General features: G+C 40.5%; 44 protein-coding genes, 2 tRNA genes, 1 other RNA gene and 2 pseudogenes (2 of these 49 cut by a window edge). 40 read left to right on the top strand and 9 right to left on the bottom strand.

The window, feature by feature from the left end:
* The 3 genes from AB2B47_RS00240 to pyk all read left to right on the top strand — a co-directional run.
* On the top strand, positions 1 to 772 hold the 3' portion of the coding sequence (locus tag AB2B47_RS00240) for a DNA polymerase III subunit alpha (protein WP_320693360.1). It extends 2330 nt beyond the left edge of the window; only the last 772 of its 3102 coding nucleotides appear in the window; its start codon lies off the left edge, out of view; its stop codon occupies positions 770 to 772.
* Between the two features lie 81 nt (positions 773 to 853).
* Complete coding sequence (pfkA, locus tag AB2B47_RS00245; protein WP_004253883.1) at positions 854 to 1861, top strand: 6-phosphofructokinase; 1008 nt, start codon at positions 854 to 856, stop codon at positions 1859 to 1861.
* Between the two features lie 65 nt (positions 1862 to 1926).
* Positions 1927 to 3432 carry a pyruvate kinase gene (gene pyk, locus AB2B47_RS00250; protein WP_006152520.1) on the top strand — a complete coding sequence of 502 codons (1506 nt, stop codon included), beginning with the start codon at positions 1927 to 1929 and terminating at the stop codon, positions 3430 to 3432.
* A gap of 310 nt (positions 3433 to 3742) precedes the next feature.
* Here pyk and AB2B47_RS00255 read toward each other — a convergent pair.
* Both AB2B47_RS00255 and AB2B47_RS00260 read right to left on the bottom strand, forming a co-directional pair.
* A tRNA-Thr gene (locus AB2B47_RS00255) sits at positions 3743 to 3815 on the bottom strand.
* Between the two features lie 106 nt (positions 3816 to 3921).
* A complete protein-coding gene (locus AB2B47_RS00260) occupies positions 3922 to 4671 on the bottom strand; it encodes a lysophospholipid acyltransferase family protein (RefSeq protein WP_320693361.1) in 750 nt (249 codons plus the stop codon).
* Positions 4672 to 4802: 131 nt separating this feature from the next.
* Between AB2B47_RS00260 and AB2B47_RS00265 the strand changes: the two genes are divergently transcribed.
* From AB2B47_RS00265 to galE, 5 genes are all read left to right on the top strand, one after another.
* Positions 4803 to 7139 carry a cation-translocating P-type ATPase gene (locus tag AB2B47_RS00265; RefSeq protein WP_320693362.1) on the top strand — a complete coding sequence of 779 codons (2337 nt, stop codon included), beginning with the start codon at positions 4803 to 4805 and terminating at the stop codon, positions 7137 to 7139.
* 101 nt (positions 7140 to 7240) lie between these two features.
* The gene (locus AB2B47_RS00270; protein ID WP_006152487.1) at positions 7241 to 7918 is read left to right on the top strand and encodes a tRNA (adenine(22)-N(1))-methyltransferase; all 678 of its coding nucleotides are present in this window, start codon (positions 7241 to 7243) and stop codon (positions 7916 to 7918) included.
* Positions 7905 to 8702 carry a Nif3-like dinuclear metal center hexameric protein gene (locus AB2B47_RS00275; protein ID WP_320693363.1) on the top strand — a complete coding sequence of 266 codons (798 nt, stop codon included), beginning with the start codon at positions 7905 to 7907 and terminating at the stop codon, positions 8700 to 8702. Before AB2B47_RS00270 ends, AB2B47_RS00275 begins: the two co-directional genes overlap by 14 nt.
* A 16-nt stretch (positions 8703 to 8718) precedes the next feature.
* A complete protein-coding gene (locus AB2B47_RS00280; RefSeq protein WP_320693364.1) occupies positions 8719 to 9813 on the top strand; it encodes an NAD(P)/FAD-dependent oxidoreductase in 1095 nt (364 codons plus the stop codon).
* Positions 9814 to 9919: 106 nt separating this feature from the next.
* Positions 9920 to 10939, top strand: coding sequence for a UDP-glucose 4-epimerase GalE (gene galE / locus AB2B47_RS00285; protein WP_006152548.1), 1020 nt, complete (start codon positions 9920 to 9922; stop codon positions 10937 to 10939).
* A gap of 250 nt (positions 10940 to 11189) precedes the next feature.
* Here the strand turns inward: galE and AB2B47_RS00290 are convergent, their stop codons facing one another.
* Entirely contained in the window at positions 11190 to 11393 is a 204-nt protein-coding gene (locus AB2B47_RS00290) for a ferredoxin (protein ID WP_080561308.1), read from the bottom strand.
* Positions 11394 to 11438: 45 nt separating this feature from the next.
* Between AB2B47_RS00290 and AB2B47_RS00295 the strand changes: the two genes are divergently transcribed.
* The 6 genes from AB2B47_RS00295 (at position 11439) to pdxT (ending at position 15309) form a co-directional block, all read left to right on the top strand.
* Positions 11439 to 11930 (top strand): SAG1386/EF1546 family surface-associated protein, encoded by a 492-nt coding sequence (locus AB2B47_RS00295; RefSeq protein WP_006152479.1) that lies wholly within the window; start codon positions 11439 to 11441, stop codon positions 11928 to 11930.
* Positions 11931 to 11938: 8 nt separating this feature from the next.
* Positions 11939 to 12610, top strand: a complete 672-nt coding sequence (gene cmk, locus AB2B47_RS00300; RefSeq protein WP_006152522.1) for a (d)CMP kinase — start codon at positions 11939 to 11941, stop codon at positions 12608 to 12610.
* A gap of 138 nt (positions 12611 to 12748) precedes the next feature.
* Positions 12749 to 13087: a zinc ribbon domain-containing protein YjdM gene (locus AB2B47_RS00305; protein ID WP_006152514.1), complete on the top strand. Its 339-nt coding sequence runs from the start codon at positions 12749 to 12751 to the stop codon at positions 13085 to 13087.
* 2 nt (positions 13088 to 13089) lie between these two features.
* On the top strand, positions 13090 to 13722 hold the full coding sequence (locus AB2B47_RS00310; RefSeq protein ID WP_006152552.1) for a Pr6Pr family membrane protein: 633 nt from the start codon (positions 13090 to 13092) through the stop codon (positions 13720 to 13722).
* Positions 13723 to 13860: 138 nt separating this feature from the next.
* Entirely contained in the window at positions 13861 to 14736 is an 876-nt protein-coding gene (pdxS, locus tag AB2B47_RS00315; RefSeq protein WP_006153788.1) for a pyridoxal 5'-phosphate synthase lyase subunit PdxS, read from the top strand.
* Positions 14737 to 15309, top strand: a complete 573-nt coding sequence (gene pdxT / locus AB2B47_RS00320; protein ID WP_006152553.1) for a pyridoxal 5'-phosphate synthase glutaminase subunit PdxT — start codon at positions 14737 to 14739, stop codon at positions 15307 to 15309. It abuts the gene before it with no gap.
* A 32-nt stretch (positions 15310 to 15341) separates the two neighbouring features.
* Here the strand turns inward: pdxT and trhA are convergent, their stop codons facing one another.
* Positions 15342 to 15989, bottom strand: a complete 648-nt coding sequence (gene trhA, locus AB2B47_RS00325; RefSeq protein WP_006152533.1) for a PAQR family membrane homeostasis protein TrhA — start codon at positions 15987 to 15989, stop codon at positions 15342 to 15344.
* Positions 15979 to 16434, bottom strand: a complete 456-nt coding sequence (locus tag AB2B47_RS00330; RefSeq protein WP_006152538.1) for a DUF1836 domain-containing protein — start codon at positions 16432 to 16434, stop codon at positions 15979 to 15981. The genes trhA and AB2B47_RS00330 overlap by 11 nt, the downstream gene beginning before the upstream one ends.
* Before the next feature lie 134 nt (positions 16435 to 16568).
* Between AB2B47_RS00330 and AB2B47_RS00335 the strand changes: the two genes are divergently transcribed.
* The 7 genes from AB2B47_RS00335 (at position 16569) to trxB (ending at position 20924) form a co-directional block, all read left to right on the top strand.
* Positions 16569 to 17069 carry a GNAT family N-acetyltransferase gene (locus tag AB2B47_RS00335; RefSeq protein WP_006152489.1) on the top strand — a complete coding sequence of 167 codons (501 nt, stop codon included), beginning with the start codon at positions 16569 to 16571 and terminating at the stop codon, positions 17067 to 17069.
* A gap of 13 nt (positions 17070 to 17082) precedes the next feature.
* Positions 17083 to 17574, top strand: coding sequence for a methylated-DNA--[protein]-cysteine S-methyltransferase (locus tag AB2B47_RS00340; protein ID WP_006152476.1), 492 nt, complete (start codon positions 17083 to 17085; stop codon positions 17572 to 17574).
* 12 nt (positions 17575 to 17586) lie between these two features.
* Positions 17587 to 17943 carry a Spx/MgsR family RNA polymerase-binding regulatory protein gene (locus tag AB2B47_RS00345; RefSeq protein WP_006152519.1) on the top strand — a complete coding sequence of 119 codons (357 nt, stop codon included), beginning with the start codon at positions 17587 to 17589 and terminating at the stop codon, positions 17941 to 17943.
* A 156-nt stretch (positions 17944 to 18099) separates the two neighbouring features.
* Positions 18100 to 18900 carry an amino acid ABC transporter permease gene (locus AB2B47_RS00350; RefSeq protein WP_006152477.1) on the top strand — a complete coding sequence of 267 codons (801 nt, stop codon included), beginning with the start codon at positions 18100 to 18102 and terminating at the stop codon, positions 18898 to 18900.
* Positions 18900 to 19643: an amino acid ABC transporter ATP-binding protein gene (locus AB2B47_RS00355; RefSeq protein ID WP_004253930.1), complete on the top strand. Its 744-nt coding sequence runs from the start codon at positions 18900 to 18902 to the stop codon at positions 19641 to 19643. Before AB2B47_RS00350 ends, AB2B47_RS00355 begins: the two co-directional genes overlap by 1 nt.
* 79 nt (positions 19644 to 19722) lie before the next feature.
* Entirely contained in the window at positions 19723 to 19947 is a 225-nt protein-coding gene (locus AB2B47_RS00360; protein WP_006152536.1) for a DUF4059 family protein, read from the top strand.
* Positions 19948 to 20012: 65 nt separating this feature from the next.
* A complete protein-coding gene (trxB, locus tag AB2B47_RS00365) occupies positions 20013 to 20924 on the top strand; it encodes a thioredoxin-disulfide reductase (protein WP_006152471.1) in 912 nt (303 codons plus the stop codon).
* 179 nt (positions 20925 to 21103) lie between these two features.
* Here the strand turns inward: trxB and rlmB are convergent, their stop codons facing one another.
* A complete protein-coding gene (gene rlmB / locus AB2B47_RS00370) occupies positions 21104 to 21832 on the bottom strand; it encodes a 23S rRNA (guanosine(2251)-2'-O)-methyltransferase RlmB (protein ID WP_006148811.1) in 729 nt (242 codons plus the stop codon).
* 44 nt (positions 21833 to 21876) lie between these two features.
* Positions 21877 to 22488 (bottom strand): peptide deformylase, encoded by a 612-nt coding sequence (gene def, locus AB2B47_RS00375; RefSeq protein WP_006152551.1) that lies wholly within the window; start codon positions 22486 to 22488, stop codon positions 21877 to 21879.
* Positions 22489 to 22635: 147 nt separating this feature from the next.
* Between def and AB2B47_RS00380 the strand changes: the two genes are divergently transcribed.
* The 5 genes from AB2B47_RS00380 to AB2B47_RS00400 all read left to right on the top strand — a co-directional run bounded on the left by AB2B47_RS00380 (position 22636) and on the right by AB2B47_RS00400 (position 27488).
* The gene (locus AB2B47_RS00380; protein WP_006152494.1) at positions 22636 to 23952 is read left to right on the top strand and encodes a CapA family protein; all 1317 of its coding nucleotides are present in this window, start codon (positions 22636 to 22638) and stop codon (positions 23950 to 23952) included.
* A 23-nt stretch (positions 23953 to 23975) separates the two neighbouring features.
* On the top strand, positions 23976 to 24803 hold the full coding sequence (locus tag AB2B47_RS00385; RefSeq protein WP_025170366.1) for a Cof-type HAD-IIB family hydrolase: 828 nt from the start codon (positions 23976 to 23978) through the stop codon (positions 24801 to 24803).
* Position 24804: 1 nt separating this feature from the next.
* Positions 24805 to 25440 carry an SGNH/GDSL hydrolase family protein gene (locus AB2B47_RS00390; protein ID WP_006152545.1) on the top strand — a complete coding sequence of 212 codons (636 nt, stop codon included), beginning with the start codon at positions 24805 to 24807 and terminating at the stop codon, positions 25438 to 25440.
* 60 nt (positions 25441 to 25500) lie between these two features.
* Positions 25501 to 25848, top strand: a transfer-messenger RNA (tmRNA) gene (gene ssrA / locus AB2B47_RS00395).
* Between the two features lie 305 nt (positions 25849 to 26153).
* Positions 26154 to 27488 carry an Nramp family divalent metal transporter gene (locus tag AB2B47_RS00400; protein WP_006152492.1) on the top strand — a complete coding sequence of 445 codons (1335 nt, stop codon included), beginning with the start codon at positions 26154 to 26156 and terminating at the stop codon, positions 27486 to 27488.
* A 78-nt stretch (positions 27489 to 27566) separates the two neighbouring features.
* Here the strand turns inward: AB2B47_RS00400 and AB2B47_RS00405 are convergent.
* Positions 27567 to 27654 (bottom strand) — tRNA-Ser (locus tag AB2B47_RS00405).
* Positions 27655 to 27815: 161 nt separating this feature from the next.
* Here AB2B47_RS00405 and AB2B47_RS00410 point away from each other — a divergent pair.
* The 7 genes and pseudogenes from AB2B47_RS00410 to AB2B47_RS08655 form a co-directional block, all read left to right on the top strand.
* Positions 27816 to 28556, top strand: coding sequence for a DeoR/GlpR family DNA-binding transcription regulator (locus AB2B47_RS00410; protein WP_006152490.1), 741 nt, complete (start codon positions 27816 to 27818; stop codon positions 28554 to 28556).
* A complete protein-coding gene (gene pfkB, locus AB2B47_RS00415; RefSeq protein ID WP_006152496.1) occupies positions 28553 to 29464 on the top strand; it encodes a 1-phosphofructokinase in 912 nt (303 codons plus the stop codon). The genes AB2B47_RS00410 and pfkB overlap by 4 nt, the downstream gene beginning before the upstream one ends.
* A complete protein-coding gene (locus AB2B47_RS00420; protein ID WP_006152505.1) occupies positions 29461 to 31416 on the top strand; it encodes a PTS fructose transporter subunit IIABC in 1956 nt (651 codons plus the stop codon). Before pfkB ends, AB2B47_RS00420 begins: the two co-directional genes overlap by 4 nt.
* 141 nt (positions 31417 to 31557) lie before the next feature.
* Complete coding sequence (locus AB2B47_RS00425; protein WP_414170454.1) at positions 31558 to 33846, top strand: DNA translocase FtsK; 2289 nt, start codon at positions 31558 to 31560, stop codon at positions 33844 to 33846.
* A 328-nt stretch (positions 33847 to 34174) separates the two neighbouring features.
* Entirely contained in the window at positions 34175 to 41572 is a 7398-nt protein-coding gene (locus AB2B47_RS00430; RefSeq protein ID WP_320693365.1) for a SpGH101 family endo-alpha-N-acetylgalactosaminidase, read from the top strand.
* A 153-nt stretch (positions 41573 to 41725) separates the two neighbouring features.
* A pseudogene (locus AB2B47_RS00435) lies at positions 41726 to 49393 on the top strand (beta-N-acetylglucosaminidase domain-containing protein); the annotation flags it as partial.
* Positions 49394 to 49723: 330 nt separating this feature from the next.
* Positions 49724 to 50215: pseudogene (locus tag AB2B47_RS08655) on the top strand (SIALI-17 repeat-containing surface protein); the annotation flags it as partial.
* A 143-nt stretch (positions 50216 to 50358) separates the two neighbouring features.
* Here AB2B47_RS08655 and AB2B47_RS00440 read toward each other — a convergent pair.
* Complete coding sequence (locus AB2B47_RS00440; RefSeq protein ID WP_320693366.1) at positions 50359 to 50760, bottom strand: DUF6556 family protein; 402 nt, start codon at positions 50758 to 50760, stop codon at positions 50359 to 50361.
* Between the two features lie 136 nt (positions 50761 to 50896).
* Here AB2B47_RS00440 and AB2B47_RS00445 point away from each other — a divergent pair, with 136 nt between their 5' ends.
* The 7 genes from AB2B47_RS00445 to AB2B47_RS00475 form a co-directional block, all read left to right on the top strand.
* The gene (locus AB2B47_RS00445) at positions 50897 to 52039 is read left to right on the top strand and encodes a cysteine desulfurase family protein (protein WP_006153431.1); all 1143 of its coding nucleotides are present in this window, start codon (positions 50897 to 50899) and stop codon (positions 52037 to 52039) included.
* A gap of 8 nt (positions 52040 to 52047) precedes the next feature.
* Positions 52048 to 53262 (top strand): tRNA uracil 4-sulfurtransferase ThiI, encoded by a 1215-nt coding sequence (gene thiI / locus AB2B47_RS00450; protein ID WP_006153420.1) that lies wholly within the window; start codon positions 52048 to 52050, stop codon positions 53260 to 53262.
* A 124-nt stretch (positions 53263 to 53386) separates the two neighbouring features.
* Positions 53387 to 54211, top strand: a complete 825-nt coding sequence (locus tag AB2B47_RS00455) for an alpha/beta hydrolase (protein WP_006153430.1) — start codon at positions 53387 to 53389, stop codon at positions 54209 to 54211.
* Positions 54212 to 54232: 21 nt separating this feature from the next.
* On the top strand, positions 54233 to 54973 hold the full coding sequence (locus AB2B47_RS00460) for an esterase family protein (RefSeq protein ID WP_006153429.1): 741 nt from the start codon (positions 54233 to 54235) through the stop codon (positions 54971 to 54973).
* Positions 54974 to 54985: 12 nt separating this feature from the next.
* On the top strand, positions 54986 to 56152 hold the full coding sequence (locus AB2B47_RS00465; protein WP_006153424.1) for an ATP-grasp domain-containing protein: 1167 nt from the start codon (positions 54986 to 54988) through the stop codon (positions 56150 to 56152).
* A 158-nt stretch (positions 56153 to 56310) separates the two neighbouring features.
* Positions 56311 to 57216: an aquaglyceroporin Gla gene (gene gla / locus AB2B47_RS00470; RefSeq protein ID WP_006153421.1), complete on the top strand. Its 906-nt coding sequence runs from the start codon at positions 56311 to 56313 to the stop codon at positions 57214 to 57216.
* A gap of 163 nt (positions 57217 to 57379) precedes the next feature.
* A protein-coding gene (locus AB2B47_RS00475) for a YutD family protein (RefSeq protein ID WP_006148789.1) crosses the window boundary here: on the top strand, positions 57380 to 57671 show its 5' portion. Its footprint extends 242 nt past the window's final position; the window shows 292 of its 534 coding nt (coding positions 1-292); it begins with the start codon at positions 57380 to 57382; its stop codon lies off the right edge, out of view.

A 57671-nucleotide genomic window follows, 5' to 3' on the forward strand; every position in this document is an offset into this window, starting at 1 on the left:
TTTTATCACACGATTACCCAAAAATTATCAAAAGATTAGCCTCTTAACCCCTTTAGTGGAAGTAGGTCTTTTTGATGGATTTGATAAAAATCGTCAAAAAATATTAACCAATCTACCAACTCTCTTTATCTTTGTAGAAGAATTAGGTAGCCTCTTTGCAGATTCTAGCTATAGTTGGACAGATACAGAGGACTTTTCAAATATTGAAAAATTCCAAAAAGAGCAGGATTGGTTAGGTGTTGGAATTAGCCAACACCCATTGCTGGTTTTAGCGAAGAATCCTTTGTATCCAATTGTGAGTTTATCTGAGCTTTCCGAGGGACAGACAGCTACAGTGCTCGTTGAAATTCAGTCTATCCGAGTGATTCGAACTAAAAAAGGTGAAAACATGGCCTTTTTGAAAGTTACTGATAGTAAAACAAGTCTGGAGGTCACTGTTTTTTCTGAACAATACCGCAAATTTAAAAATCTTTTGCACGAAGGAAGTTTCTATTACCTAAATGGGAAAGTGCAAGCCAGAGATGGTCGTCTTCAATTAGTTTTAAATAATTTAAAAGAGGCAGTGAGTGAGCGTTTTTGGATTCAAGTTCCTAATCATGACCACGATGCTGAAATTTATCATATTTTAGATCAGTACAAAGGACAAATTCCTGTTGTCATTCGTTATGAAAATGAACAAAAAAATATTCTTTTGCCTGGTTATTTAGTTGCAAAAGACGCTGGCTTACAAGAATCTTTAAAACAGATTGTCATGAAAACGATTTATCGTTAAAAATCAATGAAAATAAAAGAATTTTAACTTTAAATATGGTATAATCAGTTAGAATGTTAAAAGAAAAAGGAGCAAAACCAAATGAAACGTATTGCTGTTTTGACTAGTGGTGGGGACGCCCCTGGTATGAATGCTGCCATTCGTGCAGTTGTTCGTCAAGCAATCTCAGAAGGAATGGAAGTTTTTGGTATCTATGATGGATACGCTGGTATGGTTGCTGGTGAGATTTATCCACTTGATGCTGCTTCAGTAGGAGACATCATTTCACGTGGTGGTACTTTCCTTCACTCAGCTCGTTACCCTGAGTTTGCAAAACTCGAAGGTCAACTTAAAGGGATTGAGCAATTGAAAAAACACGGTATCGAAGGTGTCGTGGTTATCGGTGGAGACGGTTCTTATCATGGAGCTATGCGCTTGACTGAGCATGGATTCCCTGCTATCGGACTTCCAGGAACAATCGATAACGATATCGTAGGTACTGACTTTACAATCGGATTTGACACTGCAGTAACAACTGCAATGGATGCAATCGATAAGATTCGAGATACATCATCAAGTCACCGTCGTACTTTCGTTGTTGAAGTAATGGGACGTAACGCTGGTGATATCGCTCTTTGGGCAGGTATCGCAACAGGTGCTGACGAAATCATCATCCCTGAAGAAGGCTTCAAATTTGAAGATATCGTAGCAAGCATCAAAGCTGGATATGAACACGGTAAAAAACACAACATTATCGTTTTAGCAGAAGGTGTCATGTCAGCAGCTGAATTTGGTCAAAAACTAAAAGAAGCTGGCGATACAAGTGACCTTCGTGTTACAGAACTTGGTCACATCCAACGTGGTGGTTCACCAACTGCTCGTGACCGTGTATTGGCATCTCGTATGGGCGCACACGCTGTTAAACTCCTTAAACAAGGAATCGGTGGTGTTGCTGTCGGTATTCGTAACGAGAAAATGGTTGAAAATCCAATTCTTGGAACAGCAGAAGAGGGAGCTTTGTTTAGCTTAACAGCTGATGGTAAGATCGTTGTCAATAACCCTCATAAAGCTGACCTTGAACTCTCTGACTTGAACAAGAGCTTGTCATAATCAACTTTAACTAATCTGGTAAAATGACCATAAAAGGTCGAATTATATAAAGGAGTCACAAAATCATGAACAAACGTGTAAAAATCGTTGCAACCTTAGGTCCTGCGGTAGAAATCCGTGGTGGTAAAAAATTTGGTGATGATGGGTATTGGGGTGAAAAACTTGACGTTGAAGCTTCAGCACAAAACATTGCTCAATTGATCGAAGCTGGAGCTAACACTTTCCGTTTCAACTTCTCACACGGTGACCACCAAGAACAAGGTGACCGTATGGCAACTGTTAAACTTGCAGAAAAACTTGCAGGTAAAAAAGTTGGTTTCCTTCTTGACACTAAAGGTCCAGAAATCCGTACTGAATTGTTCGAAGGCGATGCTAAAGAGTACTCTTATACAACTGGTGAAAAGATCCGTGTTGCTACTAAACAAGGAATCAAATCAACTCGTGAAGTGATTGCTTTGAACGTTGCTGGTGGTCTTGATATCTACGATGATGTTGAAGTTGGTCGCCAAGTATTGGTTGACGATGGTAAATTGGGTCTTCGTGTTGTAGAAAAAGACGACGCAAGTCGTGAATTCGTTTGTGAAGTTGAAAATGACGGTGTGATCGCTAAACAAAAAGGTGTGAACATCCCTAACACTAAAATTCCTTTCCCTGCTCTTGCTGAACGTGATAACGCTGATATCCGCTTCGGTTTGGAACAAGGTATCAACTTCATCGCAATCTCATTCGTACGTACTGCTAAAGACGTGAACGAAGTTCGTGCAATCTGTGAAGAAACTGGTAACGGTCACGTTCAATTGTTCGCTAAGATTGAAAACCAACAAGGTATCGATAACTTGGATGAAATTATTGAAGCTGCTGACGGTATCATGATCGCTCGTGGTGACATGGGTATCGAAGTACCATTCGAAATGGTTCCAGTTTACCAAAAAATGATTATCACTAAAGTGAACGCTGCTGGTAAAGTTGTTATCACTGCAACAAACATGCTTGAAACAATGACTGAAAAACCACGTGCAACTCGTTCAGAAGTATCAGACGTATTTAACGCTGTTATCGACGGAACTGACGCAACTATGCTTTCAGGTGAGTCTGCAAACGGTAAATACCCACTTGAGTCAGTAACAACAATGGCTACAATTGACAAGAACGCTCAAACTCTTCTTAACGAATACGGACGTTTGAACTCAGATACTTTCGAACGTAACTCTAAGACAGAAGTTATGGCTTCAGCTGTTAAAGATGCTACTAACTCAATGAATATCAAATTGGTTGTTACCCTTACTAAGACTGGTCACACAGCTCGTTTGATTTCTAAATACCGTCCAAATGCTGATATCTTGGCATTGACATTCGACGAATTGACAGAGCGTGGATTGATGTTGAACTGGGGTGTTATCCCAATGTTGACTGAAGCTCCATCATCAACTGATGACATGTTTGAAATTGCTGAACGCAAAGCAGTTGAAGCAGGTCTTGTACAATCTGGTGACGATATCGTTATCGTTGCAGGTGTGCCACTTGGCGAAGCTGTTCGTACAAACACAATGCGTATCCGTACAGTACGTTAATCTAACATTAAAAACCTATCATATCAGGCTTTACAGCTTGTATGATAGGTCTTTTTTTGTTTCATAAGGTCCAGAACCCTATTGGTTTAAGAAAAGAAAAAACTCTCTGGAAAAACCAGAGAGTGTGAGAGGCATCTCCATGTGAGAAACTGGTTCACACAATTTCTCAAGGTCCGCTCCTGCGTTATGACCTCCTTTGCGCAATTGTAGCTTTCGCTACATATCGACTCATCGCAGACTTTATTTTACTATAGAGCCAATACTTTGTCAAGAAAAAAAACAGCTCCCCAGATAGGAACTGCTGAATTGATGCTAATTGCCGGGATCGAACCGGCGACCTCATCCTTACCATGGATGCGCTCTGCCTACTGAGCTAAATCAGCTTACTTTGAAAGTATACTATAGATTTAAGCTTTTGTCAATATGCTAATTAGTATGCTAACTCATTGGAAAAGCCCAAGTAATAAACTTGGGCCTGTGAAAATTAGACTATTGTAATTGCTCTCTCTTTTTATCTGGGTTCCAAACAAAACTTGCAACAAAGGTAAAGAGGATTGTCAAAATTCCGATTATAATTGCTAGAATCAAGGCAGGGATACGGATGACCCACCACAGTGGATTTGGCTTTTTATTGTTGTGCCACTGTTTTGTTTCCTCATCCAGGCGTTGAAATTCAGATTGGATGCGGTCTGCAACCATCTCAATTCCCTCATCATTCATCTTTTTAATATCTGAGATATCAATCGGATTTCCGAAGTTCATATCAATACGTTCACGGCTGACAAGCCCTTTTAGAGTCATAGGACCAGTATAGGTAACAGGCATGATACGAACCTTAGCCATCTTTGCGATGAGGGCTACACCACCCTTAACATCATTGGAATGACGACTACCACTAGGAAACATAATCAGTGAGCGATTGCTCTTTTTAAGAACATTAATTGGATATTTGATAGCAGAAGAACCTGGGTTATCACGGTCGATAGGGAAAGCACCACACATGCGAATCCACCAACCAAAGATGCGATTTGAAAAGAGTTCTTTTTTTGCCATAAAGACAAATTGCTTTGGTTTTGTTGCAAAAGCCATATAGACTGGATCCCACCAGGTACGGTGTGGCGCAACAAGGATATAGTTTTCATCTAAACTTGGAATTTTTTCAGTATTGTGAAAGTGAGCGTTTCCATTGATTGACCATAGAATCAACATAACCAGCCCACGCAGATAAGTATAAAACATGATGTCTCCTTCAGTTCTCTTTCTTTTATTATACCTTATCATACTAGGACAGGCAAATGTTTTTTGTTTAGGCGGAATAGCTTTTTATATGAAATTAGAAATATTCAAAAAAAAATGATATGATAGAATTTATGGATAAAAATAAAATTATGGGATTAAGCCAATCAGAAGTCAAAGAACGTCAAAAACAGGGACAGGTCAATGATTTCCAAGCTTCAGCTAGTACTAGTACATGGCAGATTGTGAAGAGAAATGTCTTTACTTTATTCAATGCTTTAAACTTTGCCATTGCCCTAGCTCTCGCCTTTGTTCAAGCCTGGAGCAACCTAGTTTTCTTTGCGGTTATCTGCTTTAATGCATTTTCTGGGATTGTAACCGAGCTACGTGCCAAACATATGGTTGATAAACTCAATCTCTTGAATAAAGAAAAAATTACGACAATTCGTGATGGACAAGAGATAGCTCTGGATCCTGAGGAGCTTGTTTTGGATGACGTGATTCGCTTGTCAGCAGGAGATCAGATTCCAAGTGATGCCATTGTATTAGAAGGTTTTGCAGAAGTCAACGAAGCCATGTTAACGGGTGAGAGCGACTTGGTGCAAAAAGAAGTAGAAGACTTAATGTTGTCGGGTAGCTTTCTTGCAAGTGGCTCTGTCTTTGCTCAGGTACATCATGTTGGGGCGGATAACTATGCTGCTAAACTCATGCTTGAAGCTAAGACAGTCAAGCCAATAAACTCTCGTATCATGAAATCGCTAGACCAGTTAGCCGGCTTTACTGGGAAAATTATCATTCCTTTCGGTATTGCTCTCTTGCTTGAAGCCTTGGTCTTAAAAGGTCTGCCACTCAAGTCTTCTGTAGTCAATTCATCTACAGCTCTTTTAGGAATGTTGCCTAAAGGTATCGCGTTACTTACTATAACTTCGCTTTTGACCGCAGTGATAAAATTAGGACTTAAAAAGGTTTTGGTGCAGGAGATGTATTCTGTTGAGACCTTGGCGCGTGTGGATATGCTCTGCTTGGATAAGACAGGGACCATCACCCAAGGGAAGATGCAGGTTGAGACGGTCCTTCCTCTTACTCAAGCTTACGACAAAGATGCCATTGCCAAAATACTAACTAGTTATATGGCACACAGTGAGGATAAAAATCCAACAGCTCAAGCTATTCGAAAGCGTTTTGCGGGAGAGGTAGCTTATCCGATGATTTCTAGCCTTCCATTTTCAAGTGATCGAAAATGGGGAGCAATGGAGTTGGAAGGTCTAGGAACTGTTTTCCTAGGCGCACCGGAGATGTTGTTGGATGCTGAAGTTCCTGAAGCTAGAGAAGCTCTTGAACGAGGATCTCGTGTCTTGGTGTTAGCGCTCAGTCAAGAAAAACTTAACCATCACAAGCCACAAAAGCCATCTGATATTCAGGCTTTGGCTTTACTTGAGATTCTAGATCCGATTCGAGAAGGTGCTGCTGAGACGCTAGACTATCTTCGTTCTCAGGAAGTGGGATTGAAAATTATCTCTGGTGATAATCCAGTCACTGTTTCAAGTATTGCCCAAAAAGCAGGTTTTGCAGACTATCAGAGCTATGTAGATTGTTCGAAAATTAATGATGAAGAATTGATAGCCATGGCTGAAGAAACAGCCATTTTCGGACGTGTCTCGCCTCATCAAAAGAAACTCATCATCCAAACTCTGAAAAAAGCAGGACATACTACAGCAATGACAGGAGATGGTGTCAATGATATTCTAGCTCTGCGTGAGGCAGACTGTTCCATTGTTATGGCTGAAGGAGACCCAGCAACTCGTCAGATTGCAAATCTGGTCCTCTTGAATTCAGATTTCAATGATGTTCCTGAGATTCTCTTCGAAGGTCGTCGTGTGGTCAATAATATTGCCCACATTGCTCCGATTTTCTTGATTAAGACAATCTATTCCTTCTTGCTAACAGTTATCTGTATTGCCAGTGCTTTGTTGGGACGTACTGAATGGATTTTGATTTTCCCATTCATTCCGATTCAGATAACTATGATTGACCAGTTCGTGGAAGGATTCCCACCGTTTGTATTAACTTTTGAACGAAATATCAAACCTGTGGAACAAAACTTCCTCAGAAAATCCATGCTTCGAGCTTTACCAAGTGCCTTGATGGTAGTTTTTAGTGTTCTCTTTGTTAAAATTTTTGGAACCAGTCAAGGCTGGTCAGCCATTGAGATTTCGACACTTCTGTATTATCTATTGGCATCGATTGGTTTCATGTCTGTAGTTAGAGCTTGCTTGCCATTTAGCCTGTGGCGTGTGTTATTGATTATTTGGTCAGTTGGAGGTTTCCTTGGAACAGCTCTATTCCCAAGAATCCAAAAATTGCTTGAAATTTCAACACTTACAGGTCAAACATTGCCTATCTATGGCATTATGATGCTCGTCTTTATTGTGATTTTCATACTGACAAGTCGTTATCAAGTTAAAAGATAAAGAAAGACTGCAATCCATGATTGCGGTCTTTTTTAGGTGCAGGATTGCCAGATAAAATATGGTATAATAAAGGGAAATAGAGTTTTTGAAAGTGAGAGAAGATGATTTCAAAGAGATTAGAAACAGTAGCTTCTTTTGTTCCCCAAGGAGCTGTTTTGCTGGACGTCGGGAGCGACCATGCTTATCTACCGATTGAATTACTTGAAAAAGGTCATATTGAAGCTGCCATCGCGGGTGAAGTTGTAGAGGGGCCCTATCAATCTGCAGTTAGAAATGTTGAAAGTCATGGCTTGACTGAGAAAATTCAGGTTCGTTTAGCCAATGGTTTAGCAGCTTTCGAAGTAAGTGACCAGGTCTCTGTTATCACTATTGCAGGAATGGGTGGTCGTTTGATTGCTACGATATTAGAAGATGGTTTGGACAAACTAGCAACTGTTGAGCGATTGATTCTCCAACCCAATAACCGAGAAGACGAGTTGCGTAGCTGGTTACAGGACCATGGATTCCAGATTGTAGCCGAAAGCATTTTAGAGGAAGCTGGCAAATTTTACGAGATTATAGTAGTAGAAGCTGGTGAAATGACATTGTCAGCAAGTGACACCCGCTTTGGCCCTTTTCTATCTAAAGGACTTAGCCCCGTATTTGTCCAAAAGTGGCAAAAAGAAGCTGCTAAGCTTGAGTTTGCCCTTAGTCAAATTCCAGAAAAAAATCAAGAAGAACGTCAGGTTCTAGCAGATAAAATTCAAGCCATCAAGGAGGTGCTCCATGAAAGCAAGTGAAGTGATTAAGCGTTATGAAGCCTATTGCCCACAAGAATTTTCTATGGAAGGAGATAGTCGTGGTCTGCAAATTGGTACCTTAGACAAGGAAATTAAAAATGTCATGGTTTCCCTTGATATACGTGAAGATACAGTGGCAGAAGCTATTGAAAAGGGTGTAGATTTGATTATCGTTAAGCACGCGCCCATCTTCCGTCCGATAAAGGACTTGGTAGCTAGTCGCCCTCAAAATCAGATTTATATTGATCTTATCAAGCATGATATTGCAGTCTACGTTAGCCATACTAATATTGATATTGTTGAAAACGGCCTTAATGACTGGTTCTGCCAACTATTGGATATTAAGGATACAACTTTTCTACAGGAGACAGGTCCTGAATGTGGCATCGGGCGTATTGGCAATATTAAACCTCAAACGTTTGAAGAATTTGCTAGTCATGTTAAGGAAGTATTTGGTCTAGATAGCCTTCGTATGGTGTATTATAAAGAGACTGATTTGCAAAAAACAATCTCAAGAGTAGCTATTTGTGGTGGCAGTGGGCAGTCTTTCTACTCTGATGCTTTGGCAAAAGGAGCAGATGTTTACATTACTGGTGACATCTATTACCACACTGCCCAAGATATGTTGTCAGACGGCTTGTTGGCTCTGGATCCAGGCCACTATATTGAAGTTCTCTTTGTTGAAAAAATTGCAGCGTTTCTGAATGAATGGAAGGAAGAGAATGCTTGGTCTCTAGAGGTTATCGCAAGTCAAGCGTCCACCAATCCATTCCATCATATCTAGTTAGAAGGTAAAGACAATGAAAAAAGTTGCCATTGTAGGTGCAGGAATTGTAGGGGCCACAGCTGCCTACTATCTTTCTAAGGAAGCTGATATCGAAGTAACTGTTTTTGATTTTGGACATGGGCAAGCAACTAAGGCCGCGGCAGGAATTATTAGTCCCTGGTTTTCTAAACGACGCAATAAGGCTTGGTATAAGATGGCGCGCCTAGGAGCTGATTTCTATGTAGATTTATTAGCTGACCTAGAAAAATCGGGTCAAAAAGTTGATTTTTACCAAAGTTCTGGTGTCTTTCTTCTTAAAAACGATGACTCTAAGCTAGAGGAGCTCTATCAAATGGCTCTGCAACGTAGAGATGAATCTCCCTTGATTGGAGAATTAGCCATTTTGGACCAAGCGACTGCTAGTAACTTATTTCCCGGTCTAGAGGGATTTGAACGTTTACTCTATGCTTCTGGTGGAGCTCGATTAGATGGGCAACTCCTAGTGAGTCGCTTACTGGGAGCTAGTCAAGTGAAGGTCATAAATAAAGAGGTCAGTCTAACCCCTCTATCATCGGGCTATCAGATAGACAATCAAATGTTTGACCAAGTCATCTTATCCACAGGAGCTTGGCTTGGCAACATCTTAGAGCCCTTAGGATATGAGGTGGATGTTCGCCCACAAAAAGGTCAACTTCGAGATTACCAAGTGCCACAAGATATGGGAACTTACCCTGTAGTTATGCCGGAAGGTGAGTGGGATTTGATACCATTTCCCGGCGGTAAATTATCTCTAGGAGCTACCCATGAAAATGACATGGGATTTGACTTAGCAGTTGATGAGAATTTGCTCCAACAAATGGCTGAAGCAGCAAGTTCGTTTTATCCTAGCTTAAAAGATGCAATGATAAGTGGTGAACGTGTGGGGATTCGTGCTTATACGAGTGATTTTTCGCCGTTTTTCGGACAAGTGCCAAACTTGTCAGGAGTATTTGTTGCGAGTGGATTAGGATCATCAGGATTGACAACTGGACCCATTATAGGCTATCACCTAGCCCAAATGCTTCAAGGGGAAAGTGGAGTCTTGGATCCAGCGGATTATCCGACTGAAAGATATATTAAAGAGAAATAATCGTAAACTTTTTACCTAGTTTTTACGATAGGATTAGGATAGCAAATGACTTTCCCCATCAAAAATGGTAAAATGAAAAAAATAATTCAAGAATAGAGGAAAAATGATGCAAGAAAAGATTTTGGTAACAGGTGGAGCAGGTTTTATCGGAACTCACACTGTCATTGAACTGGTCCAAGCTGGACATCAAGTTGTCGTGGTGGATAACTTGGTTAACAGTAGCCGTAAAAGTTTAGAAGTAGTGGAAAGAATTACAGGAGTTGAGATTCCTTTTTATGAAGCTGATATCCGAGATACGGATACACTTCGTGACATTTTCAAACACGAAGAGCCAACAGGTGTGATTCATTTTGCGGGTTTGAAGGCAGTTGGTGAGTCAACTCGTATCCCTCTTGCCTACTATGATAACAATATTGCTGGTACAGTTAGCCTTTTGAAGGCAATGGAAGAAAACAACTGTAAGAACATTATCTTCAGTTCATCAGCAACAGTTTATGGAGATCCACATACTGTTCCAATCCTAGAAGATTTCCCACTTTCAGCTACCAACCCTTATGGCCGTACCAAGCTTATGCTGGAAGAAATCTTGACAGATATCCATAAAGCAGATTCAGAGTGGAACGTTGTCTTACTTCGTTACTTCAACCCAATTGGGGCGCATGAGAGTGGTGACCTAGGAGAAAATCCAAACGGCATTCCAAATAACCTTCTACCGTATGTAACACAAGTCGCAGTTGGTAAGTTAGAACAAGTTCAAGTCTTCGGAGATGACTACGATACTGAAGATGGAACAGGTGTTCGTGACTATATCCACGTCGTTGACTTAGCCAAAGGACACGTTGCCGCCCTTAAGAAGCTTCAAAAAGGCTCAGGACTCAATGTGTATAACCTTGGTACTGGAAAAGGCTACTCAGTTCTTGAAATTATCCAAAATATGGAAAAAGCTGTTGGGCGCCCAATTCCATACCGTATTGTTGAACGCCGCCCTGGTGATATTGCGGCCTGCTACTCAGACCCAGCAAAAGCTAAGGAAGAGCTCGGATGGGAAGCAGGACTTGGTATTACAGAAATGTGTGAAGATGCATGGCGTTGGCAAAGCAAGCATCCAAATGGATTTGAAGACTAATCGTTTGATTAAACAAAAAAGAGGAAGTAATTCCTCTTTTTTTATAACTTTATATGTGGTTGAAATAAAAAAATTGATTAGTGCTTAAGTGATAGAAAAATGTCTTAAAAGAACAGTTTATTTATTATTGAAATCCTGGAACAAATAAAAGTAAAATTGTATAAAAATAGCTAGCAAAAGACTATAATTTTCTAGAAAAATATGCTAAACTAGAGGGAGTGGAAATTAGAGATTGATGTTCCACCAAATTTTAAGATTCATCTATGATCAGAGCACGAGTAGGGCAATTTTTAACGGCTTCTAAAATGTCGTTGTTGCAAGCAATTTCTCGCTCTAATTGCTCAGATTCATCGTAAAAACGGACGATACCATTATCATGGTAATCAAATAATTCTGAATAAGTTTGGCAGAGCCCACAAGCGATGCAACGTTCAGGTATAAGTCTAATCTTCATATTTATATTGTAATAAGAAACTAAAAAAAACTCAAGGAGTAAGGTATGGAAAAGGAACCGTGGCAAGAAGATATTTATGAAAACCAAGAAGAGGAATCAAGAACAGAACGCCGTCAACGAAACAAAAAAGGTTCAGGTGTCGTTGCCAATCGTATTTTAACGGTTCTAGCTATTCTCTTCTTTGTGATTGTTGTTGGGATGGTAGTTGTATTGGTTTACTTGTCATCAGGCGGAAGTGATCGCACTTCAGCTTTGAAAGATTTTTATGATTCTTCAGCTCCAAAAGTAGAAGAAGTTACAACAGTGGCTACTACTGCGCAGTCAACAGAGTCAACAGAAGCAGAGAAAACTCAACAAGAACATACAGAGGCACATACTGATTCTGAAGGAACTATTACAGTTTTGCCAGGAGAAGGTGAAGCAGCGATTGCGGCTCGCGCTGGAATCTCTATTGCTCAACTTGAAGCCTTGAATCCTGGTCATATGTCTTCAGGAACTTGGTTTGCAAATCCTGGTGATGTCCTTAAGACAAGATAGGAGTGACAATGAAAACAATTCAGATTGCTATTGATGGGCCAGCTTCCAGTGGTAAGAGTACAGTAGCTAAGATTATTGCTAAGGACTTTGGCTATACTTATCTGGATACAGGCGCTATGTATCGTGCGGCGACTTACATTGCATTGAGAAACCAAATTAGCCCAGATGAGCCATCTCAACTTCTTGAATTATTGGAACAATATCCAATTAGCTTTGGCCGCGCTGAAACAGGAGAACAGCTTGTTTTTGTTGGAGATGTTGATGTAACAAATCCAATCCGAGAAAATGAAGTAACCAACGCTGTTTCTGCTTTTGCAGCGATTCCAGCTGTTCGTGAAAAATTGGTAGCCCTTCAGCAAGAAATTGCCCGACAAGGTGGTATCGTTATGGATGGCCGCGATATTGGAACAGTAGTCTTGCCTCAGGCTGAATTGAAAATTTTTCTAGTAGCATCTGTAGATGAGCGTGCGGAACGTCGTTACAAGGAAAATCTTTCAAAGGGAATCGAAACAGATTTGGAAACTTTGAAAGAAGAGATTGCTGCGCGTGATTATAAAGATAGTCATCGTGAAACTTCACCTCTCAAGCAAGCTGAGGATGCAATCTATTTGGATACGACTGGCCTCTCTATTTTAGAAGTTGTTGAAAAAATTAAATCAGAAGCTCAAAAACATTTATAAGAACTATAAAAACGATGAACTGAATTTCGGTTTGTCGTTTTTTATCATAATTTGTCAAATAGTCTGTTTTAAGGTATAATAGTTGCTGTTGAAGAAAATTTGACATTCAAATAATCATAAATTTTTTAAGGAGATAACATGAGTCAATTACCAAATTGCCCAAAATGTAATTCAGAATATGTATATGAAGATGGCGCACTTCTAGTTTGTCCAGAATGTGCTTACGAGTGGAATCCTGCTGAGCAAGCAGAAGCAGAAGAAGGCATTGTTGCCATCGATGCAAATGGGAACAAACTAGCTGATGGAGATACAGTAACCTTGATTAAAGATTTGAAGGTTAAAGGGGCTCCTAAAGACCTCAAACAAGGAACTCGTGTGAAAAACATCCGTATTGTTGAAGGTGACCACAATATTGACTGTAAGATTGATGGTTTTGGTGCTATGAAGCTTAAATCAGAATTTGTGAAGAAGATTTAATCATGATTAAAAATGAAAAAGTAATATTTTATAGTCGTATCTTTTTATTTATAGCAGCCTTTACCGGTGTATACTTGGAGATTACCAAGCGCGGTGGTTTAGGGATGTTGCTATACTACACAGTACTTTCTAACCTTTTGGTTGTACTTTTTACAGCTTATCTTTTGTTAAAGATGCGTAGTGGTGGTGATAGTTGGCAGAGTTCTGGTATTCTACGTCTCAAAGGTGGCGTCACTATGAGTATCATGATTACCTGCGTCATCTATCATTTCATGCTAGCTCCATTGACGACAGATTTTTACCGTTTGGAAAATTTCCTTTGCCATTATATTGTCCCTCTCTGCTTTTTAGCAGATACAATTATTTTTGATAAGAGTCGTCAATATAAGTTAGTTGATCCCATGCTTTGGACTAGCCTTCCTTTGCTTTATATGATTTTTGCCCTTTTAAACGGTTTTGTTTTAAAGATGGATGTCCCTAATGCTAAGGATAGTCCCTTCCCTTATTTCTTTTTGAATGCTACCAAACATGGTTGGGGCTTTGTCTTTAAATGGGCAGCAACTATCTTTGTTGCCTACATGGTTTCAGGATATCTCTTTTATCTTGTGAAAAGTATTAAGAAATCTAAGAATTAAAAGTACCCAATGTGGGTGCTTTTTTTGTGATAGAGATAATTGTACCCGGACAAATCGATTTATTTTATCTTGTTATGCAGTCTTTTATACCTTACAATAAAACTGTAGCTACCAATACAACTATTGAGGATGAAAAAAATGACTGAAAATCGTTATGAATTAAATAAGAATTTAGCACAGATGCTTAAGGGTGGCGTCATCATGGATGTCCAAAACCCTGAACAAGCAAGAATTGCTGAGGCTGCAGGTGCGGCAGCAGTTATGGCTTTGGAACGAATCCCAGCTGATATTCGTGCGGCTGGTGGAGTTTCTCGCATGAGCGATCCAAAGATGATCAAGGAAATCCAAGAAGCAGTCAGCATTCCAGTTATGGCTAAGGTTCGAATTGGGCATTTTGTTGAAGCTCAGATTTTAGAAGCTATTGAGATTGACTATATCGATGAGAGCGAAGTTCTATCTCCAGCTGACGATCGTTTCCATGTGGACAAGAAAGAATTTCAAGTTCCTTTTGTTTGTGGTGCTAAAGACCTAGGAGAAGCCTTGCGCCGTATCGCTGAAGGAGCTTCTATGATCCGTACAAAAGGGGAACCAGGAACAGGAGACATCGTTCAGGCGGTTCGTCATATGCGTATGATGAATCAAGAAATTCGCCGCATTCAAAACCTCCGTGAGGACGAGTTATATGTTGCTGCAAAAGAACTCCAAGTACCTGTAGAATTAGTTCAATATGTCCACGAACATGGGAAATTACCAGTTGTTAACTTTGCGGCTGGAGGAGTCGCAACACCAGCGGACGCTGCTCTTATGATGCAGCTAGGTGCGGAAGGCGTCTTTGTTGGCTCAGGGATTTTCAAGTCAGGTGATCCTGTTAAACGTGCGGCAGCAATTGTCAAAGCTGTTACCAATTATCAGAATCCTCAAATTCTGGCTCAAATCTCTGAAGATTTGGGAGAAGCCATGGTTGGTATCAATGAGAATGAAATCCAAATTCTCATGGCGGAGCGAGGAAAATAGATGAAAATCGGAATCTTGGCCTTGCAAGGTGCCTTTGTAGAACACGAGAAAATGCTTGCTCAACTAGGAGTTGAAAGTATTGAACTGCGAAACCTAGAAGATTTTCAGCAATATCGAAGTGAGCTATCAGGTTTGATTTTGCCAGGCGGTGAGTCAACGGCCATGGGGAAACTATTGCGAGATCAGCAGATGCTCATTCCTATAAGAGAGGCTATTCTAGGTGGCTTACCAGTCTTTGGAACTTGTGCGGGTTTAATTTTGCTAGCAAAACAAATCACTTCTCAAGAGGAAAGTCATCTAGCGACCATGGATATAGTAGTAGAGCGCAATGCCTATGGACGTCAGCTAGGAAGCTTTTATACAGAAGCTGACTGCAAGGGCGTTGGTAAAATTCCAATGACCTTTATCCGTGGCCCGATTATCAGTAGTGTTGGTGACGGTGTTGATGTTCTAGCGATTGTGAACAATCAAATCGTTGCGGCACAAGAAAAGAATATGCTGGTAACCTCCTTTCATCCTGAATTGACAAATGATCTTCGTTTGCATCAGTACTTTATGAATATGTGTAAATAAAAAAAGAAGTTGGGATTTTTCCAACTTCTTTTTTACATGTAATAAACAATAGCAATATATTGGAGAGCAGAGGCTGCTAGAATGAAGAGATGCCAAATCATATGGAAGTATGGTTTCTTTTTAGCGTAGAATCCAGCGCCAACTGTATAGCAAAGGCCACCTGATACCATAAGACTCCAAAACATTGGACTTGTCTGACTGATGATTGCTGGTAAGATAGCCAATACAAGCCATCCCATGATGAGGTAAAGGATGAGACTGAATTTTTCATTGACCTTCTTGGCAAAGATTTTATAAAGAATACCGAAAATAGTTGTCCCCCACTGAATGGCGATAATCAGATAACCAAACCAGTTATTCATCAAGGTCAAAACGACAGGAGTATACGAGCCAGCAATGGCAACATAAATCATAGAATGGTCAATAATTCGTAACACATATTTATGAGTTGAACCATAAGCCATAGAATGATAAATAGTTGATGATAAGAACATGAGAAAGAGACTGATGACGAAGATGGAAACACCGATAGACGATAAGAAACCATGCACCTCATAACTGTAAGTAGATGAAATGGGTAGTAGGATGAGCATGATAAATGCTCCTACAGCATGGGTGACACTGTTGGCAATTTCTTCTCCAAAACTAAGTCGTTTACTAAGTTTGAAACTAGTATTCATTTGTTTCCTCCTTTTCGGTTTCTGTATAGACTAGTGCAAGTGTTTGATGATAGAGTTTGACCGTTTGGCAGCTTGCCTGAATAATGGGATTAGCTGGATCAATATCTTCATTCATATAGTCCACAAATGCATTGTAAAGTTCTTCTGAATTAGTGTCTGTGTGTAGGGTATTAAGGGTTTGAGCAATTTCTTGGATAGAAAAAACAGACTTGAGAGTGGTAATAGCAATCAATCGTGCGATTTGTTTGCGTTGGTATTTTTTCTTTTCAGGTTTACTGATATAACCGTGTTTGACATAGTTGTTCACCATGGATGCTGTCAAACCTTTCTCCTTGTCAGGAGAAGCTGGAGGACAGATTTGATTGACATAAAGCAGAACCTGGTCCAGATAGAGATTGATACTTGGAATTTCTTCCCATTTTGGATAGGAAAAAGAGGTATTCATTTTCAACTCCTTTTTATCTAGTTTTGATAACTAGATTATAAAATATTAGAAATAATAAGTCAAGTTTCAAGTGCTTGTAGAAAGAAATAATTTATGCTATGATGAGAGAAAATAGTATGAAAAGAGGATAAATGATGGAGATTCGCTTAGCCTTTCCAAACGAAGTTGATGCAATTATGCAAGTGATTGAGGGAGCCAAGAAATGTTTGGCAGAAGCTGGTAGCACTCAGTGGCAAAACGGCTACCCAGATGCAGATACCATTATTGAAGATATCATCTCTGGTAAAGCTTATGTAGCCCTAGACGAAGGGGACCTCTTAGCCTATGCAGCAGTGACTAAGAGCCCAGAAAAAGCTTATGAAGCAATTTATGATGGCAACTGGGAGGGAAATGAAGCAGAATACTTAGTATTTCACCGTATTGCTGTTGCTAGAGATGCGCAAGGTCAAGGTGTTGCTCAGACCTTTTTAGAAGGCTTGGTTGAAGGCTTCGATTACCTAGATTTTCGTTCAGATACGCACGCTAAAAACATAGCCATGCAGCATATCTTTGAAAAACTGGGCTTCAAACAGGTTGGTAAAGTTCCAGTAGACGGGGAACGCTTGGCCTATCAAAAATTAAAATCAAATGCCTAAGAAGTATGTAAAGATGCTATACAAGTCACCGATTGGTTCCCTATCTCTGGTAGCAGATGACCACTATTTGTTTGGGATATGGATTGAAGAAGAGAGCGATTTTGAGAAGGGATTATCTGAAAATGATGTGACTGTTGTTGACAGTCATCCCATTTTAAATCAAATTACTTCCTATTTAGAGATTTATTTTAAGGGGCAAGATCAAGACTTATCTGAAATGCCTTTAGCTCCTGTCGGTAGTGACTTTGAAAAAAGAGTCTGGAACTACTTGCGTGGAATTCCTTTTGGTCAGACTGTTACTTATGGGCAAATAGCTAAGGACTTGCAGGTGGCTTCCGCCCAAGCAGTCGGAGGAGCAGTAGGTCGCAATCCCTGGTCTATCCTTGTACCTTGTCACCGTGTGCTAGGTGCTGGAGGACGTCTGACAGGCTATGCTTGGGGGCTCGAAAAGAAGGCTTGGCTCTTGAGGCATGAAGGTGCAAGTTATCAAGAAAATAAAAAATAGAAAGAGAAGAAAATGTTAGAATTTATCGAATATCCAAAATGTACAACTTGTAAAAAAGCTAAGAAAGAATTAGATCAACTCGGACTAGAATATAAAGACGTTCATATCGTTGAAGAGACTCCGAGTGAAGAGGTCATTTTAAACTGGCTCGAAACTTCGGGATTTGAATTGAAGCAATTTTTTAATACTAGTGGAATCAAATATCGTGAACTCGGATTGAAAGATAAGGTTGGAACATTGTCAAACAAAGAAGCAGCCAAACTCTTGGCTAGTGATGGTATGTTATTAAAACGTCCAATACTTGTTGAAAATGGTCTTGTAAAACAAATTGGCTACCGTAAGACATACAATAACTTGGATTTGAATTAGTTTTTTTCTATCTCCTTGATAGATAATATATATAACCTCCCACTTTTAAAGTATGATAAACTAGAAGGTAGATGAAATCTGATATGCTCGTAGCAAATATTTTTAATTAGAGCATAAGTATGATAGAATGAATCATTATCTTGAGAGGATGTTTCTATGAATGTTACAACGATTTTAGCATCTGATTGGTATCAAAATTTGATGCAATATATTCCAGATGGCAAACTTTTTAGTTGGCGTTCTGTCTTTGATGGGATCCCAAGAATTGTACAGCAATTACCTACAACATTGATGTTAACGGTATTTGGTGCCTTTTTTGGTATCATGCTAGCCCTAATATTTGCTATCGTTAAAATCAACCGAGTTAGATTTATATACCCATTACAAGCCTTTTTTGTAAGTTTCTTAAAAGGAACTCCAATTTTAGTTCAACTAATGTTGACTTATTATGGGATTCCACTAGCTTTGAAAGCCTTGAATCAACAATGGGGAACTTCTCTAAACATTAATGCTATTCCAGCAGCAACATTTGCGATTGTAGCATTTGCTTTTAACGAAGCGGCCTATGCTAGTGAAACCATTCGTGCGGCAATTCTTTCTGTAAATCCAGGGGAAATTGAAGCAGCTCGAAGTCTTGGTATGACACGTGGTCAAGTTTACCGTCGTGTGATTATTCCCAATGCAGCAGTAGTGGCAACACCAACCTTGATAAACTCCTTGATTGGCTTGACCAAGGGGACTTCCCTAGCCTTTAGTGCAGGTGTTGTAGAAGTCTTTGCCCAAGCTCAGATTTTGGGTGGTGCAGACTATCGTTACTTTGAACGTTTTATCTCAGTTGCCCTTGTCTACTGGGTAGTAAATATCGTTATTGAAAATCTTGGCCGTTTCATTGAAAGAAAAATGGCTATTACAGCACCAGATAATGTTGAGACAGATGTGAAAGGAGAGCTTCGCTAATGATTAAAATTTCAAATTTAAGCAAATCCTTTTCAGGTCAAACTGTTTTGGATCATCTGAATTTAGATATTCAAAAAGGAGAGGTTGTTGCCTTAATTGGTTCTTCAGGAGCTGGGAAATCAACTTTTCTTCGTAGCCTAAACTATCTAGAAACTCCTGATAGTGGAAGTATTCAGATTGATGATTTCAAAGTTGATTTTTCTCAAATTACGCAAGAAGAAATTCTAACTCTTCGTCGCAAACTATCGATGGTTTTCCAACAGTTTAATTTATTTGAGCGTAGAACAGCGCTAGACAATGTTAAAGAAGGCTTGGTGGTAGTTAAAAAACTATCGGACGAAGAAGCGACTGAAATTGCTAAGGAAGAGCTAGCTAAGGTTGGGCTTTCTGATCGTGAACAGCATTATCCGCGTCACTTGTCAGGGGGGCAAAAACAACGGGTAGCTATAGCGCGTGCCCTAGCCATGAAACCAGACGTCTTACTCTTGGATGAACCAACTTCAGCACTGGACCCAGAATTGGTTGGTGAGGTAGAAAGATCGATTGCCAATGCTGCAAAATCAGGTCAAACCATGGTTTTGGTTAGTCATGATATGTCATTTGTTGCTCAAGTGGCTGATAAGGTTTTATTCTTGGATAAAGGAAAGATTATTGAATCTGGAACACCGGATGAGATTATCAACCATCCTAAAGAAGAACGAACAAAAGAGTTCTTTGCTAGTTACAAACGGACCTATATTTGATATAATAGAAGATAAGAAAAACTCAGTTGGCTAAGCTAACTGGGTTTGCTCTTTAAAAATAATAGAAATGAGAGAGAGCATGCTAGTTCAGCTATTTGCTTTGTATTTAGAGAGTTTGGTTTTGACGATTTTACTAGTCTTGGTTGTCTTAGGGATTTGGATTGGTTTAAGAGCTCTATCAGGTGTGGATAAAACTGCCAAGGAGCGTCAGGCTCACCTCTATGATATGATTATGATTGGAGTTCTAACAATTCCAGTATTGTCTTTTGCAACCATGAGCATCTTGTTGGTTCTCAAGGCGTAATAGTTGTCAAATAGGATTTTATCCGTTAGAATAATAATAGTTACAACAAGAAAGAAGGAAATAGAATGTACGATACGATTATTATCGGTGCAGGTCCTGCTGGGATGACTGCAGCCTTGTATGCAGCTCGCAGCAATCTCAAAGTAGCTTTGATTGAAGGTGGCCTTCCTGGCGGTCAGATGAACAACACTTCTGACATTGAAAACTATCCAGGTTATGCTAACATTAGTGGACCTGAGTTATCGGAAAAGATGTTTGAACCTCTTGAAAATCTAGGTGTTGAGCATCTCTATGGCTTTGTAGAAAATATTGAGAACCATGGTGACGTTAAGAAAGTAATCACAGACAATGAAGAATTTGAAACTCGCACAGTTATCGTAGCGACTGGTTCTAAGCATCGACTCTTAGGCGTTCCAGGTGAAGAAGAACTGAACAGTCGAGGAGTTTCCTACTGTGCGGTTTGTGATGGAGCCTTTTTCCGTGACCAAGATTTGTTGGTTGTAGGTGGAGGAGATTCGGCTGTTGAAGAAGCAATTTTCTTAACACAGTTCGCCAAATCTGTAACCATCGTTCACCGTCGTGATGAACTTCGTGCTCAAAAAGTCTTGCAAGATCGCGCCTTTGCTAATGAAAAAATCAACTTCATTTGGGATTCTGTTGTCAAAGAAATCAAGGGTGAAAACCGTGTGGAGTCAGTTGTCATTGAAAATGTTAAAACAAATCAAGTGACTGAACATGCCTTTGGAGGTGTCTTCATCTATGTTGGTTTAGATCCAGTTAGCGATTTTACAAAAGATTTACAAATCCAAGATGAGTCAGGTTGGATTGTGACAGATGACCACATGAAGACAAGTGTTGCAGGTGTCTTTGCAGTTGGAGATGTTCGTCAGAAAGACCTTCGCCAAGTTACAACAGCAGTTGGAGATGGTGCTATTGCAGGTCAAGAAGCCTATAAATATATTACTGAACATAGTTAAAAAGGCGGTGGGACAGAAATCGATAGACAAAGTCTCGATTTCGTAGTCCCAGCCCCGCGAGGATGATTAGGAGCTTTTTGGAGTCTAAAAGACGAACAAAAAGTTCAATCAGCTACCGCGTCAAAGTTTGATTGTTAATAAAAAGTGAGGTCGGGATCTTTTGTCCCAACCTCACTTTTTTATAATCGATTGCGGAAGACTTCGTACATAAGAATAGCAGCAGCAACGCTTGCATTGAGACTCTGTACATGTCCATTCATTGGAATAGTGATCATCTCGTCCACTTGCTTTTTGATGTTACTTGAGATACCTTTTCCTTCATTTCCGATAATGAGGGCGACCTTTCCACTGGTGTTCCATTTATGGCAAGGAGTTCCATTCATATCAGTTCCAAAGGTCCAAAAGCCCTCTTCTTTAAGTTTGTCCAAGGTTTGGCTGAGGTTGGTCACGCGAGCGATAGGCACATGCTCGATGGCACCCGTTGCTGTTTTTGCAACGACAGGAGTAACACCAACAGCTCGATGCTTAGGAATAATGACGCCTGAAACATTGGTTGCATCGGCTGTTCTTAGGATAGAACCTAAGTTATGAGGGTCAGTTAGTCCATCTAGAATTAATAGTAGTGGGTTTTCTTCTTGACGAGTCTGAGCAAGAATCTGCTCAAGTTCAGTATAGGCAAATTCAGAAACACGTAGGACAAAACCTTGGTGGACAGCTCCTTCAGTCATCTCGGAAAGTGATTTTTTTGAAGTCCAAGAGATGGATACTTTCTTTTCAGTCGCCAGTTCCTTGACTTTTTCTACATTCTTACCTCGTAAATCATCCTGGAGATAGAGTTTGTTTCCAGTATTTGCTAACAGTGCTTCGGTAACGGCGTGAACGCCATAGACAATATCATTTGTTTTCATGGCTCTATTATAACATAAAACCCCGTTGTCGAACGGGATTTTCTTTATTCCAGAATGAGTAAACCTTCTTTGACTGCGAAAGGATCCTTTTCATTGATACGATCATAAAACATAATACCATTTAAGTGGTCGATTTCATGTTGTACAACGATGGAGTTGTAGCCTTTTAGCTTGATGCGATGCTTTTCGCCATCTTTGTCAAAGTAGTCGACAGTTACTCGAGCATGGCGGATAACATAACCTGGGACAGCACGATCGACTGATAGGCAACCTTCTCCCTCTCCTAGAGCAGCGTCTTGGACTGAGTGTGAGACAATCTTAGGATTGTACATAACAGCTTGTAAGTCATAGGCTTCTTGAGGTGTTTCACCTTCCTCGGTGATATTAGGAACTAAAACAGCAATGATGCGTTTTGAGATATCTAATTGTGGTGCAGCAAGTCCTACTCCTCCACGTAGCCCTAACTTTTCAGCCATAACTGGGTCTTGCGAATGTTTCAAAAATTGCATCATTTTCTCACCAAGAATGATATCTTGATCACTCAATGGGAAAGTGACTTCCTCGGCAACTGCACGTAGGGTTGGATTGCCCTCGCGGATAATATCTTTCATGTCAATTAAATGTGAAGCTTTTGTAATACGTTCTATAGCAGACATCTTCTCTCCTTCCTTCCATTACAATTCCATGATAACACAAAATAGTTGAGAATGAAAGTCACAGAAATTGTTAATAAAGGGAAATAGCTATTTGTCTGTGGTATAATAAGGTAAGGAGACTTGCATCAAAAAGCAAGGAGAAAAGATATGGAAAAACGTAGTAGAAGAATAAAGCAATCAGGATTACCAGTTGTCAGAGAGTCTATCCAATTTTTCAAAAAATATCAACAGTGGAGTAATAAAACCTTTGTTGTTGTGTTGTTGATTGTTGTTGCGATTTCGATGGCTTTGACTTTATTAGCTCAAGGAATTGAGGGAGTTCCATTGTGGAATAGGAATGCACCTGCAGTGAGTCAGAATTCAGATTCTAAAGGTCAGAATTCCGTAACGGAAGAAGAAACGAGTGTGCGCATCATGGCAAATGGTGACCTCCTCTATCATATTCCGATTTATCGAACTGCCCTAAAAGAAGATGGTACTTATGATTTTCATGAAAATTTTGAGTATGTAAAACCTTGGCTCAAGCAAGCAGATTTAGTTATCGGTGACTTTGAAGGAACCGTAAATAAAGACCACTATCTTGCAGGTTATCCTTTGTTTAATGCACCTGGAGAAGTCATGGGGGCTATAAAGGATGCTGGTTACCAAGTGTTAGACTTGGCTCACAATCATATCTTAGATTCTCAGATTGAGGGAGTTTTTTCAACTGCTGATGCTATCGAAAAAGCTGGAATGACTCCAATCGGAGTTTACACCCAAGAACCAAGAGATAAGGCGCCTATCGTCATCAAGGAAGTCAAGGGCATAAAAGTTGCTCTTCTAGCTTATTCTTATGGTTTTAACGGTATTGAAGAATACATTTCTAAAGAAGACTACGACAATCATCTTTCTGACCTCAACGAAGAAAAAATGAAGGCAGAAATTGAACGAGCTGAAAAAGAAGCAGATATAACGGTTGTTATGCCTCAGATGGGAATTGAGTATCAATTAGAACCAACAGAAGAGCAAAAGGAACTCTACCATAAAATGATCGATTGGGGGGCTGATATTATCTTCGGTGGACACCCTCACGTTGTTGAACCAGCTGAGACAGTTGAAAAAGACGGGGATAAGAAACTCATAATCTACTCTATGGGGAATTTCCTATCAAATCAGCGTATTGAAACCATGCAGGATGAGGAAAATGCCAAATGGACAGAACGTGGCGTTCTCATGGACGTGACTATTAAGAAAAAAGCAGGAAAGACTACGATTGAGACTGCTAAAGCCCATCCTAGCTGGGTTAATAGGACACCAAAAGGAACTTATTCTCCAGAAGGTTATCCACTCTATCTATACCAGACCTATATCTTAGATGATTTCATTGAGGGTGGGAAATATCGTAGCCAGTTAGATGATGAAACCAAGGAACGCATTGATACAGCCTACAAAGAAATGAATGAGCATGTAGGTTTGAAATGGTAGCAATGGAGAGCGAGAAGAAAAAGATGGACATTAGAGTAATTGCGACGGATATGGATGGCACCTTGTTAGACCCCAAGGGACAACTGGATCTACCTCGTCTAGAAAAAATTTTGGACAAGCTGGACCAATGTGATATTCGTTTTGTCATTGCAACGGGAAATGAAGTTCATCGTATGAGACAATTACTGGGACATTTAGCAGAGAGAGTGGTTCTCGTAGTTGCTAACGGTGCTCGAATATTCGAGAACAATGAATTGATTCAAGCACAAACTTGGGATGATGCCATGGTTGATAGAGCTTTAGCTCACTTTAAAGGTAGAGAATGTCAGGATCAGTTTGTTGTAACTGCTATGAATGGTGGTTTTGTCAAAGAAGGTACAGTTTTTACAGAACTTGATAAATTTATGACTCCAGAGATGATTGAAAAGCTCTATCAACGAATGCAATTCGTCGATGAATTTGACTCTAATCTCTTCGGTGGTGTTCTCAAGATGAGTATGGTTGTTGGTGAAGAACGATCCGAATCGGTTTTACAGGAAATTAATGACCTATTTGATGGGCATGTGCGAGCTGTTTCCAGCGGTTATGGTTGTATTGATATCTTACAAGATGGGATTCATAAAGCGTGGGGGTTAGTAGAATTGCTCAAACGTTGGAACTTAAAACCTGAACAAATCATGGCCTTTGGTGATAGTGAAAATGACATTGAAATGTTAGAGTTGGCAGGAATTTCATACGCTATGGAAAATGCAGAAGAGGCTGTTAAGAGAGTTGCGACAAAAGTAGCTCCAGCTAACAGTAAGGCGGGTGTTTACCAAGTTTTAGAAAACTGGCTAGAAAGAGGAGAATAACTTGGCAGTACAGCTATTAGAAAACTGGCTCTTAAAAGAGCAGGAAAAAATTCAAACCAAGTATCGTGAACTCAATCAGATTTCGGTCATTGAACCAGATATCATCTTTATTGGAGATTCTATTGTGGAGTATTATCCCTTACAGGAATTGCTAGGGACAACAAAGACCATTGTAAATAGAGGTATTCGAGGCTATCAAACTGGACTTTTACTAGATAACCTTGATGCCCACCTCTATGGTGATACAGTGGATCAAATCGTGCTTTTGATTGGGACCAATGACATTGGAAAAGATGTTCCAATGAGTCAAGCACTAACCAATCTCGAAAGTGTGATTCAAAGTATTTCTCGTGACTATCCGCTGTCACAGATTAAGCTAGTTTCTATTCTGCCAGTTCATCAAGGGGAAGAATACAAACAGACAGTTTATATTCGTACAAATGAGAAAATCAAGGCCTGGAACCAAGCCTATCAAGAGTTAGCTTCTGCATACATGCAGGTAGAATATGTGTCTGCTTTTGAAGAGCTACTCGATCAGGAAGGGCAACTCAAATCTGACTATACAACAGATGGGCTTCACCTTAGCGTTTCTGGCTATCAGGCTCTATCAGAAACCTTGAAAACTAGACTTTTCTAGACATCTACTTGCATTTTTGCTTTTTTAACCTAGATAAGGTATAATATCTTTATAGTCTTTGGGGTCGTTACGGATTCGACAGGCATTATGAGGCATATTTTGCGACTCGTGTGGCGACGTAAACGCTCAGTTAAATATAACTGCAAAAAATAACACTTCTTACGCTCTAGCTGCCTAAAAACCAGCAGGCGTGACCCGATTCGGATTGCTCGTGTCTGATGATGGGTCTTATTATTAGCGAGATACGATCAAGCTTTGTCTAGCAGTTTGGTAAGAGATTTATAGACTCGCAGTTCCTAGGCTTGAGTTATGTGTCGAGGGATTGTTAAAACAATACATAACCTATGGTTGTAGACAAATATGTTAGCAGGTGTTTGGACGTGGGTTCGACTCCCACCGGCTCCATTGATAATTTACATTGTTTTGTAAATCTTTCTAAAACGTTGTTTTTACAACGTTTTTTATTTTATTCTTTGGTATTCTTTTGCAAAAAAAGAATACAACATTTTGTTGTATCCTAAATATTAAATCAAGTCCTGAATTTTCTTAAGTTTTTATCATATTTTCTGTTATAATTAAGGTGCCTTAAGAAAAATAATGAAAAAACTAAATGTTTTTCATATAGTTTTCATTGTTTTAATAGTTTAAAGTCAATCTTATTTTTCTCTAATAGAAAATAATGAAAAAGTAGGTTTAGAAAGAGGTAAGTATCTATGTCTTCTCATAAAAAAGTGTCACTCTCTGAGATTAATCAATCTATCGATACTCCAAATAACAATCATTTCTGGCAAAATTTAAAGGCCTTTTTAGGTCCGGGTGCTCTTGTCGCAGTTGGTTATATGGATCCAGGAAACTGGATTACCAGTGTAGTCGGTGGTGCTTCCTATAAGTATAGTCTCTTGTTTGTTATCTTGATTTCATCTCTCATTGCCATGCAACTTCAGCAGATGGCAGGAAAGCTTGGTATTGTAACCCAGATGGACCTGGCTCAAGCAACGGCTCATCATTCACCTAAATGGCTTCGTTATAGTCTATGGGTGATTTTAGAATTAGCCTTGATGGCGACAGATCTGGCAGAAGTTCTAGGTTCAGCGATTGCTCTCAATCTTCTCTTTAAGATTCCGATTATGATAGCAATTCTCTTGACCGTGTTGGATGTTTTTCTCTTATTGCTTCTGATGAAATTTGGCTTTAAGAAGATTGAAGCTATTGTGACAACACTGATTTTAACGATTTTAGCAATCTTTACTTATCTAGTAGCCTTGTCACACCCAAGTTTCCAAGGAATCGTTGAAGGTTATCTGCCAAATGCAACCTTATTTGAAAGTCCCTTGCCAGGGCATGAAAGTCAATTAACCTTGGCACTAGGGATCGTGGGAGCAACGGTTATGCCCCATAACCTCTATTTGCATTCTTCCTTGTCTCAAACTCGGAAAATCAATCACAAGGACAAGAATGATGTTCGAAAAGCCGTGCGCTTTATGACCTGGGATTCAAATCTCCAATTATCCTTGGCCTTTGTGGTTAACTCCCTTCTATTAATTCTCGGGGCGGCTCTCTTTTTCGGCCATGCATCTGAGATTTCTGCCTTCTCTCAAATGTATAATGCCTTGCAGGATTCTACTATTGCAGGAGCTATAGCTAGCTCGACCTTATCAACCTTGTTTGCCTTGGCTTTATTAGCCAGTGGTCAAAATTCGACTATCACAGGTACCTTGACAGGACAAATCGTTATGGAAGGATTCTTGCATATGCGATTGCCTCAGTGGTTCATTCGTTTGGCAACTCGTCTCTTTGCCTTGTTGCCTGTCATGATTGTAGCGGTTGTGTTTGGTCATCAGGAAAAAACCTTGGATCAGTTATTGGTCTATTCGCAGGTCTTTCTTTCAATCGCTCTTCCGTTTTCAATCTTCCCTTTGATTTATCTAACTTCTAAGAAATCACTGATGGGCGAATTTACCAATGCCAAATGGAATACCATCCTTGGTTATATTGTTTCCATTATCTTAACAATTCTCAATGTGAAATTGTTATTTGATATTTTCTAAGAAATTCACCCGAGTTATAAAACAAGTATATAAGAAAAAAGATACCCAAGAAATCTTGGGTATCTTTTTGAAAATAAACGGAAGACATGGGATTCGAACCCACGCACGCTTTAACACGCCTACCGCGTTTCCAACACGGCCTCTTAAGCCTCTTGAGTAATCTTCCAATACTTACTAACCTAGTCTACCATAAAGCCTTCTTTCTTGCAAATTTATTTAAAGTTGAGGAGTCGGCGATAGAAAATGAAAGAAAGTGACAAAAAATGCTTGACTTTGATTTTTTTTATGATAAAATGAATAATGTAATCGTTAACAGGAGGTAAACTAATGCTAAAAAGTGAGAGAAAAAAGTTGATTTTAGAAGAATTGAAACAGCATAAAATCGTCTCTCTAGAGAAATTGGTAGGCTTGTTAGATACTTCAGAATCAACGGTCAGACGTGATTTAGATGAATTGGAGTCTGAAAATAAACTTCGTCGAGTGCATGGAGGAGCAGAGTTGCCTCACTCCTTGCAAGAAGAAGAAACCATTCAAGAAAAATCTGTCAAAAACCTTCAAGAGAAAAAGTTGATTGCTCAAAGAGCATCTTCCCTCATCAAAGAAAAAGATGTTATCTTTGTGGATGCAGGAAGTACGACAGCATTTCTCATTAAAGAATTGGAGCGAAAAGACATTACAGTAGTAACTAATTCCATTCACCATGCGGTTCAATTAGTGGATAAGCAAATTCCAACAGTCATTATCGGTGGTGGAGTCAAGATGACAACTGATGCCAGTATCGGAGGAGTAGCTCTCAATCAGATTAACCAACTGCACTTTGATCGTGCCTTTATTGGTATGAACGGTGTAGATGAAGGTTACTTTACAACTCCAGATATGGAGGAGGGCGCCGTCAAGCGTGCTATCTTAGAAAATTCTAAACAGACATATGTTCTAGCAGATTCATCCAAGATTGGTCAGTCTTGTTTCGCTAAGGTAGCTCCTATAAAACGTGCTATTGTCATTACAAGCAAGGGTCACGAGCTCTTGTCAGCTATCAAAGAGAAAACGGAGGTAATAGAAGTATGATTTATACAGTCACACTCAATCCATCTATAGACTACATTGTCCGTTTGGACAAAGTGGAAGTTGGTAGTGTTAATCGTATGGATAGTGATGATAAGTTTGCTGGCGGTAAAGGTATCAATGTTAGCCGTGTCTTGAAGCGTTTGGATATTCCAAATACAGCGACAGGTTTCATCGGAGGCTTTACTGGAAAATTTATCACAGATACTTTAGCTGAAGAACAAATTGAAACGCAATTTGTCCAAGTGGCAGAAGATACGCGTATCAATGTCAAAATCAAAGCAGACCAAGAAACTGAAATCAATGGGACAGGTCCTAATGTTGAGCCCGAACAACTTGAAGAGTTAAAAGCCATTCTTTCAAGTCTCACAGCAGAAGATACAGTTGTATTTGCAGGTTCGAGTGCTAAAAACTTGGGTAATGTCATCTATAAGGATTTGATTGCCTTGACCCGTCAGACAGGCGCACAAGTAGTCTGTGACTTTGAAGGTCAAACCTTGATTGATAGTTTGGATTATCAACCACTTTTGGTCAAACCAAATAATCATGAACTGGGAGCTATCTTTGGAGTCAAGCTTGAAAGCCTTGATGAAATAGAGAAATACGCTCGAGAATTGCTGGCTAAGGGTGCTCAAAACGTGATTATCTCTATGGCTGGTGATGGTGCCCTTCTGGTAACATCAGATGGAGCATACTTTGCTAAACCAATCAAGGGAACAGTGAAAAACTCAGTGGGGGCTGGTGACTCTATGGTTGCTGGATTTACGGGTGAGTTTGTCAAATCAAAAGATGCAGTAGAAGCCTTCAAGTGGGGAGTGGCTTGTGGAACAGCAACTACCTTCTCAGATGATTTAGCAACTGCAGCATTTATTAAAGAAACTTATGAAAAAGTTGAGGTAGAAAAAAGATGAGAATTCAAGATTTATTGAGAAAAGATGTGATGTTGCTTGATTTGCAAGCAACTGAAAAAAGAGCAGCTATCGAAGAAATGATTCATAGCTTGGTTGAACACGGATACGTAACAGATTTTGAAACCTTTAAAGAAGGAATTTTAGCGCGTGAAGCTTTGACTTCTACAGGTTTGGGTGACGGTATCGCAATGCCCCACAGCAAAAATGCTGCAGTTAAAGAAGCAACAGTTCTCTTTGCTAAGTCAAACAAGGGTGTTGACTACGAAAGTTTAGACGGGCAACCAACTGACCTCTTCTTTATGATTGCGGCTCCAGAAGGTGCCAATGATACTCACTTGGCTGCCTTGGCAGAATTGTCACAATATTTGATGAAAGACGGATTTGCTGATAAACTTCGTCAAGTAACATCAGCTGATCAAGTCATTGAACTCTTTGACCAAGCTTCAGAAAAAGCTCAAGAACCAGTTCAAGCTCCTGCAAATGAATCTGGTGACTTTATCGTAGCAGTTACAGCTTGTACAACAGGAATTGCCCACACATACATGGCCCAAGAAGCTCTTCAAAAAGTGGCTGCGGAAATGGGTGTTGGTATCAAGGTTGAAACCAATGGTGCTAGCGGTGTTGGCAACAAATTGACAGCAGAAGATATTCGTAAAGCTAAAGCTGTCATCATTGCTGCGGATAAAGCAGTTGAGATGGATCGTTTCGATGGTAAACCATTGGTCAACCGTCCAGTTGCAGACGGTATCCGTAAGACAGAAGAGTTGATCAACTTGGCTCTTTCTGGTAATGCTGAAGTCTACCGAGCAACTAACGGAGCACAAGCTTCAACAGCTTCTAACGAAAAACAAAGTCTAGGTGGTGCCTTCTACAAACACTTGATGAGTGGTGTATCACAAATGTTGCCATTCGTTATTGGTGGTGGTATCATGATTGCCCTTGCCTTCTTGATTGATGGTGCTTTGGGTGTGCCTAATGAGAGCCTTGGAAATCTTGGTTCTTACCATGAACTCGCTTCTATGTTCATGAAAATCGGTGGTTCTGCCTTTGGTTTGATGTTGCCAGTATTTGCAGGATATGTTGCCTACTCAATCGCTGAAAAACCAGGTTTGGTAGCCGGTTTCGTAGCTGGTGCTATCGCTAAAGAAGGTTATGCCTTTGGTAAAATCCCTTACGCTCAGGGTGGTGAAGCAACTTCAGCCCTTGCAGGGGTATCATCAGGTTTCCTTGGAGCTCTTGTTGGTGGATTCATCGCTGGTGCCTTGGTGCTCTTGGTTAAGAAATACGTGAAGGTTCCTCGCTCCCTTGAAGGTGCTAAATCAATCCTTCTCTTGCCACTTTTTGGAACAATCTTGACAGGCTTTGTCATGCTAGCTGTTAATATCCCAATGGCCGCAATCAACACTGGTATGAACAACTTCCTTGGTGGTCTTGAAGGTGGATCAGCTGTCCTTCTTGGAGTCGTTCTTGGAGGAATGATGGCTGTCGACATGGGTGGACCTGTCAATAAAGCAGCCTACGTCTTTGGTACTGGTACTCTTGCAGCAACAGTGGCAACAGGTGGTTCAGTAGCCATGGCAGCAGTTATGGCTGGAGGAATGGTTCCACCACTTGCAATCTTTGTGGCAACACTTCTCTTCAAGAATAAATTTACCAAAGAAGAACGTAACTCTGGTTTGACGAACATCGTTATGGGCTTGTCATTCATCACTGAAGGTGCGATTCCATTTGGTGCAGCAGACCCCGCTCGTGCAATCCCAAGCTTCATCCTTGGTTCAGCGGTAGCAGGTGGACTCGTTGGTCTTGCAAATATCAAACTCATGGCTCCTCACGGAGGAATCTTCGTTATCGCCCTTACTTCAAATGCTCTTCTTTACCTTGTCTTTGTCTTGGTAGGAGCAATTGTCAGTGGTGTAGTTTACGGTTACCTTCGTAAACCATTAGAAAAATAATCACAAATACATTCAAATGACTGAACACGAAAGTGGGCAGTCATTTTTTTAACCCCTCGAAAAGTTTCTGAAATATGATATAATAGAAGCATGGCAAACAAGAATACAACTAAAACAAGACGCAGACCGTCTAAAGCAGAATTGGAAAGAAAACAAGCGATTCAACGAATGCTGATTTCTTTAGCTTTGGCTATATGTTTAATTTTTGCAGCCCTCAAATGGGGAGCTGTCGGAATCACTGTTTATAACCTGATTCGCTTACTCGTAGGGAGTTTAGCATACTTAGCTATTTTCTCTCTCTTGATTTATCTATTCTTCTTTAAATGGATTCATAAACAAGAAGGCTTGCTAGCAGGTTTCTTCTTTATTTTTGCAGGCTTGCTCCTCATCTTTCAAGCTTATCTTGTCTGGAAGCTTAGCATGGCAAATGCTGTTTTTCAAGGAACGATTGGACAAATCTTTAAAGATTTAACCAGTTTTCAAGTAACCAGTTTTGCAGGGGGAGGCTTGTTAGGGGTAGGTCTCTACATTCCGGTAGCCTTTTTGTTCTCAAACATCGGTACCTATTTCATAGGGGCAATCTTAATCCTAATCGGAGCTCTTTTAATGAGTCCATGGTCTATCTATGATATTGCTGATTTTCTTTCAGCTCGATTTACTATCTGGATGGAACGCCGTGAACAGAGAAAACAAGAACGCTTTATCAAGCGTGAAGAAGAAAAAGCACGAAGAGAAGCAGAAGAGCAAGCAAGACTTGAAAAAGAAAGAGAAGAGCAGGCTTTGCTTGACATGCAGCCTGTAGATATGGAAACTGGAGAAATCTTATCAGACGAACCACTGCAAGCATTTCCTCCACTTCCAGAGGAGGAATGGCTAGAACCTGAGATTATTCTCCCGCAAGCTGATTTTGATTACCCTGAAGAAGGGGACTATCCAGAAGAAGAAGTTTTCTCTGAAGAAGATGATGATGATGACGAAGAGGTTGAAGTAGATTTTTCTGCTAAAAAGACCTTGGAGTATAAGCTTCCAAGCTTGCAACTCTTTGCGCCAGATAAACCAAAAGATCAGTCAAAAGAAAAGAAAATCGTTCGAGAAAATATTAAAATTTTGGAAGAGACCTTCGCAAGTTTTGGTATCAAGGTAACAGTTGAGCGTGCTGAAATCGGTCCGTCGGTGACCAAGTATGAGGTTAAACCTGCAGTTGGTGTCCGTGTCAACCGTATTTCCAATCTAGCAGACGATTTAGCTTTGGCTTTGGCTGCTAAAGATGTCCGTATCGAAGCACCGATTCCTGGGAAATCCTTGGTAGGTATCGAAGTTCCTAACTCGGAAATTGCAACTGTATCCTTCCGTGAGCTTTGGGAACAATCTCAAACAAAACCTGAAAATCTTTTAGAAATTCCTCTTGGGAAAGCAGTCAATGGTACGGCTCGTAGTTTTGATTTGGCAAAAATGCCTCACTTGCTAGTGGCCGGTTCTACAGGTTCTGGTAAATCCGTTGCAGTTAATGGCATTATCGCAAGTATTTTGATGAAGGCCCGCCCTGACCAGGTTAAGTTTATGATGGTGGACCCTAAGATGGTTGAGCTTTCAGTATACAACGATATCCCTCATCTCTTGATTCCAGTTGTGACCAACCCTCGTAAGGCCAGTAAGGCCCTTCAAAAAGTCGTTGATGAGATGGAAAACCGCTACGAACTTTTCGCCAAAGTCGGAGTTCGAAATATTGCCGGTTTCAATGCTAAAGTTGAGGAATTCAACGCTCAATCAGAGTACAAACAAGTACCTCTACCTTTAATCGTCGTGATTGTGGATGAGTTGGCTGACCTCATGATGGTTGCTAGCAAGGAAGTAGAAGATGCCATTATCCGACTTGGACAGAAGGCGCGTGCGGCTGGTATTCACATGATTCTTGCAACCCAGCGTCCTTCAGTGGATGTTATCTCTGGTTTGATTAAGGCCAATGTACCATCACGTGTAGCCTTCGCGGTTTCTTCAGGAACGGATTCACGTACGATTTTGGATGAAAATGGTGCGGAGAAATTACTCGGCCGAGGGGATATGCTCTTTAAGCCAATTGATGAAAACCATCCTGTTCGTCTCCAAGGTTCCTTTATCTCTGATGATGATGTGGAACGTATCGTAAACTTCATTAAGGCTCAAGCTGATGCGGATTATGATGAAAGCTTTGACCCAGGAGAAGTATCTGAGACAGAAGGTGATTTTGGCTCTAGCGATGATGGTGGAGATCCACTTTTCGAAGAAGCCAAGGCACTTGTTATTGAAACTCAAAAAGCAAGTGCATCCATGATTCAGCGCCGTCTATCTGTTGGTTTTAACCGAGCCACTCGATTGATGGAAGAATTAGAGATGGCTGGAGTTATTGGTCCTGCTGAAGGGACAAAACCTCGAAAAGTCTTACAACAATAAATTGTTTGAAAATAGAATAAAAATTCAAGAAATTACCTTTCGAAAATCGGGAAAATCTACTCTAATTTTTCGAAGGTGATTTCTTTTTTTATGCCTATGATTATAGGTATTCTTGTAGTAAAAAAACTTTCAGTTTGGTTCGGGTTTTAGATTTTACTTTTACTAATTTTAACTAATAAAGTATTGATTTTTAAACTGGTTTTTGATATATTAAAATGGTATAAGAAATATTTATATGTTTAAAAAATAAGCGAAAAAAATGAAGGGGGTTATTTTTTTAAGACGAAATGCAAACGCTTACTTTTTAAGCAGGAAGGAATAAAAAATTATGGATAAAAGGTTATTTGAAAAACGTTGTAAATATAGTATTCGGAAATTTTCATTAGGTGTTGCTTCTGTAATTATTGGTGCTACATTCTTTGGAACAAGTACTGTTTTGGCAGATACAGCCCAAACTGGTTCTACTGCAAATATGCCAGCTGATTTAGCCGCAGCTCTGGCAAATGCAAAAGATGATAATGGACATGATTTTGAAGCACCAAAACCTGGAGAAAATCAAGGGTCTCCAGAAGTTACCGAAGGACCAAAAACTGAGGAAGAATTACTAGCGAAAGAAAAAGAAGCTGCAGCAACTTCAGCAACTGAAAATGAACTTCCTAAAGATTTACGCGAAAAACTCGATAAGGCTGAAGATAGTGGCCATACTGCTTCGAAAGAAGACTTAGCAAAAGAAGATAAAAGTTTAGTTCCAGAAGATGTCGCTAAAACAAAAAACGGTGAATTGAATTACGGTGCAACTGTTGAAATTAAGAGCGATGCTGGGACTGGTAGTGGGATTGTGATAGGAGAAAATCTTGTTTTATCCGTATCTCATAACTTTATCAAGGATGTTCCGGATGGCAATAATCGTAAGGTAGCAGACAACATCGAAAGTGATAAAGATGTGTATACAGTTTCTTATGAAGGTGCACCAGACGTTAAGTTTAGTAAAAATGATGTAAAACACTGGGACCGTGAAGGCTTCCTAAAAGGTTATAAAAATGACTTAGCCATTGTCAAACTTCGCAGTCCACTTGCAAATGCTCCAGTTGAAGTTGCGGATAAACCATCAACTATCAAGACAGGAGATAAGGTACATGTATTTGGCTATCCAAAAGGAGAGCTTGATCCAATCCTTAATACCACTGTCGAAGATATTAATGACCATGGAGAGGGCGTTCGTGGAATTAGTTACCAAGGAAGTGAACCTGGTGCCAGTGGTGGCGGAATCTTTGATGAAAATGGTAAATTAATTGGGATTCATCAAAACGGTGTATCTGGTAAACGTAGTGGAGGTATTCTTTTCTCACCTGCCCAATTAGAGTGGATTCAAAATTATATCAAAGGTATTGAAACAACTAAACCAGCGGGTCTAGATGCACTTGATAAACAAGTTGAAGATAAAGAAGAAAAACCAAAAGAGGACAAACCTCAGGAAGAAAAACCAGTTGAAAACAAACCAGCTGAGAATAAACCAGCTGAAGCAGCAACGGGAGAAACTAGCGGCGCTACTGCCGAAGTGAAAAAAGAGTGGGACTCAGTAAGCCGTGTGAAAGGGAATGTTGAAGTCGTTGAAGAAGGCGGAGTACGCTACAACAAATTAATTTCAACAATAGCTAACGACAATGGAGCAAATGAAGCTTTATTTGAAAAAGCTGGATTACAGGCGGATGCGGAAGGAAATGTAAGCGTTGACTTAACGTTCAAAGCAAACACTCCTCCAGCTGAAACACGCTTTGGGGTATATCTAAAATATAAAGATAATGACAACAACATCTTTGTTGGGTATGACAAGGGCGGTTGGTTCTGGCAATACAAAGGACCAAATGTAAACACTTGGTATAGTAAGACTCGTGTAGAAGCACCAAATGTAGGTGAAGAAAACCACCTATCTATCGTTTACAAAAAAGACGGTCAATTAAATGCTACAAATAATGGACAAAATTTATTTAGCACAGAAGTCGTTCCAGAAGCTGTCAAGAACGCTTTAGCTGATGTGAATAAAGTTTACCTCAAAGCTGGTACTTACGGTACAGAATTATCTTCTGTTTCGATCAAAGCGGATAACCAAGATAACATCAAACCTGAAGAAGAAACTCCAGCTGTGAATGATGGGTTACGTCGCAATGACCAAGATGTTCACTATGAAACTTTACAATCAGAACAATTAAAAGCGATTATCGACACAGCGTTTCCACGTGTTAAAGAATATGAATTAGATGGAAAAACGTTAACAGGTCAAGTTCAAAAATTAGATAAAATGTCAATCAACGGTGTATTAGTCACTCCAGAAGTTCAATACCGTAAGATTGATGACACTACTGCAGAATATGTAATGAAAGTAAGAAACGATGATGAATTCATCAACGCTGAAATCACTGTAAAATTACAATTAGTCGGCAACGAAATGCACTTCGATGTGACAAAAGTAGTGAACAAAAACAATGTCGAAATGGGTAAACCAGTCGACAATGTTCGCAAATTAATCCAAACCATTGAATTCCCAGGAAACACACTTGTTTCTGTTGGTTCTAACAAACAAGGTGCAAAATTCGACGGAGCTCAAATGTCTACAAACACACATAACCGTGGAGACTATCATTTAGACTTGAAAGAAGGCAAGATGAATGAATATGCTTACGGCTTCATGTATGGATTTGTTTCTTCTAATGAATTAGCAGCATCTGTTTGGAGTAACTCTCAATTTACTTATAGAGGAAATGACTTTGCACGTTTAACAACAGCGTTAGAACGTGTTGAAGGCGTAAACTACTTAGGTATTCAAAGCTCACCTTACTGGTACCAACGTGCTTATAAGAACTTAGTATTCCCAGAATACACATTAGAATTACCAAGTTCTAAAGTAGTCATCACAAAAGACTTAAACAAAGATAATGTGGTGGATTGGCAAGATGGTGCGATTGCATATCGTAATATCATGAACAATCCTAAAGGGGCAGAATCTGTTCCAGATTTAGTAGCGTATCGTATTGCGATGAACTTCGCATCTCAAGCGCAAAACCCATTCTTAATGACATTAGATGGTATTAAGAAGATTAACTTACACACAGATGGTTTAGGTCAATCAATCCTACTTAAAGGGTATGGTAGTGAAGGTCACGACTCAGGTCACTTAAACTATGCGGATATCGGTAAGAGAATCGGTGGCGTTGAAGACTTCAAGAAATTATTAGCAAAATCAAAAGAATATGGAGCTAAAATCGGTATTCACGTTAATGCTTCTGAAACATATCCTGAATCTAAATACTTCAGTGAAGCTATTTTACGTAGAAACTCTGATGGAACATATATGTACGGTTGGAACTGGTTAGACCAAGGTATCAACATCGATGCGGAATATGACTTAGCTCATGGACGTTTGGATCGTTGGAAAGAGTTAAGAGAAAAACTAGGTGCTGACTTAGACTTCATCTATGTGGACGTTTGGGGTAACGGACAATCAGGAGATAACACTGCTTGGCCAACTCACGTACTTGCTAAAGAATTAAACTCTCAAGGATGGCGTATGGCTATCGAGTGGGGCTTCGGTGCAGAATATGACTCAACATTCCAACACTGGGCAGCTGACTTAACTTACGGTGGATATTCACTGAAGGGTATTAACTCAAACATCACTCGATTCATTCGTAACCACCAAAAAGATTCATGGGTGGGTGACTATCCAAGCTACGGTGGTGCCGCTAACTATCCATTACTTGGTGGATATAACATGAAAGACTTCGAAGGATGGCAAGGTCGAAGCGACTACGAAGGATATATTCGTAACCTCTTCGAAAACAACATCATGACGAAGTTCTTCCAACACTACAAAGTTTCTAAATGGGTGAACGGTGACCCAGTTGCGATGAGCGACAACGGTCAAAACTACAAGTGGACTCCAGAGATGGAAGTACATTTAACAAATGACAATGGGGACGAAGTGAAAATTGTTCGTCAATCAAACGACCCTAATAGCCCAGATTACCGTAAACGTGTCACAACATTAAACGGTCGTGTCATCGAAAATGGTAGAAGCTACTTAGTACCATGGAACTGGGATGAAAATGGTAAAGCTTTAACAGGCGACAAAGAAAAGATGTACTTCTACACAACTGAAGGTGGAACAACTGAATGGACTCTTCCAGAAGATTGGACTGGAGATAAAGTATACCTTTACCGTTTAACAGACCAAGGTAAGAAAGATGTTGTAGAATTAACAGTCGGCGCAGACCGTAAGATTCAAATTACGGGAGATGCGAACCAACCATATGTACTTTACAAAGCTCCTCAAGGCAAAAAGACAATGGTATGGAGTGAAGGTCTACACATCTATGACCAAGGTTTCAACAGCGGAACATTAGATCATTGGGAAAAAACGGGTGACAGCGAACACGCTGAAATCGTGAAATCTCAAGGGGCTAACGAAATGTTACGTATTCAAGGAAACACTGAACGTGTGACATTGAAACAACGCTTAACAGACTTGAAACCAAATACAAGATATGCTGTTTATGTAGGTGTAGATAACCGAAGTGATGCACGTGCAGATATCACAATCCGTGTAGGCGACAAAGTGATTTCTAACTACACTAACAAATCAATCGCGAAGAACTATGTACAAGCACATGCGCATAACACACTTTCAAAGAACGCAACTGTGGATAATACAAGTTACTTCCAAAACATGTATGTATACTTCACAACCGGTGAAGATGTTTCTAATGTGACATTAGAACTTGGACGTGATGCGGATGCAGCAGCAACTTACTTCGATGAAATTCGTGTATTTGAAAATCAATCTGTAATGTACAACGAAAAACACGATACAGGAAATGGTAAATTCAAACAAGACTTTGAAGAAGTGCCTCAAGGTATCTTCCCATTCGTAGTCGGCGATGTTGAAGGCGTACAAGATAACCGTACTCACTTATCTGAAAAACACGAACCATATACTCAACGTGGATGGAATGGTAAGAAAGTCAACGATGTTATCGAAGGCAACTGGTCATTGAAGACAAACGGTTTATCAGGTTATGACAAACTCGTTTACCAAACAATTCCACAAAACTTCCGCTTCGAAGAAGGTAAGACTTATAAAGTAACCTTCGAGTATGAAGCAGGTTCAAATGGAGCATACTCATTCGTTATCGGTAATGGCGAAAATTCTCGTCGTAGTAAATTAACGAAATACGACTTAGAAAACACTTGGGAAAATTCATCAACTCCTAAGAAAGTAAGCTTCTATGTTACTGGTGAAAAAGGTGGAAACACTTGGATTGGTATTTACTCAAATGCGCGTGGTGCCGATACTAAAGGAGCTACAGATAACAACGAAATCAACTTTAAAGGTTATAAAGACTTTATGTTAGATAACCTTGAAATTGAAGAAATTAAGTTAACTGGTAAGATGATCATCGATGAAGCATACGAAAAGAATACTCCAATCGTAAATGGCAACTACAAACAAGATTCATTAAATGCATATAAAGACGCTGTAGCAGCTTTATTAGAAGCAGACGATGATATTAGTGTGGATGACGCTAAAGCTCTTGTAGAACGCGTTAACGAAGCTAAAGAAAAACTTGCGGTGAAACGTAGCGCTCCAGATTGGGACGATATTCATGATCTTGATGCTCCTTATGAAGAAGCAGATAATGTATGGTATGCATTTGATGGAAATACAAATACTTTATGGCATACACCTTATGGAGTGAATAGCTTAGGAAAACCATTAACAGTAGAGTTTAATAATCCGATGGAATCAACTCGCTTTGAATATGTTCCTCGCCCTTCAGGTCCAAACGGACGTGTGATGAGCGGTAGCCTTACAGTGATTGATGAAAAAGGACAAGAACATAACTTTAGCTTTACTGGATGGGAAAATAATGCGAAAACAAAAGTGATTAACTTCGATGCTCCAATCAAAGTGAAGAAAGCAATCTTTACTGGTAACGAAACATACGGTGATCCTGGACATATTTCAGCAGCGGAATTACGCTTCGTTCTTCCAGTTGAAGAGGATAAACCATTAGATGAAGCTGCATACAATGCTGAAGTAGAACGTGTTCGTAAGATTGATCGTCAAGATGCGAAAGAATACTTGGCGGCTGTTGAAGCGTACAAGAATGGCCTTGCAGAACATAACTTATTAACTCCAAACGGACTTAATAAATTGGTAGAAGGCTTGAAAGAAATTAAAGAAACTGAAGAGCCAACTCCAGATCCAAAACCAACCCCAGATCCAAAACCAACCCCAGATCCAGAGCCAACTCCAGATCCAGAGCCAACTCCAGATCCGAAACCAACTCCAGATCCGAAACCAACTCCAGATCCGAAACCAACCCCAGATCCAGAGCCAACTCCAGATCCAGAACCAACCCCAGATCCAAAACCAACTCCAGATCCAGAGCCAACTCCAGATCCAGAGCCAACCCCGGATCCAAAACCAACTCCAGATCCAGAGCCAACTCCAGATCCAGAGCCAACTCCAGATCCGAAACCAACTCCAGATCCAAAACCAACTCCAGATCCGAAACCAACCCCAGATCCAGAGCCAACTCCAGATCCAGAGCCAACTCCAGATCCGAAACCAACTCCAGATCCGAAACCAACTCCAGATCCGAAACCAACCCCAGATCCAGAGCCAACTCCAGATCCAGAACCAACCCCAGATCCAAAACCAACTCCAGATCCAGAGCCAACTCCAGATCCAGAGCCAACCCCAGATCCGAAACCAACTCCAGATCCAGAGCCAACTCCAGATCCAGAGCCAACTCCAGATCCGAAACCAACTCCAGATCCAGAACCAACTCCAGATCCGAAACCAACTCCAGATCCAGAACCAATCCCAGATCCAAAACCAACTCCAGATCCAGAGCCAACTCCAGATCCAGAGCCAACCCCAGATCCGAAACCAACTCCGGATCCAGAGCCAACTCCAGATCCAGAGCCAACTCCAGATCCGAAACCAACTCCAGATCCAGAACCAACTCCAGAACCTGAAGTTCTTTCAAGTAAGGGAGAACAGCAACCACCAGTAGTTGAAATTCCTGAATTTACAGGTGGAGTTAATGCTGCAGAAGCGGCTGTTTATGACATTCCAGAGTTCAAGGGTGGCGTTAATTGGGTTGAAGCAGCTAAGAATGATGTTCCAGAGTTCAAGGGTGGCGTTAATTGGGTTGACGCAGCTAAGAATGATGTTCCAGAGTTCAAGGGTGGCGGTAATTGGGTTGAAGCAGCTAAGAATGATGTTCTAGAGTTCAAGGGTGGCGTTAATTGGGTTGACGCAGCTAAGAATGATGTTCCAGAGTTCAAGGGTGGCGGTAATTGGGTTGAAGCAGCTAAGAATGATGTTCTAGAGTTCAAGGGTGGCGTTAATTGGGTTGAAGCAGACAAGAATGAGCTTCCAGAGTTCAAGGGTGGAGCTAATTGGGTTGAAGCTGCTAAGAATGATGTTCCTGAGTATAAAGAAACATTAGGTGCAGGAGACAATCAGACAAGTCCAGTTGCAGAAAAACTTGATCAGAAACCAGCTCTTACACCAACACCTGCTATGCAAGCAGCACAAAAAGAAGCAGATCAGTCCAAACTTCCTGAAACTGGTGAAGGCACAACTGAACACCTCTTCCTAGCTGGTCTTACATTAGCAATGTCTGCTCTATTTCTTCAAAAAAGAAAAGAAGATTAAAATATAATAGAGTTTTATACTATGAAAACTCAAACTCCTAACTTATTGTAATGGAGAAAATCAAACACCTAGAGAGGACCTCTTGGTCCTCCCTTTTTAAAAGGGAAATGAGAACGCTTACCCAATTTAAGCGTTGGAAAGGAAATAAAGAAAATGGGAAAACATTTTTTTGAGAGACGGTGTCATTACAGTATACGTAAGTTTGCAATAGGCGCTGCTTCTGTCATGATTGGTGCAAGCATTTTTGGTGCTGGTATGGTTCAAGCAGCAGAAACAGAAGGGCCTGCAGAGACAGAAGGCACGGTGACACAGGTTCAGCCCCTGGATAAGTTACCAGCGGATATAGCAGCAGCTATTGAAAAAGCTGAATCAGCAAAACCAACTGATCCTACTGAAACGAATCCGACTGATGCGGAAGCTCAGCCTAAAAATACTGGAGAAGCAACACCAAAACCAGCTGAAACTCCAGTTCCTAAGGAAGAAGCAACACCAAAACCAGCTGAAACTCCAAAAGAAGAAGCAGCACCAGTAGCTAAACCAGCAGAAAAGCCAGTTACTAAAGATTTGGTTGAAACTCCAGATGTCAATCATTTGGAAAAGGCTACTGCGACAGCATCAAACCATGAAGCGAACACACCATTTACTGCTGAGAAGGCGATTGATGGAAATCCAGATACTCGTTGGGCAACTGACCGTGATGTTGTGAAACCAACAATCGAATTTAAGCTTGAAAAGACAACCTTAATCAAGCATGTGGAAATTGATTGGGATCGTCGTGTTCGTGGCGAGCAAAATGATCCAAACATCAAATCTTGGAATCTCTATTATGCAGGTCAAGACGAAGTAAATGGATCAGGTCCTGGAGAATGGAAGTTGGCTCATCAACGAACAGGGACTCCGGTTCTAGATGAAAAAGTTGACTTAAAAGAAGCCGTTCAAGCTAAGTATCTTAAACTTGAAATTACAGATTATCAAGCCGGTACTATGCAATGGAAAAATGTGGGTATTCAAGAAATTCGTGCCTACTCAAATATTCCAGACACCAGCAAACCAACAGATATTCGTCAAGTTACAGAAATAGCGGTTGCTGAAGACGGAAAATCACTTGTATTACCTAAATTACCTGGTCAAGTTAGCTTGATTGGAAGCAATAAGCAAGGTGTTATCGACCTAAATAATAAAATCTACACACCGCTGACAGAACAACATGTCAAAGTGATGGTCCAACAAACGAATGATAACCACACCTTCACAAAAGAATTTGAAGTTGTCATTAAAGGCTTGCACGCTGATGAAGGCGTTGGAACCAAACCTGCAGTTGCCCCAGCAGTTCAACAATGGTACGGCACTGAAGGTAAAACTTCTATTACTTCAGAAACCGTCATTTCAGTTGGAGATTCTGGGTTTGACAAGGAAGCTAAGTTCTACCAAACTGACCTTGAAAATCGTGGTTTGGAAGTCGCAACCGGTGGTCAAGAAGCGCAAAACCGCATTGAGTTTAAAAAGGTTGAAGACAAGGGTTATGGTAAAGAAGGCTATGGTATCACCATTAAAGATGGAGTTATCACTGTAGAAGCTGCGACCAATGCAGGAGCATTTTATGCAACTCGTACCCTCCTTCAGTTGGGAGAAAATAACTTGCAAAACGGAGAAATCCGTGACTTCCCAAGCTTTAGTCACCGTGGCTTTATGCTAGATACAGGTCGTAAGTTTATCCCTTATGATACGCTTGTAGATATCATGCTCAATATGGCCTACTACAAGATGAACGATCTTCAATTGCACTTGAATGACAACTATATCTTCTTAAAAGATCATTTAGCAGGGAAAAATCTTACTCCTCAAGAGGAACTGGATTATGTTCTTAAAAATGCTAAGACAGGCTTCCGTGTAGAAACGGATGTTGTTGGTGAGAATGGTGAAAAATTAACATCAAAAGAACATTACACCAAGGAAGAAATGCAACAGATCATTAGCCTGGCTAAAGACTTGCATATCAACCTTGTTCCTGAAATTGACACACCTGGTCACGCCTTGTCCTTTGTTAAGGTTCGTCCTGACTTGATGTATCAAGGACGACTAAGTGCTAACAAGCATAATGTAGAGCGTGTAGCGATGCTAGACTTGGATAACAAGTACGAAGAAACTCTCGCTTTTGTTAAATCTGTCTATGACAAATTGCTCGATGGTGAAAATGCACCTCTTCGTGGCGTTTCAACAGTTCATATCGGTACAGATGAGTACTATGGAAGTCCTGAAAGTTATCGTCGTTATGTCAATGATATGATCCAGTACATCAAAGGTAAGGGCTTAACACCACGTATTTGGGGTTCGCTCACTGCTAAGCAAGGAACGACACCAGTAGATTGGAATGGTGTAGAAGTGGATATCTGGAGCCTTGGTTGGCAAAATCCACAGGCAGCGATTGCTAAGGGTGCTAAGATTATCAATATCTTGGATGTACCAACCTATAGTGTTCCAAGTGGTAGCAACAGTCAGGGACCTTACAGTGACTATGCCAACTATGAAATGCAATACAATAGTTGGGCACCAAATGACTTCACTGCTCGAAGAGGCCCACGCTTAGAAGCATCTAATCCAAATATCATCGGTGGTGGTCATGCAGTCTGGAATGACAACATCGACCTCCATGAAACAGGACTGACTTCGTTTGATATCTTTAAACGCTTCTTCAAGAGTATGCAATCAACTGCAGAACGCACTTGGGGTTCAGATCGTGCAGCTAAGACCTATGCAGACCGTATCCAACCAACAAGTGTTTATGCACCGCGTTCAAATCCAGATAAAATAGTAGAAGAAAGCGACCTCTTTACAATTAAAGCAGAAACTATCAAAGAGTATCTTGCTAAGAATGTGAAAAAAACAGAAGCAGGATTGAATTTTGAAAAAGATAGCACTATCGAAGGTCTCGTTGGTGATGTTGGTCCGAGCCATGTCTTGAAATTGGATGTGACAGTGACAGGAGACGGTGAGCAAGTCTTCTCAACTAGTGGAGATAACCAACTTTATCTTGCGGACAAGGATGGCTACCTCGCTTATAAATTTGAACAATTCCATATTCAATTCAACAAGAAACTTGAGAAGAATAAACGTTATCAAATCTCTGTTGTTACGAAACCACAAAAAACAGAAGTTTATGTAGACGGTGAAAAGGTTGAGCGTATTGCAAATCCAGCTCATCCTCGCTTGGCCCACAATACCTTGGTACTACCGCTTGAAACAATCGGTGGCTTCCAAGGAATCTTGCATAGTGCAGAGTTGTCGAATGAAGCATTTGTAAACCCACGTTTAATCCCAACAGATCACTTCACAGTTTCTGCAACTAGTCAGGAAACACCAGGAACAGAGAATGAAGGACCAGTAGAGAAAGCTTTCGATAATGATCCAAATACCTTCTGGCATTCAAAATGGACTGGAGACCGTGCTCCATATACCGTTGCCATGAATTTGAACGCTCCTGAAAAAGTCAATGGTTTGACTTATCTTCCACGTCCAGGTGGTGGTAACGGAGTCGTGACCGCTTATGAAATCTATGCTCAAAAAGATGGTCAAATGGTTAAGGTTGCTTCAGGAACTTGGGAAAATAACACTAAAGAAAAAACGGTTAATTTTGCAGCAGTTGAAACTAATAAGGTAGAATTTAAAGTTCTATCAGGTGTCGCAGGATTTGGTAGTGCCGCAGAAATTCAACTACTCAAGCCACTTTCTGATAGTGAAACAGAAGAACCAGTTGTTCCAGAAAAACCTGTAACTCCTGAGAAACCGGTGACTCCAGAACAACCAAGAGTTGAAGAGGTGGGTGATGGTACAACTGAACTTGCTGATAGCTTTGTAGCTACAAAACCAGCCAGTGATGATGCGATTGCTACTGCAGCACAAAGTCAAGACTATCTCAAGAAAGAATACAAGGTATTCCCAACACCACAAAAAGTCACTTATGGTGAAGGTGTCACTAAACTTCAAAAACAAGTTAATCTTGTCATGGGTAATCAGCTAGATATTTATACTCGCAACCGCTTGAAGAGTGTACTACAAGATCATCAAATCTCTTATACAAGTAGTCAAGCAGCAGTAGCAGGTGCTACAAATATCTATCTTGGTGTTCATGGTCAACATTCACAGGCTGAAAAAGAAATATCTGGTATTTCTCAAGGACTCTTTGATAAGATTGATGCTTATGCTTTGTCAATCAAGAACAATACAATCTCTATCGTCGGTAAAGATACAGATGCTGTCTTCTATGGATTGACGACTCTTAAACACATGCTTAATGAAAGTGAAGCTCCAGTTTTACGTAATGTAACTGTTGAAGACTACGCTGAAATTAAGAATCGTGGTTTTATCGAAGGTTACTATGGAAATCCATGGAGCAATGCTGATCGCGCTGAATTGATGCGTTTTGGTGGTGACTTGAAGTTGACCCAATACTTCTTTGCACCAAAAGACGATCCATACCACAACAAGAAATGGCGTGAACTTTATCCAGAAGAAAAATTAGCTGAAATCCGTGAATTGGCGCGTGTCGGAAACCAAAACAAGACTCGTTATGTTTGGACCATCCACCCATTCATGAACAACCGTATCCGTTTTGGCAACGATGCTGATTACCAAAAAGACCTTGAAACCATTAAGGCTAAATTCACTCAATTGATGGATGTCGGCGTTCGTGAGTTCGGTATTTTGGCCGATGATGCTCCAAGCCCAGTTGGTGGCTATAATAGCTACAACCGCTTGATGAAGGACATGACAGATTGGTTGACTGAAAAACAAGCAACTTATGTTGGCCTTCGTAAGGAAATGATTTTTGTCCCAGGTCAGTATTGGGGTAATGGTCGTGAAGATGAGTTGAAATCTCTAAACGAAAATCTTCCAACTTCAACTTCTATGACCCTTACTGGTGGTAAGATTTGGGGTGAAGTATCTGAAAGCTTCCTTTCAAACCTTAAGAATAATCTGTCTGCAGGAGGTAAGACCTACCGCCCAGTTTCTCTATGGATTAACTGGCCTGTTACAGATAACTCTAAACAACACTTGATTTTGGGTGGCGGTGAGAAATTCCTTCATCCAAATGTGGACCCAAGTCTCCTTTCAGGTATCATGTTGAATCCAATGCAACAATCTGAGCCTTCTAAGATTGCCCTCTTCTCAGCAGCTCAGTATGCATGGAAACAATGGAAGTCTGAAGAAGAAGCTAAGAAAGTAAATGATATCGCCTTCAACTTTGTTGAAACAGGTAAATTTACTGACAGTGAAACATCTGTTGCCTTCCGTGAACTTGGTAAACATATGATCAACCAAAACATGGATGGTCGTGTTGTGAAATTAGAAGAGTCTGTTGAACTTGCACCAAAATTGGCGGCCTTCATGTCTAAGTTGAAAGCTGGTCAAGATGTCAATGCAGAGCGTCAAGAATTGCGTGCAGAATTTGCTAAAATAAAAGCTGCAGCACAACTTTATAAAGCATCTGGTGACGAAAAGATGCGTGCTCAAATCCACTATTGGTTGGATAATGCTATTGACCAAATGGATGCTTTGAGTGCTTTCCTAGATGGATCAGAAGCTATTGAAAACAATGATTCTGCTAGACTTTGGGATAGCTATTACAAGGGCTTGAAACTTTATGAACAATCACAAACTTATACTTTCCATTATGTAGACCATGATGAAAGAGCTGAGTTGGGTGTACAACATATCCGTCCATTCTTGCTTGGTCTTCGTGAAATCTTGGCAACTGAAGTTCAAAAAGCCCTACACCCAGACCAAGTAATCAGCACCTTTATCACAAACCGTACAGGTGTAGAAGGTGGACTTGCTGAAGTCACTGACGGAGATTTAGGAACACATGCCCTTATCAAATCACCAAACAGCATCCAAACTGGTGACTATATTGGTTTGAAATTTAATAAAGCTGTTCCAATTCAAAACTTGACATTTGCAATGGGAACTCAAGCAAATCCACGCGATACCTTTAACAATGCTAAGGTTGAGTACCTCAATGAAAATGATGAGTGGGTAACACTTTCAGAACCAAGCTACACTGGTAATGAGCCTCTTCTTAAATTTGAAAATCTCAATATCAATGCTAAAGCTGTTCGCATGATTGCAACTTCTGACCGTGAGAACACTTGGTTTGCTGTACGAGAAATAGCTGTTAACCGTCCTGTAGAAGTAAGTCGTCCTAAACAAACAGCTACAGTGACTATCAGTCCAAATCTTATGTACAAGTACAACACGACTGTTGCCTCTATTACAGATGGTCGTGACAATACTGAAGCTATGCTGGCAAATGCTGATCGAACAGATACAACTCCAGTCGGTGGTTGGGTTCAACTAGACTTGGGTGGAGTCAAACCTGTAACTAAGGTTCGCCTCGTTCAAGGATCAGGTGATAAATTGGCAGAAGGTGTTCTTGAGTATTCTACAGATGGAAATTCATGGCAAGAATTGGATCGTTTGACTGGTGAACAAACCAAAGAAATTGAAACTCCAATTTCAGCTCGCTACATCCGTGTTCGTAACACCAAGAATATCAATCTATGGTGGCGTATCGCTGACTTCTCAGTTGAAACACGTGCTGGCAATAGCGAGATGACAGACACTAATGTTGAAAGTTTGAAATCAACTCCAGTATACGACAGTCTCGGTCGTTATGACATGCAAATTCCAAGTGGCACCAAGCTTCCAGCTCATAGCTACTTGGGTATGAAGCTAGACCGTCTACACCAAGCTGAAAGCATTCAGGCTATTGGTATTGGAAATCCAGCCCTTGACTTGGAATTCTCTCCAAATGCACAAGAATGGTATCCAGCTAGCCAAGTAACTGATAAGTCCTTGGTACGTTATGCTCGTTTGATTAATAAGACTGACCAAGAACAAGCAGTGACAGCAACATCTTTACTCGTTAAGACAAAAGAAGTGGAGCCAACTAAACTTGATTCTACATCTATGGGAATTGATGCCTATTATGGTGCAAATGATGTTCGCAAGATCAAGAATTTGGATCAGTTGTTTGATGGTGTTTACAATAACTTTGTAGAGTTCTCTGACTATGCACGTAAAGATGGTCATATTACCTTGAAACTTGGTAGCGAACGTGAAATCAAGAAGATTAGAGCTTACATCCAAGATGGTACGAAGAACTATCTTCGTGATGGTAAGATTCAGGTTAGTCAAGATGGTAAGACATGGACAGATGTTGTGACAGTAGGTGATGATGTCGCTAATGAAATGCGCGATGATTCATTGACAGATGGATGGACACATGATTCTAAGATGCCTGGAAATCGCTACATCGAGGGTGAACTTGCAAGCCCAGTTAAAGCTAACTATCTCCGTGTTCTCTTCACTGCTAATTACGATGCTCGTTTTGTTGGATTTACTGAGTTGGTTATCAATGACGGCGAATTTGTGAAACCAATCAACGACCCAACTGTTCAAGGAAATGGTGGAGAAAGTCGAGGCAACCTTTACACAAATCTTGTAGATGGCAAAGTATTGACAAGCTATAAGGCTGAGAAAGACCAAGGTGAGCTGGTTTACCACTTATCAGAACCAACAAACGCCAACCACATCCGACTTGTTTCTAGTCTGCCTCAAGGAGTAGCAGCGCGTCTACTTGCTCGCACTCTGAAAACAGACAGAGACGGTGCTTGGACAGATTTGGGAGCAATTACTTCAAGCTTCCAAACATTTGCAGTGAGAGATAAGGCTCCGTTACTTGATGTCAAACTTGTTTGGGAAGGCGGCAAACCAGAGTTCTATGAAATGACTACTTACTACCAAGAACTTTCAGAAGAACCTGAACCAACCCCAGATCCAGAGCCAACTCCAGATCCAGAGCCAACTCCAGATCCGAAACCAACTCCGGATCCAGAACCAACTCCGGATCCAGAACCAACTCCAGATCCAGAGCCAACTCCAGATCCAAAACCAACCCCAAATCCAGAGCCAACTCCAGATCCAAAACCAACTCCAGATCCGAAACCAACTCCAGATCCAGAGCCAACTCCAGATCCAGAGCCAACTCCAGATCCAAAACCAACTCCAGATCCAGAGCCAACTCCAGATCCAGAGCCAACTCCGGAACCTGAAGTCCTTTCAAGTAAGGGAGATCAGCAACCACCAGTAGTTAAAATTCCTGAATTTACAGGTGGAGTTAATGCTGCAGAAGCAGCTGTTCATGACATTCCAGAGTTCAAGGGCGGCGTCAATTGGGTTGAAGCGGACAAGAATGAGCTTCCAGAGTTCAAGGGCGGAGTTAATTGGGTTGAAGCGGACAAGAATGAGCTTCCAGAGTTCAAGGGCGGAGTTAATTGGGTTGAAGCGGACAAGAATGAGCTTCCAGACTTCTAGGGTGGCGTTAAGTGGGTTGAAGCAGCTAAGAATGAGGTTCCAGAATATAAAGAGCCTGTTGCAAACTCAGTTACACCAATTGCGGATCACAAGCAACCTTCAAGTTCAACAAACCAAAAACAAGAACCAGAAGGACCAAATGCACCAGCGACTGAAGCTAAAGGTCAACTTCCAGCAACTGGTGAGCAAGATTCAGTAGGCTTAGCCTTCCTAGCTAGTCTTGGATTGGTTCTATCTGCAACCTTTATCAAAAAAGGGAAAGAAGACTAGATACGAATCTTCATTCTATGCAGAATAACTTGTTTTAAAAAAGAAAACCAGGGACATTAGTTCCTGGTTTTTTGTGATAAAAATGAAATGAAAAACTAGCAAAATAAAAAACCAACGAAGAAACCGTTGGTGTTGAGGAATGTTTAGGATGCTCCGTTATTAGCGCTAACTCCTGCCTCAGTGGTTGGAGTATTTGATGAAGAATCAGATGACTCATTTTTCTGAGGCTTGTCATCTGATTTTGTATCTTCCTTCTTGCTAGGTGTTTGAACTTCTTCTGTTTGAGATGTTTCTTGATGATTAGACTGACTTTGTGCAGGTGTATTGGATTCAGCGGGAGCTTCCTTTTGAACTTCCTTGATAATGGTTGTTTGTGGAGTCGTATCTTTATGATCCTTGTTTTTATCTAAAGCATTCATGATAGTGATACTAGCTGTAATCAAACCAAGGATACTGGCTAAAGTTGCAATTGTTTTTTGAAAGACGGTAAAGCCTTTTTTGATATGTTCAGTTTTAGGTTTTGATTTTCTGCGATAGTTAGACATAATTTCTCTCCTTTACCATGATTCATTATACCCAAAATCTTTAAAAAAAACTTAAATGAACCTGAACGGCATTTCTTGTCGCCTGAACTGTTTCATGTTACAATAGAAGGAGTGATTTTAGAAAGCGTGAGAAACCATGATTTACTTTGATAATTCAGCTACGACCAAGCCTTACCCAGAAGCATTAGAGACCTATATGCAAGTTGCTTCAAAAATTATAGGAAATCCTTCCAGTCTCCATCGATTGGGCGACCAATCTACCAGAATTTTAGAAGCTTCTCGTCAGCAGATTGCAGACTTAATTGGTAAGAAAAGTGAAGAAATCTTCTTTACCTCTGGTGGTACCGAAGGAGATAACTGGGTTATCAAAGGTGTCGCTTTTGAAAAAGCTCAGTTTGGTAAACACATCATCGTGTCAGAAATTGAGCATCCAGCGGTTAAGGAGTCTGCTCTTTGGCTTCAGGCTCAAGGATTCGAGGTGGATTTTGCACCAGTTGATGAAAAAGGATTTGTAGATGTAGTTGCTTTAGAAAATCTACTTCGTCCTGATACAACGCTAGTCTCTGTTATGGCAGTCAACAATGAAATCGGCTCAATCCAGTCTATTGAAGCTATCTCAGAACTATTAGCAGATAAGCCAACGATTTCCTTCCATGTTGATGCGGTTCAAGCTTTAGCTAAGATTCCGACAGAAAAGTATTTGACTGACCGAGTGGACTTTGCGACTTTTTCGAGTCACAAGTTTCACGGTGTTCGTGGTGTTGGCTTTGTCTACATCAAATCTGGTAAGAAGATTACGCCCCTATTAACTGGTGGTGGCCAAGAGCGTGATTATCGTTCAACTACTGAGAATGTAGCAGGTATTGCAGCAACAGCCAAGGCCTTACGTTTGGCTATGGAAAATCTAGATTTGTTTACGAGCAAAACAAGTCAGATGAAGGAAGTCATCCGTCAAGCCCTTCTTGATTATCCAGATATTTTTGTCTTCTCAGGTGAGGAAGACTTTGCTCCACATATTCTGACCTTTGGGATTAAGGGGGTTCGTGGTGAAGTTATCGTTCACGCATTTGAAGACTATGATATTTTCATTTCCACAACCTCTGCTTGCTCATCCAAGGCAGGAAAACCTGCTGGGACCTTGATTGCCATGGGGGTTGAAAAAGATAAGGCCCAGTCAGCAGTACGCCTTAGCCTAGACCTAGAAAAGGACATGAGTCAAGTGGAGCAATTTTTGACCAAACTAACATTAATTTACAATCAAACTAGAAAAGTAAGATAGGAGCATTCATGCAATATTCAGAAATTATGATTCGCTACGGGGAACTGTCAACCAAAGGTAAAAACCGTATGCGTTTCATCAATAAACTACGTAATAACATTTCAGATGTCTTGTCCATCTATCCTCAAGTCAAGGTAACTGCTGATCGCGATCGTGCCCATGCTTATCTCAATGGTGCAGACTATGCAGCAGTAGCTGAGTCTCTCAAACAGGTTTTCGGGATTCAAAACTTTTCACCAGTGTATAAGGTTGAAAAATCTGTAGAAGTTCTTAAATCTACTGTCCAAGAGATTATGCAGGACATCTATAAGGAAGGCATGACCTTTAAAATTTCAAGCAAGCGCAGTGACCACAACTTTGAACTAGACAGTCGTGAACTCAACCAAACGCTTGGTGGAGCCGTATTTGAAGCTATTCCAAATGTGCAAGCTCAAATGAAAAATCCGGACATCAATCTGCAGGTGGAGATTCGTGAGGAAGCAGCCTACCTTTCTTATGAAACTATTCGTGGAGCGGGAGGTTTGCCAGTTGGAACTTCTGGGAAAGGTATGCTCATGTTGTCAGGGGGGATTGACTCTCCTGTAGCAGGATATCTTGCTCTCAAACGCGGTGTGGATATCGAGGCTGTTCACTTTGCTAGTCCACCCTATACTAGTCCAGGTGCCCTCAAGAAAGCTCAGGATTTGACCCGTAAATTGACCAAGTTCGGTGGCAATATCCAGTTTATCGAAGTACCTTTCACTGAAATCCAAGAAGAGATTAAGGCTAAGGCCCCAGAAGCCTATCTCATGACTTTGACACGTCGCTTTATGATGCGTATTACCGACCGTATCCGTGAAGTGAGAAACGGTTTGGTCATTATCAATGGTGAAAGTCTTGGTCAGGTAGCAAGTCAAACACTTGAAAGTATGCAGGCTATCAATGCTGTAACCAATACACCGATTATCCGACCGGTTGTAACTATGGATAAGTTGGAAATCATAGATATTGCTCAGGAAATTGATACCTTTGAAATTTCTATCCAACCTTTTGAAGACTGCTGTACGATTTTTGCGCCTGATCGTCCGAAAACAAATCCTAAAATTAAGAATGCTGAACAGTATGAAACACGTATGGATGTTGAAGGATTGGTTGAGCGAGCAGTAGCAGGAATTATGATTACTGAAATTACCCCTCAAGCTGAGAAAGATGCTGTCGATGAATTAATTGAAGATCTTCTTTAATGTGAAGAAACTGAAATTCCTAAGAAAAAAGTTAGTTTTTATCCTAAATTTGGACGAAAACCGACTTTTTTCTATTTTTGTGCTATAATAAGATAAAATTTTGAATATAGAGAGTTTTCTGACAATGAATCAATCCTATTTTTATTTGAAAATGCGAGAGCATAAGCTGAAGGTTCCATACACAGGCAAGGAACGCCGTGTACGTGTTCTCCTCCCGAAAAACTATGAGAAAGATACGGATAGAAGTTATCCAGTCGTGTATTTCCATGATGGACAAAATGTCTTTTATAGTAAAGAATCCTATGTCGGACATTCATGGAAGATAATTCCTACCATTAAACGGAATCCAGATATCAGTCGCATGATTATCGTGGCTATTGACAATGATGGACTTGGACGGATGAACGAGTATGCAGCATGGAAATTCCAAGAGTCTAATATTCCCGGTCAGCAGTTTGGTGGGAAGGGAGTCGAGTATGCAGAATTTGTCATGGAAGTGGTTAAACCCTTTATCGATGAAAACTATCGCACAAAATCAGACCGTAAACACACTGCTATGATAGGATCTTCACTTGGTGGCAATATTACCCAGTTTATTGGCTTGGAGTATCAAGATCAGATTGGATGTTTGGGAGTTTTCTCATCAGCTAACTGGCTTCACCAAGAGGCTTTTGATCGCTATATTGAGCGTAAAAAACTTTTGCCTGACCAGCGAGTCTTTATCTATGTTGGAACGGAAGAGGCAGATGATACAGATAAGACCCTGATGGCTGGTAATATCAAGCAGGCCTATATTGATTCTTCTCTTCGTTATTATCATGATTTGATAGCAGGAGGAGTTGAGTTGGGAAATATCTCTCTCAAGGTTCAGGCTGGAGCCATTCACCATGAAGTGCCATGGTCAGAAAATCTTCCAGCTTGCCTACGCTTTTTTGCAGAAAATTGGTAATTAGTATAAAGGAGACAGGATATGCATATTGAACATCTTAGCCACTGGAGTGGTCATCTTAACCGTGAAATGTATGTCAATCGATACGGACATGGAGGCATCCCAGTTGTTGTCTTTGCTTCTTCAGGTGGTAGCCACAATGAGTACTATGATTTTGGAATGATTGATGCTTGTGCATCCTTTATTGAAGAAGGTCGCGTGCAGTTCTTTACCCTTTCAAGTGTAGATAGTGAGAGCTGGCTTGCGACTTGGAAAAATAGTCATGATCAAGCTGAGATGCACCGTGCCTATGAACGATATGTGATTGAAGAAGCTATTCCTTTTATCAAGCACAAGACAGGCTGGTTTGACGGTATGATGACAACAGGATGCTCTATGGGAGCTTACCATGCACTTAACTTTTTCCTTCAGCATCCAGATGTCTTTACCAAGGTAATTGCCCTCAGTGGTGTCTACGATGCTCGTTTCTTTGTTGGAGATTACTACAACGATGATGCTATCTATCAAAATTCACCAGTAGACTATATCTGGAATCAAAATGATGGTTGGTTTATTGATCGTTACCGTCAGGATGAGATTGTGATTTGTACTGGACTAGGTGCTTGGGAACAGGATGGCCTTCCTTCTTACTACAAGTTAAAAGAAGCCTTTGACCAAAAACAAATTCCTGCTTGGTTTGCAGAATGGGGGCACGATGTTGCCCATGACTGGGAATGGTGGCGTAAACAAATGCCATATTTCCTCGGTCATATGAGTCTATAAAAGGAGTTGCTTATGAATTATCTTGTAATTTCACCCTATTACCCACAAATTTTTCAGCAATTTAGTATTGAGCTAGCCAATAAAGGAATCACAGTTCTAGGGATTGGGCAAGAACCCTACGAACAACTAGATGAACCATTACGCAATAGCTTGACGGAGTACTTCCGAGTTGATAATCTTGAAAGTATCGATGAGGTTAAACGAGCAGTTGCCTTTCTTTTCTATAAGCATGGTCCAATTGACCGCATTGAATCACACAATGAATACTGGCTTGAGTTAGACGCTGCCCTTCGTGAACAGTTCAATGTTTTTGGTGCCAAACCAGAAGACCTCAAGAAGACTAAGTTTAAGTCTGAAATGAAGAAACTCTTCAAAAAAGCGGGAGTACCAGTCGTTCCAGGAGCTGTCATTGAAACAGAAGCAGATGTTGACAAAGCTGTGAAAGAAATCGGTCTTCCCATGATTGCAAAACCTGACAATGGAGTAGGTGCGGCAGCAACCTTCAAACTTGAAACAGAAGATGATGTAAACCACTTTAAGGCTGAATGGGACCACTCAACCGTTTATTTCTTTGAAAAATTTGTTACCTCTAGTGAAATCTGTACCTTTGATGGTTTGGTGGATAGAGATGGGAATATTGTCTTTTCAACTACCTTTGACTATGCACATACACCCCTTGATCTCATGATTTACAAGATGGACAATTCTTATTATGTTCTTAAAGATATGGATCCGAAACTTCGCAAGTATGGTGAGGCTATCGTCAAGGAATTTGGTATGAAAGAACGTTTCTTCCATATCGAGTTCTTCCGTGAGGGTGATGATTATATTGCCATTGAGTACAATAACCGTCCAGCGGGTGGCTTCACTATCGATGTCTATAATTATGCGCATTCCTTGGATTTGTACAAGGGCTATGCAGCTATCGTTGCAGGTGAAGCATTCCCAGAGTCTCCGTTTGAAACCCAGTATTGCTTAGCAACATCTCGTCGCGCCAATGCTAACTATGTTTATTCAGAAGAAGACTTGCTCGCTAAATATGGTCAGCAGTTCAAAGTAAAGAAAATTATGCCGGCAGCCTTTGCTGAATTGCAAGGAGACTATCTCTATATGCTTACGACACCAAGTCGTGAGGAAATGGAGCAGATGATTAAGGATTTTGGTCAGCGTCAAGAATAATCGAAATTAGGACTTAACAAAGGATGTTTGTTAGGTCTTTTTTGTAGACTTGAAATAAAAGCGTTTTCCCCTTGGATTCTTTTAGAAAATCTGTTGCTAAAAGGTTTAAAAATTGATAGAATAGGGATTGTCTAAAAAATAATAAGGAGAATCTATCAATGGATTTCACATGGGCAGTCAAATATGCCACTGAATTTTTGGGAACAGCTATCTTGATTATCTTGGGTAATGGTGCAGTTGCCAACGTTGAACTTAAAGGTACGAAAGGCCACCAAAGTGGCTGGCTCGTTATCGCTGTTGGTTACGGTATGGGGGTTATGATCCCAGCTTTGATGTTTGGTAACGTTTCTGGTAACCATATCAACCCAGCCTTCACTCTTGGACTTGCAGTTAGCGGTCTCTTCCCTTGGTCACAAGTAGCCCAATACATCATCGCGCAAGTTTTGGGAGCAATCTTCGGACAAGCCTTGGTTGTTGCGACTCACCGTCCCTACTACTTGAAGACAGAAAATCCAAATAACATCTTGGGAACTTTCTCAACAATTTCAAGTATCGACCACGGTACAAAAGAATCACGTTATGCAGCAACTGTGAACGGATTTATCAATGAGTTTATTGGATCATTTGTTCTTTTCTTTGCAGCACTTGGTTTAACAAAGAACTTCTTTGGTGCTGAGTTAGTTACAAAAGCTCAAGCGTTGATTAATGAACAAGTGGCACAAGCGACTGCACAAGGTCAAACAATTCCTCAAGAACAAGTCGCTGCAGCCCTTGAACAAGCAAAAACTCAAGTAGCTCCATTCTTGTCACCAGGTCTTGGAATTGCACACTTGGCACTTGGTTTCCTAGTAATGGCATTGGTTACATCACTTGGTGGACCTACAGGACCAGGTTTGAACCCAGCTCGTGACTTTGGACCACGTCTTCTTCACGCAGTACTTCCTAAATCAATCCTTGGTGAACACAAGGGTGATTCAAAATGGTGGTATGCTTGGGTACCAGTAGTTGCACCGATTGCTGCTGCTATTGCCGCTGTAGCACTTTTCAAGTTACTTTACCTATAATATTTAAAAACTGGGTTTTCCCAGTTTTTTCTTTTTAGTACAGTTGTGTCTTATAAAATTAAAGGGTGAAATCGTCAGACTTTTTTCATTTTAAATCAAAAGATGTAAATATGGCAAAAATATGGTAAAATAGAGTATTAAGTAAACGTTAAAAAGGAATATTATGCGTAAAGAAATTGCACCTGAATTATACAATTACAATAAATTCCCTGGTCCAGAATTTCATCTATCTGGAGATAAAGTCGAGGCTGAAGGTTTTACCTTCAACTTGGTTGAAAATAGTAAGGAAGCCTTTGATGCAACAGCTTTTACTCAACGCTTTTCGGAAGTTTTAAACAAGTATGATTATATTGTAGGAGACTGGAGCAATGAGCAGTTGCGTTTGCGAGGATTCTACAAGAATGAGCGAGCTGAAGAATCTCTCGAGAAAATCAGTCGTTTACAAGATTATCTAC

It is taken from the genome of Streptococcus wuxiensis (assembly GCF_040888245.1).
Lineage (GTDB): Bacteria > Bacillota > Bacilli > Lactobacillales > Streptococcaceae > Streptococcus > Streptococcus wuxiensis.

Excerpts from the sequence above, each read along its gene's own strand:
- AB2B47_RS00385 (WP_025170366.1), top strand. The coding sequence starts at position 23,976 with ATGGACATTAGAGTAATTGCGACGGATATGGATGGCACCTTGTTAGAC.
- trhA (WP_006152533.1), bottom strand. The coding sequence starts at position 15,989 with ATGAATACTAGTTTCAAACTTAGTAAACGACTTAGTTTTGGAGAAGAA.
- AB2B47_RS00330 (WP_006152538.1), bottom strand. The coding sequence starts at position 16,434 with ATGAATACCTCTTTTTCCTATCCAAAATGGGAAGAAATTCCAAGTATC.
- pyk (WP_006152520.1), top strand. The coding sequence starts at position 1,927 with ATGAACAAACGTGTAAAAATCGTTGCAACCTTAGGTCCTGCGGTAGAA.
- AB2B47_RS00275 (WP_320693363.1), top strand. The coding sequence starts at position 7,905 with ATGAAAGCAAGTGAAGTGATTAAGCGTTATGAAGCCTATTGCCCACAA.
- AB2B47_RS00420 (WP_006152505.1), top strand. The coding sequence starts at position 29,461 with ATGAGAATTCAAGATTTATTGAGAAAAGATGTGATGTTGCTTGATTTG.
- AB2B47_RS00310 (WP_006152552.1), top strand. The coding sequence starts at position 13,090 with ATGATTAAAAATGAAAAAGTAATATTTTATAGTCGTATCTTTTTATTT.
- pfkB (WP_006152496.1), top strand. The coding sequence starts at position 28,553 with ATGATTTATACAGTCACACTCAATCCATCTATAGACTACATTGTCCGT.
- thiI (WP_006153420.1), top strand. The coding sequence starts at position 52,048 with ATGCAATATTCAGAAATTATGATTCGCTACGGGGAACTGTCAACCAAA.
- AB2B47_RS00345 (WP_006152519.1), top strand. The coding sequence starts at position 17,587 with ATGTTAGAATTTATCGAATATCCAAAATGTACAACTTGTAAAAAAGCT.
- AB2B47_RS00465 (WP_006153424.1), top strand. The coding sequence starts at position 54,986 with ATGAATTATCTTGTAATTTCACCCTATTACCCACAAATTTTTCAGCAA.
- trxB (WP_006152471.1), top strand. The coding sequence starts at position 20,013 with ATGTACGATACGATTATTATCGGTGCAGGTCCTGCTGGGATGACTGCA.
- AB2B47_RS00280 (WP_320693364.1), top strand. The coding sequence starts at position 8,719 with ATGAAAAAAGTTGCCATTGTAGGTGCAGGAATTGTAGGGGCCACAGCT.
- AB2B47_RS00455 (WP_006153430.1), top strand. The coding sequence starts at position 53,387 with ATGAATCAATCCTATTTTTATTTGAAAATGCGAGAGCATAAGCTGAAG.
- AB2B47_RS00295 (WP_006152479.1), top strand. The coding sequence starts at position 11,439 with ATGGAAAAGGAACCGTGGCAAGAAGATATTTATGAAAACCAAGAAGAG.
- AB2B47_RS00445 (WP_006153431.1), top strand. The coding sequence starts at position 50,897 with ATGATTTACTTTGATAATTCAGCTACGACCAAGCCTTACCCAGAAGCA.
- AB2B47_RS00290 (WP_080561308.1), bottom strand. The coding sequence starts at position 11,393 with ATGAAGATTAGACTTATACCTGAACGTTGCATCGCTTGTGGGCTCTGC.
- rlmB (WP_006148811.1), bottom strand. The coding sequence starts at position 21,832 with ATGAAAACAAATGATATTGTCTATGGCGTTCACGCCGTTACCGAAGCA.
- AB2B47_RS00440 (WP_320693366.1), bottom strand. The coding sequence starts at position 50,760 with ATGTCTAACTATCGCAGAAAATCAAAACCTAAAACTGAACATATCAAA.
- AB2B47_RS00270 (WP_006152487.1), top strand. The coding sequence starts at position 7,241 with ATGATTTCAAAGAGATTAGAAACAGTAGCTTCTTTTGTTCCCCAAGGA.
- AB2B47_RS00380 (WP_006152494.1), top strand. The coding sequence starts at position 22,636 with ATGGAAAAACGTAGTAGAAGAATAAAGCAATCAGGATTACCAGTTGTC.
- gla (WP_006153421.1), top strand. The coding sequence starts at position 56,311 with ATGGATTTCACATGGGCAGTCAAATATGCCACTGAATTTTTGGGAACA.
- pdxT (WP_006152553.1), top strand. The coding sequence starts at position 14,737 with ATGAAAATCGGAATCTTGGCCTTGCAAGGTGCCTTTGTAGAACACGAG.
- AB2B47_RS00265 (WP_320693362.1), top strand. The coding sequence starts at position 4,803 with ATGGATAAAAATAAAATTATGGGATTAAGCCAATCAGAAGTCAAAGAA.
- AB2B47_RS00460 (WP_006153429.1), top strand. The coding sequence starts at position 54,233 with ATGCATATTGAACATCTTAGCCACTGGAGTGGTCATCTTAACCGTGAA.
- AB2B47_RS00400 (WP_006152492.1), top strand. The coding sequence starts at position 26,154 with ATGTCTTCTCATAAAAAAGTGTCACTCTCTGAGATTAATCAATCTATC.
- cmk (WP_006152522.1), top strand. The coding sequence starts at position 11,939 with ATGAAAACAATTCAGATTGCTATTGATGGGCCAGCTTCCAGTGGTAAG.
- AB2B47_RS00340 (WP_006152476.1), top strand. The coding sequence starts at position 17,083 with ATGCTATACAAGTCACCGATTGGTTCCCTATCTCTGGTAGCAGATGAC.
- AB2B47_RS00360 (WP_006152536.1), top strand. The coding sequence starts at position 19,723 with ATGCTAGTTCAGCTATTTGCTTTGTATTTAGAGAGTTTGGTTTTGACG.
- pdxS (WP_006153788.1), top strand. The coding sequence starts at position 13,861 with ATGACTGAAAATCGTTATGAATTAAATAAGAATTTAGCACAGATGCTT.
- galE (WP_006152548.1), top strand. The coding sequence starts at position 9,920 with ATGCAAGAAAAGATTTTGGTAACAGGTGGAGCAGGTTTTATCGGAACT.
- AB2B47_RS00430 (WP_320693365.1), top strand. The coding sequence starts at position 34,175 with ATGGATAAAAGGTTATTTGAAAAACGTTGTAAATATAGTATTCGGAAA.
- pfkA (WP_004253883.1), top strand. The coding sequence starts at position 854 with ATGAAACGTATTGCTGTTTTGACTAGTGGTGGGGACGCCCCTGGTATG.
- AB2B47_RS00335 (WP_006152489.1), top strand. The coding sequence starts at position 16,569 with ATGGAGATTCGCTTAGCCTTTCCAAACGAAGTTGATGCAATTATGCAA.
- AB2B47_RS00355 (WP_004253930.1), top strand. The coding sequence starts at position 18,900 with ATGATTAAAATTTCAAATTTAAGCAAATCCTTTTCAGGTCAAACTGTT.
- AB2B47_RS00410 (WP_006152490.1), top strand. The coding sequence starts at position 27,816 with ATGCTAAAAAGTGAGAGAAAAAAGTTGATTTTAGAAGAATTGAAACAG.
- AB2B47_RS00350 (WP_006152477.1), top strand. The coding sequence starts at position 18,100 with ATGAATGTTACAACGATTTTAGCATCTGATTGGTATCAAAATTTGATG.
- def (WP_006152551.1), bottom strand. The coding sequence starts at position 22,488 with ATGTCTGCTATAGAACGTATTACAAAAGCTTCACATTTAATTGACATG.
- AB2B47_RS00305 (WP_006152514.1), top strand. The coding sequence starts at position 12,749 with ATGAGTCAATTACCAAATTGCCCAAAATGTAATTCAGAATATGTATAT.
- AB2B47_RS00260 (WP_320693361.1), bottom strand. The coding sequence starts at position 4,671 with ATGTTTTATACTTATCTGCGTGGGCTGGTTATGTTGATTCTATGGTCA.